Here is a 56,719-nt window from a genome sequence, read left to right on the forward strand (position 1 = left end):
ACGCCTTCCCGGACAAACGCGCGTTGCTCCTGCACGCGCGGGACGTCCTGCACGAACGCACCCGGGTCCGGTCCGACGCGCTCGAGCGCGATGCTCCGGACGCGGCCGCTGCTGTGCGAGCGGTCGTCCTCGGTGCGCTCCCGACCGATCGTGCGACCTCCGAGGAATCGCGCGTCTGGCTCGGGTTCCTGTCGGCCGCGCTGAGCGATCCCGCCCTTGCCGAGCGGCACGCGGCGCACAGCCGGGCCTTCGTCGAGCGGCTCACGCGCCTCCTGGGAGCGGCTGCTCCCGCGGCACCAGGGAACGCGTCGGAGCGGGCGCTCGCCCTGGCGGCGCTGGTCGAAGGGGTGTCCAGCCTGGCGAGCGGCGACCCCGAGCGATGGACCGCGACGCGACAGCGGGCAGCGGTCGAGCTGGTCCTCGATGCGGCCCTCGACGGGTCGTAGGCGCGAGCGGAGCAGCCGACCGGTCGACCGGCGCTACCGCGAGGGCTGCTGCATCGTCTCGGGCAGCGGTGGCAGGGGGCGTTCGCTGTCGGCGACCCGGGTGAGCCGCGCCGCCAGTGGCCGGAAGAGTGCCGACAGCAGCACCTTGTCCGCCAGGCCGCGCGCAGCGAGTCCGAGCCGGGTCTGCGGGTACGCGAAGTGCACGATGCCCTTCGGGATGCCCTGGATCTTGTCGACCAGGGGGCGCATCCAGGTGTCGAAGGTGTCGAGTGCGTGGTCGAGGTCCTCGCCCCCGGTGACCGATGCCGCCAGCACGTAGCCGCTCGTCAGGGCAAGTGAGGCGCCGCCGCCGCCCATCGGTGTCACGCACCAGGCTGCGTCGCCGATCACGCAGACGCGGCCCCGGTGCCAGCGCGGCATCCGGATCTGGGTCAGCTCGTCCAGGTAGACGTCGTCCGAGCCGTCGAACCCGTCGAGGACGCGGTCGGTCTGCCATCCGGCATCGGCGTAACGGGTCCGCAGCGTCGCCAGGGCGTCCGCACGCGAGCGGCCCACCAGTCCGTCGCCACCGGCGTACGCCAGGATCGCCCGCGTCGTGCCGTACGGGTCCGGGCGCAGGTGGACCTGACGCCCGCCGACGGCGTTGTACCAGCGCCACCGGTCGTCGTCCGAGGGCGTGCGCGGGATCGTGCCGAAGACCATGGTCACCCCGAGGTCGCGCTCGACGACCTCACCGTCGGCGGGGAAGAGGCGGTCGCGGGTCCGTGAGCGCACACCCTCGGCGATGACCACGAGGTCGGCGTCGAGCACCCGCCCGGTGTCGGTGGTCACGGTCGCACGGCGGCTGCCGGCCTGGTCGTCGACGTCCTGGATCGTCTCGCCGTAGACGATGGTGACATCGGCGGGCAGGTCGTCGAGGATCACCCGGGCGAAGTCGCCGCGCAGGACCTCGAGTTCGGCGGTGGCACCGTCCGGGCCGTCGGAGGGCAGTTCCGACCGGACATCGCCGTCGCGATCGACGATCACCGTCCCGGTCTCGGTCGTGTTGCGTGCGCGGATGGCGTCGACCAGGCCCATGCGGTCGAGCACCTCGCGAGCGACCCCGCGGACGTCGACGTTCTGCCCGCCGTCGCGGAAGGCCGGTGCGCGTTCGATCACCGTCACCCGCCACCCGACGTGGCGCAACCACCAGGCGGCGGACAGGCCTGCGATGCTGGCTCCGGAGATCACTGCGTGCTGTGAGGTCATGCTTTACAGTAAAGCAACTGCACAGTAAAGGAACCTGGATGCCCGACATCGACCCCCTCACCACGGTGTGGTCCGACGACGAGGTCGCGGTCATGCACGCGCTGCGCGACTGGGCCGTCACCTTCGACGAACTGCAGCGGCAGCTGTCCACGTGGATCGGGCTGCCGGGTTCGGACGCGAACGCCCTCGGCCAGATCGTGTGGGCGGAGCAAGCCGGCGAGCCGCTCTCCCCGGCGCAGTTGGCGCGCCGGATCGGCATGACCTCCGGTGCCACCTCGGTGCTCCTCGACCGCCTCGAGGATGCCGGACACGTCACCCGGCACCGCGAGAGCGCCGATCGACGCCGGGTCACCCTGCGCCCGACCGAGTCCGCGCGCGCCGAGAGTGGGCGGTTCCTCGCGTTCTCCGGCGCCGAGATCGCCGCGACGGTGCTGGATGCCGATCCGGAGGAGACGCGGATCGTCCTCGGGTTCCTGCAGCGCATGACCGCGGCTGCGGCGTCGGCGAACGGTCGGCTGCAGGCGCGCTGAGGGGTGCCCGTGCACGTGCCAGACTGGCCGCGTGACGACGGGGAACGACCACCTGCCGGAGCGGCGTCCCGCCGGCAGCCGACTGCCGACGATGCGCGACGTCGCCGAACGCGTCGGGATGTCCCGGCAGCTCGTCTCGCTCGTACTCCGTGGCGCTCCGGGCCCGAGCGCCGAGTCCCGCGACCGGGTCCTCGCCGCTGCTGCCGACCTCGGGTACCGTCCGCACACCTCGGCCCGGCTCCTGCGCGAAGGTCGCACACGGCTGATCGGCACCGTCTTCAGCATGCGGAACCCGTTCCAGGTCCGGTTCGTGGAGCGCCTCTTCGCCCGAGCTGCGGAGCAGGGGTTCGGCGTCGCGCTCGGAGCCGCGGGCCCCGACCGGTCGACGGACCAGGTGGTGGCGGACCTGCTCGGCGACCGTGTCGAGGCCCTCGTCGTGTTCAACCCGGACCCCGGCTCGTCCTCGCTCGAAGAGGCCAGTCGACTGGTCCCGGTCGTGCTGCTCGGCGAGTGGACCGATGCGCCGTACGCCGACAACGTGCACGTGGACGAGCTCGGTGGGCTCCGCGCCGCCGTCGAGCACCTGGTCGACCTGGGGCACCGGCGCATCGCGTACGTCGGTGGCGAAGACGGCCTGGTCGGGCGGGACCGTGCGGTCGCCTACCGCGAGGCCATGCGGGCCGTCGGACTCCGGTCCGAGATCGACGTCGTGCCGAGCGGCTTCAGTGAGGAGGACGGCGCCGCGGCGGCCCGGACCCTCGTGGCGCGCGACTCCCTGCCGACGGCGGTGGTCTGCTGCGGTGACCAGTGCGCGACCGGACTGCTGGCCGTCCTGGCGCAGCGCGGCATCGGCGTCCCTGGCCGAGTCTCGGTGGTCGGCTTCGACGACAGCTACCTGGCTTCGCTCAGTTACCACCATCTGACGTCGGTGCACCAGGACGTCGAGGCGACCGTCGATGCGGCACTCACCGCCGTCGTCGACCGGACGTCGGGCGACGGGGGCGCGCGCCGACGCGTCGCGACGCCGACCGGGCTCGTGGTGCGCGAGTCGACGGGTCCCGCCGCGGGCTGACCTCGTACGACACCGTTGTCGTCGTGCGACCTCGACCAAGTCGTTCCGCGTCGACTTGGCCGCCGCGTGTGCCGCGTTGGCTCGTGCTAACCTCGCGACCACGGTGCCTGCGCCCAGATCGCCGCGGGCTGAGCAGGAGACGACGATGTCCGACCGCACCATCATCCTCGAGCAACAGGAACGCGAGCTCGTGCTCGACGCGTTCACCCACGACGACGCCTGGGAGCTGGGCTCACTGATCCGTGGCATCGCCCACGAAGCCGGCCACTCCGTCGGCATCGACATCCGACGACCCGGCCTCGGACTGTTCCGCGCGGCGACCCCGGGCATCACCCCGGACCAACATGTCTGGATCGAGCGCAAGGCCGCGGTCGTGCTCCGGATGGAGCAGTCGAGCGCCCTCGTCGACGCCCGGCTGTCCGCCGCCGGCGCCGACCCCGCGGCGATCGGGTGGCTCGGCGCCGAGTACGCCGTCACCGGTGGTTCGTTCCCGATCCGCGTCCGCGGTGCTGGTGTGGTCGCCGCGGTGACGGCGTCGGGGCTGTCCTCGATGGAGGACCACGACCTGGTCGTCGCTGGCCTCCGTGCCTTCATCGCCTCGTGTCCTTGACGCGACCAGAGGCGGACGGGAGGCGCGGCGCCAGCTCACGCCGCGCCTCCAGTCCGTCACTGGTCGCGTTCGCAAGCCGAGTCAACCGGGCGTGAGGTTCCACGACTCGCCGCTCACGTCCCCCGAGGTTCCGCAGACGACCCCGGGGCGTCTCGAGGTTCCACGATTTCGGAACCTGGGGAAGTGCGAGGACGCGACGGTACGCGACGGGACGTGCTGGGACGCGCGGCGGGCGGCGTGATGGCGGAAGTGAGCCCGCCCGATCAGGCGGGCAGTGGGACGAAGTCGAACTCCTGGAACGATGCGACCTCGTCCGCCCACCGGGTGGCGACGAACCGCTGGTGCGCGGGGTGCTCGTCGTACGCCGTGTAGGTGTCCTGGTCGGCGAACACCATCGAGAACTGGAACCGGAAGTCGCTCTGCGTCGAGACCTGGCGCGACACGGTGAAGTCCTGCACGCCGGCGATCGCCGGCAGGGTGTCGCGGGCGGCCTCGAGGAACGCGGCCTCATGCGGGGAGCCGGCCGCGTGGACGAGCGTGAAGCAGACGGTGTGGACGATCATGCGGGGTCTCCGGTGGGGTAGTCGACGAAGCCGAAGGCGGACCCGTCGGGAGCCCACCCGTTGACGTTGAGAGTGCCCTGCCCGCCGTCGAGCTCGACGATGGTCTCGGCGGCCTGCCAGACCCCGGGTCCCCAGTCGCTCACCATCGGGGTCGAGCACGTGGTCGTTGTTGAGCGGCGGAACCCCCGTGATGCCGACCTGCTCCGGGGTGTCGGTACCGTCGGCCGGCATCGTCCAGAGGACGCCGTCCGCGTTGAGGACGAGGCGGCCGTCCAGGGTCCAGTTCGGCGCCTCGTAGAGCCGCTCAGTGGACTCGTGCACGGTGGTCACGGTGCGGTCGGAACGGTGCCAGATCCGGATGCGGCAGGTCTGGCCCGGTACGAGCACGCGACCGGGCGCTTCGTCGTCGAGGGGCAAGGCCGCGCCTTTCCGCAGTGAATCTTGGCTCGTGACAACACTACCGCGTTCCGGTCGGGATTCGACCCCCGTCCTGGGGATGATGACATGTGCTCGATTCCTGTAAGTTGTACAGGTTCGTTCCCTAGACGAAAGCTCATCTTGCCTGCTCCTCAGCGCTCATCCCGCCTGCCCCTCATCGCCGCCACCACCTCGGTCGTCGTCATCGCCGGAGCCCTGCTCGCCGCGATCCCGAACGCTGCCACCGCCGTGGAGGCACCGAACCCGAACCCGACCCCGACGGACGTGACGACCGCGACCCCGGTACCGACGCCCGCGACGCCGGTGCCGGCCGTGACGCCGACCTCGGTCCCCGTCGCGACTCCGACCCCGTCAGCTCCGACTCCGACTCCGACTCCGACTCCGACTCCGACTCCGACTCCGACGACGATCTCGGTCACCTACGCCGGCGACTCACTGACCGCGATGGACGGCTCGTGGATGCGGCAGATGAACGACCGGACGCTCACGAACGTGGGCGGAACCGCGATCGGGGGTGCGACCACTGCGCGCATCCTCGAACGCTCCTCGACGAAGGACGCCGACGCGCTGGTGGTGATGGCCGGTACGAACGACCTCCGCTACGCCTACAGCAGCAAGAGCATCCTGCGGAACATCAACAAGATCGTGCAGAAGGTCGACGCCCGTCACGTCGTCATCGCGGCGATCGCCCCGTCGAACATCACGAAGTACGGCAAGCAGCGCATCGACCGGCGCAAGCAGGGCGAGATCCTGAACCGCGACCTCCAGAACTACGCGCTCACGAACGGCTACCTCTTCGTCGACCCGTGGGCCGCCGATCGGCAGCTGAACGGTGGATGGCCGGCGAGCCGCACGTCCGACGGCGTCCACCCGACGGTCGCGATGTCGAAGAAGGTCGCCGTCCGCATGCAGCAGGCCATCCACATCGCCGTGGAGGGTGCGAAGGGCTAGCCGGGGCGGGCGGCTCCGCGTCGGTCCGCTCAGGCGGCCCGCGTCGCCCGTCGCCTCGCCCGGACCACGGCGACGGCGGCGAGTGCCGCGCCGCTCACAGCGACGACCGCCTGCCGAACGCGAGCCACGGGACCTCGATGAAGAGGGTCTCGAGCCTGGGCGTCCGGACGGGAGGCACGGTGCCAGCTGGCACCGCGCCTCCCGTCGCTCAGGGGTGTCGGATCAGAGCCCGGCGCGGCGACGGCGCACCGCGCGCGCCCCGAGCATGCCGGCGCCGACCAGGACCAGGCCGAGCGCCCACGGCAGGGCGCCGGTGGCCTCGGAGCCGGTGTAGGCGAGCTGCCCCGACGTGGGCGTCGCACCCGCGACGGACACGGTCGGGACCGTCGGGACGGTGGGGCGGACGTCCACCGCGAACGAGGTGCTCTGCAGGCCGGTGCCGCCGACGGTCAGCGTGTGCGTCGAGGCATGCGGGAAGGTGACGCCGACGGCGCTCTCGGCATCGAACTCGGTGTAGGGCGCGATCACGTCACTGGCGACGTCCGAGGTGACGATCGGCGTCCAGACCGGGTTGCCGCCCTCGTCGGCGAAGTCGACCGGGTTGCCGAAGCGGTCGACCAGGTTTCCGGACACGACGAGCGTCCCGCCCTGCGCGACCGTCGGACGGCCACCGTCCACGACGTCGAGACCGCCGAAGGAGCCGTCCTCGTCGAGGGTGAGCTTCACGGTCAGGACGGTGCCGTCCGTGCCGATGATCCACATCGTCTTCTTCGGCGCGGCGACCGACTTCGCATCGAGGGTGAAGACCTGCACGCCGAACGCGGCGGCCGGGTCGACGGTCAGTTCGACGTACTGCGTGACCGACTCGGTGCCGCTCGTGGCCGTGACCGCGAAGTCGAAGTTCGACGCCAGGGTGGCGGTGCCGCGCAGCTCGCCGGTGGTCGCGTCGAAGGTCACGCCGTCGGGCAGCTGGAGCTCCGGACCGAAGTCCTCGCCCTCGTCGTCCGGCTGGAACCCGAACCCGATCGTCCAGCCCGAGCCGCCGGAGCTGCCCGCTGCGAGTGCCGCTGCCTGCGACTTCGTCATGACGACGTTGCCGTCGTCGTCGCCGTAGTACCAGGCGAGCGCGTAGGTCGGGGCGGGGGAGCCCTGCGCCCGGAACGTGTGCGAGAACGCCTTGCCCGCGGTGGCCTGCAGGGGGAGCGGGTCGCCGGCGTCCGTGCCCCGGGTGATCGGCTGGCCGGCGGCGTCGACGAACGCCGGGTCCTGCGCGATGGCGGCCGAGGTCGCGGTCACGGTCGCGGTCGTGCCGTCGGCCAGTGCGCCGGTGACCTGCACCGACAGCTGCAGGCCGGCCTGTGCGGCATCGACCGTGTACGAGCCGGTCGTCGCGAGCACCGCGGTGGAACCTTCTTCGGTCCAGACGTACCGGAACGCACCGTCCTGGTCGAACCCGGTGGGGACGGCGGTGAGCACGGAGCCGACCTTCGTGTCGCCGGTGATGGTGACGGCGGGGTCGGCAGCCTGCGGCGCAGTCGGTGCGTCGGTCTGGGCGGGCGTCGGGGCCGTGGTGGTCGGAGCGGACGGCTCCGGGTCGTCAGCCGCGGGTGCGGTCGCGTCGGTCGCGTCGGTCTCGTCGGGTGCGTCGGCCCCGTCGGCCGGCGCGGTCTCGGCCGGGCTCGGTGCGGGGGCGCTCGCCGTCGAGTCCCCCTCGTCCGCGGTCGGCACCGGGGCCTCGGTCGCCGCGGGAGCGGACGTCGCGGTCGTGGTCGACGGGTCGGTCGCCGTGTCGGCGTGGGCGGCCGTCGCGGTGATGATGCCGAGGCCGGTCGTCAGTGCGACGAGGGCTGCGGTGGTGCCGACGGCGCAGGCGCGTCGGACGGTGGAGGCGCTGTGGCGCACGGGTCCGCCTGGATCGTGTCCGGTCGGGTGCCGGATCGTGTGGATCCGCCGAGAAAGCTCAGGCGTCCTCGGATCGTAGAGCCCGCGGTGGCCTCAGACCGCCGTGGAGTCCGAATCGTGACCATGACTGGGGGCGGTCGTCGCGCGGAACCCCCGGTCGAGGAAGGCGACGATCCACTCGAAGCTCGTGTCCACGTCGGTGCGCATCTGGAACCCGCCGGACGTCTCGATCGTGGCGAAGCCGTGCAGGACGCTGCGCACCAACCGCAGCGCGTGGACCTCGTCGGCGGGATCGAGGCCGTAGCCGCGCAGTGCTGCCGCGAAGGACGCGAGGGTGCGGTCCATCGCGACGGCCAGCGGGTCCACCGGGCCGGCCGGCCGGATCCCGACCGTGGCCTCGTACCGACCGGGGTGCTCCTGCACGTACCGCCGGACGGTCTCAGCGGCTGCGTCGAGGGCGTCGCGCCCGGCCAGCCCCTGCATCGCATCGCGCAGGGCGTCGCCGAGCTCGTTCGCGGCGAGTATCGCGACCCGACGGACCAGGTCGGTCAGGCCGTCGACGTGCTTGTACAGCGACGGCGACTTCACGCCGAGCCGCTCCGCCACGACGCTCATGCTGAGCTGCGCGAGCCCGATCTCGTCGGCCAGCGCGGCCGCCGCGGTCGTGACGGCGGCGGGGTCGAGCCCTGCCCTAGCCACGGTGGCCGCCGGCGGGGGCGAGGGTGCGGCCGAGGAACGGGAGCACGAGCGCCAGGACCTCGGCCGGGGTCTCGGTGTGCGGGTAGTGCCCGGCACCGTCGATAACGGCGAGTTCGCCGAGCCCGTCCGGCAGGTCCGCGAGGACGCGTTCGCCCTCGGCGCGGGGGACTGCCCAGTCCGGGTCCGCACTGCCCTCGACCACCAGGACGGGGCAGCGCACGTCGGCCAGTCGGGCCCCGGCGTCGGCCGGTGAGGTCTTCGTCATCGCGCGCAGGGCGGCCATCCGTTCGGGCTTCCGGAGCGTCGACTCGATGCGGTCACGCTCGGCTGCCCAGTCGGCCGGCTTCGTCGGGACGGCGATGTCCAGGTACCCGAGCCAGCCGGGCAGGCTGCCGGCCACCAGGACCTTGGCGAGCTGGAACGTGCCGGCGCGGTGGCGCTTGTTCCCGAGCAGGCCGCCGAGGTCGAACGACTGCTTGCGCGTGAACGGCGCGAGTTCGACGATGCCGACGATGATGTCCGGGGCATCGGCGGCGGCGATGGTGGCCGCTCCACCGCTGATCGACTGCCCGATGACGACCGCGGGGCCGCCGAGGTGTCGGACGACGGCGACCAGGTCGCGGGCGATGTCGGCACGCTCGTACGAGGGCCACTCGGCGCTCGAGTCGCCGCAGCCGCGGATGTCGACGTTGGCGACGCGGTACCCGGCGGCGACGAGCTCGGGGACCACGAACCGGTACGCGTGCCGGCTGTCGCCCATGCCGTGGGCCAGGACGACGAGCGGGCCGTCGCCGATGACGTCGTAGGCGATGGTGCCCTCGTCGGTGTGCAGGTGTTCGAGCATGACTGCCTCCGTGGCTAAGTGTGTTAGCTACAAGCTAAGACGCTTAGCCAACCCTGTCAAGCTCGAGTGTGTCGGACAGGTCCAGGGACCAGACGGCGACCCCGGTCAGGCCGAGCCGCTCGGCGAGTGCCACGCGCTCGCGCAGTGACCGCGCGTCGGACCACCACAGCACCTCGCCGCTGGGCAGGGTCGCGGTCCACTCACCCGCTGTCGCGTCCCAGGTCGGGGTGACGCCGGCCTTCCGGACGCGGCGGCGGGCGTCGTCGTCCGACAGCTGCCCCGCCGGGCGCGGGCCCTTCCAGTGGTAGCCGTACCCGGCGACGCCGAGGACGATCTGGTCGGCGGGCGCGAGGTGTGCGAGCGCCCTGGCCGACTTCGAGGCCCAGGCCAGCGCCCCCACCGGGCCCGGTGCGTCGGGTTCCCACGGGCCGTGCTGGTCGTACGCCATCAGGGTGAGGTGGTCCAGCGGTGCGGCCAGGGCACGGACGTCGTAGCCGAGGCGGGCGTACCCGGCCGGTGTCGTCGCGGCCGACAGGGCGATGTCGAGCCGGACGTCGTCGCCGACCGCCGCTCGGAGCTCCCGCGCGAAGGCGGTCAGCCCGGAGGCATCGGCCGCGTCCAGCGCCTCGAGGTCGATCATGATCGAGTCCCACCCGCCGGTCCGCACGTCTGCCGCGAGCGAGCGGACGACGTGCGCGCGGTTGGCGGGGGACCGGAGCATCCTCCGTGCGATCGGTTCGCTGAAGTCCCCGTCGGCGTAGTTGCTGACCAGGAGCTGCGCCGTGAGGCTGCGGGCGTGGGCGCGGTTCCGCTGCGTCTTGGCGTCCCGCGACGGCGTGGTGACGCGCGTGCCGGTCCGGCTCAGCAGCAGGCCGTCCACGCCGACGACGTCGAGGGCTGCGGCGTTCGTGTCGATCAGCGTCGGATCGGCGCCCTCCGGTTGGAAGCCGGTGACGTCGAACCCGGTCGGTGTGCTGGGCGTGGGCTGCGTCGCCTGCGGCGTGCCGTCCGTGGCCGAGCAGCCGGTCAGGACGAGCCCCGCGGTCAGCGCTGCGGAGACGGTGGCGAGGAGGACGGAACGCGGCCTGGTGATCACGTCCCGAGTGTCTCAGGCTGGAGCAGCAGCCGCGTCCACCGGTGTGCTGAACCGGTCGACCAGGGCACGCTTCAGGACCTTGCCGCTCGGGCCGAGGGGGAGCGCCTCGACGACGTGCACGACCCGCGGGAACTTGTACGCGGCGATCTCGTCCGACACGAAGTGGACGAGTTCGTCGGGGGTGGCGGTCGATCCGGCGCGGAGCACCACGGCGGCCTCGATCTCCTGCCCGTGCACCTCGTGCGGCACACCGAACACGGCCGCCATGGTCACGTCGGGGTGCGTCGCGAGCACTTCTTCCACCTGCCGCGGGTACACGTTGTAGCCGTTGCGGATGATCATGTCCTTCGTGCGGTCGACGATCGTCAGGTAGCCGTCGTCGTCCTTCGTGCCGAGGTCGCCGGTGCGGAACCAGCCGTCGACGATCGCCGACTCGGTGTCCTCCGGGCGGTCCAGGTACCCGTTCATCAGGTTGTGCCCGCGGATGACGAGCTCGCCGATCTCGCCGTGCGGCAGCAGCACGATCGTGTCGGGTGTGGCCGGGTCGGCGATCTCGACGTCGACACCCCAGACCGGTGTGCCGATCGTGCCGGGCCGTGGCGCCGTGCCGACGTGGTTGAAGGTCGCGACCGGTGAGGTCTCGGTGAGGCCGTAGCCCTCGTGGATCGGCGCGTCGAAGACGGTCTGGAACCGCTCGAGCACGGCCAACGGCAGCGAGGCGCCGCCCGAGATCGCGTAGCGCAGCTGCGGTCGGGCGTCGCTGCGGGTCGCGGCGTCGAGCAGCGCCATGTACATCGTCGGCACGCCCATGAAGATCTCGCAGCCGTGTTCCACCATCGCTGCGAGGGCGGCGTCACCGTCGAACTTCGGCAGCATCACGATCGTCGCTCCGGTGCGGAACCCGGTGTTCATGGTGCAGGTCTGGCCGAAGGTGTGGAACAGGGGGAGGGCTCCGAGCAGGACGTCGCCGCGGTGCATGTCGAACGTGCTCATCAGGTTCGTGTTGACCTGTTCGAGCAGCGCGAAGTGCGAGCCTTCAGCGCCCTTCGGCTTGCCGGTGGTGCCGCTCGTGTACAGGATCGTCGCGGTGTCGAACGGGTCGCGGGGCACGTAGGTGTCGAGCGGGGTGGCGGCAGCGGCCAGCGCTTCGAGGCGGTCGGGCTGCCCGTCGGCGTCGCTGGCTTCCGGGTCGGCCGGCGCGAGCACGGTCACGACGTCGACGCCGGCGAGGTCGGCGCCGGCCGCGCCCTCGGCCAGCAGCGGTGCGGCGCACACGAGCAACGTCGCGCCGCTGTCCTGCAGCAGGTACTCGATCTCGCGTCGCTTGAGGAGCGCGTGCACCGGTACGACGACCGCTCCGAGCGCCAGCGTGGCGTAGTAGACGCGGGCGAAGTCCTCGACGTTCGGCACCAGCATCGCGACACGGGAGCCCTCGGTGACGCCGCGGGCACGGAGCGCGCCGGCGTAGGCCAGGGTCTGCGCCCAGAGCTCGGAGTACGTGGTGCGACGGTCGCCGACGATGACGGCGACGTCGTCCGGGTACCGCGCGGCGGACTCGGCGAGGATCGCGGCGACCGAGGCCGTGGCCCGGGTCGGTCGGGCTGTGGCGGTGGGAGAGGTGCTGGTCATGCCGGGCTCCGTCTTCGATGACGAGTGGTTCCCCGGATCATACTTCCGGCTGCCGGTCAGAACGCCGTGCGGTCCTCGAAGACGGACATGATCATCGCGGCACCGAGGCGTGCGCTGCGAGCGGGCTTCGCCGATCCCTGCACCGCGGATTCGACGCGGGCACCCTCGACCAGCAGTGACAGCGTCTCGGCGATGTGCGCCGGCATGTCGGCGCGGGTGCAGAGCAGCGTGAGGTGGCTCTCGATGTCGCGGAAGTGCTCGGCTGCGAGTGCGGCGATGTCCGGGTCCTGGCGACCGAGCTCGGCGTGCCCGTTGATGAACGCGCAGCCGCGCCACCCCTCGTCGGCGAAGCACTCCTCCAGGTAGCTGAAGATGCCGAGGATCTCGTCGCGGGGGTCGGAGGACGTGGTGGCGATGTGGTCCAGGGCTCGTCGCCACGCGCCGTGCCAGCGTCGGAGCACCGCGACGACCAGGGCCTGCTTGTCCGGGTACGCGGCCGTCAGTTCGTCCACGCTCATTCCTGCGTGGGCGGCGATGTCCTCGAAGCGCACGGGGATCACGCCGTGCGCCGTGAACAGCTCGTCGGCGGCCTTGGATGCGGTTCGCTGCGCGGTCGTCTCGGCGGCCGGGGGCGTGAGTGTGAGGAGCGTCATGAGGAAGTGGGGATCACCCTGTCGATCGGTTCGGACGGCATTCGGGGCTCAGGATGCGAAGAAGTCCGCGTAGCTCGGGTCAGCATGCCCCATGTGCGCGCTGAGGCGGGCCTGCACGATCTCATCGAGGTCGGCGGGCGGGGTCAAGCCGCGTCGTCGCCACTCGGAAGGGCTCTGACGGAGTTGCTCGAGGGTGCGCTGGTCACGCATCACGGCGTTCCTGTTCTGCGAAGACGGCGGTCATGTCGATGGCCTGGGTACGGACGTCCTCGAAGGCGTCGCCGTCCCGGATCACGCGGAGAGTCCGAGCACTGCGGCTGCGGAGGCGAGGACGCTCACCGAGACGATGCCGGTGGTGACCGCTGCGATCTGCAGGGTGCGCTGGCGCTGCGCGTCGCGGAGCTCGCTGAACGTGCCACGGTGGCGGTTCCGTCGGCTCTGTGCCGAGGCCGCTTCGAAGGCGTACTTGGGGGCGCTGATCGGGTGGACCGGAGCTGCGGTCACGGTGGTCATGTCGTCCTCGTGTTCTCCCGAGCAGCCCGTTGCCGCCGGATGACTCGACCGTACGAGCAGTGGCCGTCCGCTGTGGAGCCGGGGGGACGACTCGTCGGATCGCGGATGTCGGAGCGGCGGACGGTGCCGGATTGTGGACATCGGCCCGTGGGATCCGGCATCCGGTAACCGTGTGGCGGCCGGGAGGTAGCGCTTCTCGGACAGCGGCGCGGACAACGACTCGTCCGTCGGACACACTGCTCACGGTGAACCGATGACAGCAGAACGAACGAGCGTGCAGGACGATGTCCGATCCGCCGACGTCGACGAAGCACGCGACTTCCTGGTCGGGGCGTACGACGCCTCCGAATGGCGCGCCGAGACGACGGCGCAGCCGTTCACGTTCCGGTACTCGGCGGTGGGCGACACGACCATGACGCTGCGTGCCATCCGGTTCGACGGGCACCTCGAAGGCGTGATGACGCCGTCGGACGACTTCGTCGTGCAGTGGATCACCCGGGGTTCCGGTTTCATCGGCGAAGGCGACGACCGCCTCGTGAGTGCGCCGGGCCGACCGCAGTTGTGGCCACAGGACGGCGCCGCGTTCACGTACCAGGACTACGACCAGCGACTCGTCCAGATCAACCGCGCGTCGCTCGAGGAGGTCGCCGGCGAACGCGGCGCCGCCTCCGGGGGCGTGCAGCTCGACCACACCGTGCAGCCAGACGACCGCGCGGTGACGATGTGGCGGAACACGGTGAAGCTCATCTCGCACACCGTCCTCGATCGGAAGGTCTCGCCGCTGCTGCAGGCGGAGATGGGGCGGCTGGGCGCCCTGGCCCTCCTCGAGCTGTACCCGGTCGTGTCGGCGACCCTGCCGGACGAGCTCATGCTGCCGCGCAACTCGCACATCCGTCGGGCCGTCGAGTACGTGCACGAGCACGCCCACCTGCCGATCACGACGACGGACCTGGCCGAGGTCGCCTCGCTGAGCCTGCGTGCGTTGCAGCAGGCGTTCCAGCGACAGCTCGGGGTGAGCCCCAACGGCTACCTGCGCGGGGTCCGTCTCGACCGTGTGCGCGACGAGCTGCTCCACGCCGATCCGACAGCGACGAGCATCGCCGACGTCGCACGGCAGTGGGGGTTCGCCCACGCGGGCCGGTTCTCCGCCGCGTACCTCGAGCGGCACGGCGAGTACCCGCGGGACACGGTGCGACGGGCGTGACCGGGACGGCACCGAACCGCCGGACCGTCGCGTCCACCGTCGTCTTCGTGGTGGTGGCGCTCGGCAGTGTGTTCGTCTTCGCCCCGTGGCTCGGGATCGCCCGCGCGCCGGTCCTCGCTGCGCTGCTGCCCGCCCGCGCGGTGGTGTCGGTCGGCTTCGTCGTCGTGGCCGTGGCGCTGATCGTCCTCGGCATCGTGCGGCGCCGGGTGCGGGTCGTCGCCTTCGTGGTCGGCGCCGTGCTCGTCGCCCTCGCGGGAGCGAACGCCGTGGTCCTCGGGGCGAGGGGCTTCGACGCCGAGCCGCCGCACGCGGCTGGCCTCCGCGTGTTCGAGTGGAACACGAACGGCGGTCTCGTCGGAGCCACGGCGATCGGGCGCGCTGCCTCGGCGGCCCGCGCCGACGTGGTCGTGCTGCCCGACGCCGGCTCGCTCGCCGCTGCCGAGGACGTCGCCGACGCGATGCGACAGGGCGACCGACCGGTGCACGTGTTCGCCGAGCCTGGTGCGCAGGTCGCCGTGCTCGTCCGGGACGACCTCGCCGCGCACGCCACGATGCGCCCGGGCATCGATCCGGTGAAGACCCTGGTCGTGTCGGTTCCGGGAGCCCCCACGATCGTCGCGGTGCACGCGCCGCAGCCCGTCCTGCGCGGACTCGCGGGGTGGCGTGCGGACCTCGACTGGGTGCGCCGGACGTGCGCGGACGATGCCGAGGTCATCGTCGCCGGGGACTTCAACGCATCGGTGGACGCTTTCGGGGGTGGCGGACTCGGAGCCTGTCAGGACGCCGCGTCGACCGTGCACGCCGCGGCCCTCGGGACCTGGCCCACCTCGGTCGTCCCGGCACTCGCGATGCCGCTCGACCACACCCTGGTGAGCCCGGCGGCGGGCGTGGTCAGGTCGTGGACGGTCGTCCGGACCGAGGACAGGTCCGGAGCGCGGCACCGACCGACCGTCACGGTCATCGGCGCGCGGCGCTGATCCGCCGCACCTCCGCAGCGACGATCTACTGCAGCCCGAACCCGCCGTCGCTCGTGAGCACCTGACCGACGACCCAGCTCCCCGCCGCGGTCGACAGCCACCCGATGAGCTCCGCCGGGTCCGTCGAGCGGCCGACCCGGCCGAACGGCGTGCCGGCGATGTACTCGTCGAGGTCCTCGAGCGAACGGTCCGTGGTCTCCGGGTCCATGTAGCCGGTGTTGACCGGTCCGGGGTTGATCGTGTTGAGCACGATGCCGAGTTCGAGCAGTTCCGCTGCGACGGTGGCGGTGACCCCGGCCAGCGCCGCCTTGCTGGCGGCGTACGCGACCTCGCCGCGCATCGCGCCGTGGATCTGGCCCGACGTCATCCAGAAGACGTGGCCCTGCGCCTCGGCGTACGGTCCGGCGCCGGTGATGCGGTCTCCGGGCCGCCGCGGTGCGTCGCCCTGCGGTGCACGCAGTCGGGCGAACTCCGCCGTGAGGAGCAGCGTCGCGCGGGTGTTGACCTCCCAGAACGCGCTGAGCCGCTCGGGGGTCATGTCGAGGATACTGCCGTCGTCCCCGCTCTTCGCCTGGTTGCACACGAGGACGTCGAGTCGTCCGGTGCGCTCGACCGCGGCGCCCATGACGTCCGGGATCGTCGTCGGGTCGGAGAGGTCGGCGGCGACGTCGGCGAACACCGCACCGTCCGCCAGGTGGGCACGGAGTTCGTCACGCACCGCGTCGAGGTCGTCGCCGCCCCACGGGAGCTCGAGGTCGTGCGGCCGGTGGTGGTGGATGACGATGTTCGCCCCGAGCGAGGCGAGCTTGCCGGCGACGGCGAACCCGATGCCGCGTCGACGCGAGACGCCGGTGACCAGGGCGGTCTTGCCGAGCAGGGGAAGGTGTGCGGACATGGTGAACCTCTCGATCGCGCCGTGGTCGGGCGCACAGATGGAATCGGAGACGGTTCAGGAGCACTGCACGGAACCGACCATACCTCGTGATCGCAGGAACGCCACCTGTCGTTCCCAGTGCCGGAACCCGCCGCCCTCGTGCCCGTTGTACGGGTACACCTCGATCTGGCGATCGTCCGGGCCGAGCGCACCGGTCGACCCGAGCGCGTTGAAGGCGGCGAAGGTCGTGCGCGGCGGCACGACGTCGTCCATCAGGGCGACGGAGAACAGCGCCGGCGCGGTGATGCCGGCGGCGTGGTTGACCCCGTCGAAGTACGACGCGGTCTCCCACACGTGGTCGACGGTGTCACAGTGCACGGCCAGGTAGCCGGCGAGCTCCAGGTACGGGCCGCCGACGGCGACGTCGGTGCCACCCTCCCAGTCGCACAGGAACGCGACGTCCGGCAGCACCGCGGTGATCGGTCCGACGTGCGCCTCGACCAGGGCCGCGGCGGCGATCGCGATGCCGCCGCCCTGGCTGCCCCCGGTCAGCGCGATGCGCGCCGGGTCGATGCCGGGCAGCGTCCGGACGGCGTCGACCAGCCGGACGGCGTCGGTGTACACGCGGCGGTAGTAGTGGTCGGCGGGGGAGCCGATGCCGCTCGTCATCCACCCGCTCGTGCGGGGCCCGGAGCCGTGTGGGTCGGGGGTGTCGCCACCGGCCCACCCGCTGCCCTGGCCGCGGGTGTCCATGACCACGTGCACGTACCCGGCGAGGGCCCAGTCCACGCGTTCGCCGGGGCGCCCGCGTCCGCCGCCGTAGCCGAGGAACTCGACCACGACCGGCAGCGCGGCGTCGCGACCGGCCAGCGGTCGGGAGACCCAGGCACGCACGGGATCGCCGGCGAAGCCCGGGAACGTCAGGTCCTCGACGACCAGTCCGGTCACCGGGGTGTCGGCCGGTGCGAGGACGGGCGCCGTCCCCGCACCGGCCGCCCGGGCCGCGGTGATCGTGTCCGCCCAGAACGCGTCGAAGTCGTCCGGTCGTCGGACCTCGGGCCGGTGCGCGCGGAGCGCCTCCAGGGGCAGGTCGGTGCGTGGCACGGGTCTCCTTCGTCAGCGCGCCGCGGCGCGGTACTGCTCGAGCACCTCGGGGTGCGGGTCCGCCGGCACGGTCGTCGTCGCGATCTCCCACGACGGCAGCGCGCCGGTCAGTGCCCAGGCTGCCTGACGCGCGGCCCCCGAGGCCACGTACTCGCCCGGGTCCGGGATGAGCACGTCCCGCCCGAACACCTGCGCGGCGACGGTCCGGACGGCCTCGTTGCGTGCGGCCCCGCCGATGAGCAGCAGCCGCGACACGGTGACCCCCGTGTCCTCGACCGCGGCGAGCCCGTCGGCCAGGGCGCACAGCATGCCCTCCACCGCGGCACGCGCCAGGTGCGGCCGGTCGGTCGTCCCCGGGGTCATCCCGAGCAGCGACGCGGTCGCGTCCGGCCGGTTGGGCGTGCGCTCGCCGACGAAGTACGGCACGAGCACCAGCCCGTCGGCCCCGGCCGGTGCCTGCAGCGCCAGCTCGCCGAGGGCGTCGTGGTCGACGCCGAGCAGGCCGCCGATCACCTCGAGCACGCGGGCCGCGTTGAGCGTCGTGACGATCGGGAGGCGCGACCCGGTTCCGTCGGCGAAGCCCGCCACGGTCCCGCTCGGGTCCAGGACCTCGGTCGCGGTGACGCCGAAGACCGTTCCGCTGGTCCCCAGGGAGACCGCGACGTCGCCCGGGCCGAGCCCGAGGCCGAGCGCTGCCCCGGCGTTGTCGCCGAGTCCGGCCGCCACGACCAGGCCGGCCGGCGCGACCGCGCCGTTCGGCAGTGCGACGTCGACGTCGAGCGTCCCCATCGCCTCGTCGTGGGCGACCACCCTCGGCACGACGACCCCGGACGCCTCGGTGTCGCCGGCGACGCGCATGCGGCGGCCGAGCGCGAGTTCGAACAGCTCCGGGTCGTACTGTCGGCGCACCGGGTCCCAGTAGGCCGTGCCGCTGGCGTCCGAGGCGTCGGTCGCCAGGGAGTCCAGGTCCGGCCCGAGCGGACTCTCGTCGGCCGGGCCGTACCCGCGCAGCCGCCACGACAACCAGTCGTGGGGGAGCGCGACGGCCGCGACGCGGCCGGCGTCGTCCGGCTCGGCGTCGCGGAGCCACCGCAGCTTGGTACCGGTGAACGACGCGACCGGCACCAGACCCGTCCGGGTGACCCACGCCTCCCGTCCGAGCTCCTCGACCATCTGCGCGGCCGCATCCGCACTGCGGACGTCGTTCCAGAGCAGGGCGTCGCGGACCACGCGACCGTCGGCGTCGAGCGCGACCATGCCGTGCTGCTGCCCGGCGATCGCGACGGCACCGACGTCGGCGAGCCCACCGGCGTCCGCGATCGCGGCGCCGAGGGCGTCCCACCAGTGGCGGGGGTCGACGGACGTGCCGTCCGGGTGGGACGCGCGGCCCTCGCGGACGACGGCACCGGTGTCCGCGTCGAGGATCGTGACCTTGCAGGACTGGGTCGACGAGTCGACCCCCGCCACCATCGTCATCAGTTGCGCGCGCCGAGCAGGTGCTCGATGGCGAGCTGCTGCAGCCGGACGAAGCCGAAGCCCTTGCCGCCGAAGTACGCGTCGGCGTCGAAGTCCTCGTACGCCGAGCGGTCGGCGAGGAACGTGTCGTAGGACTCGCCGTCGTTCAGGGTCGGCGTGCTGAGCTCGCCGACCTTCGACGCCTCGAGCGCGGCCTGCACCTCGGGGTCGGCGCGGAAGGCCTGCGCGCGCTCCTTGAGGAGCAGGTACATGCGCATGTTCGCTGCGGCCGAGTCCCAGACGCCCGTGATGTCCTCGGTCCGGCTCGGCTTGTAGTCGAAGTGGCGCGGGCCGTCGTACGCCTGACCGCCCTGCGGCGAACCGTGCTCGAGCAGGTCGACGAGTGAGAACGCGTTCTGCAGGTCGCCGTGGCCGAACACCAGGTCCTGGTCGTACTTGATGCCGCGCTGGCCGTTCAGGTCGATGTGGAAGAGCTTGCCCTGGTACAGCGCCTGGGCGATGCCGGCCGTGAAGTTCAGGCCCGCCATCTGCTCGTGGCCGACCTCGGGGTTGATGCCGAAGAGCTCCGGGCGCTCGAGGGTCTCGGTGAAGGCGATCGCGTGGCCGAGGGTCGGCAGCAGGATGTCGCCGCGGGGCTCGTTCGGCTTCGGCTCGATGGCGAAGCGGATGCCGTAGCCCTTGTCGGTGACGTAGTCGGCGAGCAGGTTGACGGCCTCGCGGTAGCGCTCGAGCGCGGCCTGCACGTCCTTGGCGCTGTCGTACTCGGAGCCCTCGCGGCCGCCCCACATCACGAAGGTCGACGCACCGAGCTCGGCGGCGAGGTCGATGTTGCGCAGGACCTTGCGGAGCGCGAACCGGCGGACCTGGCGGTCGTTCGAGGTGAAGCCGCCGTCCTTGAAGACCGGGGCGGAGAACAGGTTCGTCGTCACCATCGGCACGATGAGCCCGGTCGAGTCGAGGGCGCCCTTGAGGCGGTCGATCTGCGTCTGACGCTCGGCGTCTGTCGAGCCGAAGGCGAACAGGTCGTCGTCGTGGAAGGTCAGGCCGTAGGCGCCGAGCTCGTCGAGCTTCTCGACCGCCTCGACCACGTCGAGGGCCGGTCGGGTGGGGCCGCCGAAGGGGTCTGAGCCGTTGTAGCCGATGGTCCAGAGACCGAAGGAGAACTTGTCTGCACGGGTGGGCGTCGTTGCCATGGTGATCACCGTTCGTCGTCGAAACAAAATGTTGCCGCGCCCAACATAAGCGGTAGTGTTGGCTGTGGCAAGGACGTGATCGCAAAGGAGCGAGCGGATGGCAAGTGTGTCGACGGCACAGGAACGACTGCGGGTCGCCATGATCGGGCACGGCTTCATGGGAGCCGCGCACTCACAGGCGTGGCGGACCGCCCCCAGGTTCTTCGACCTCGGGGTCGAACCCGAGATGGCGGTGATCGTCGGCCGCGATCCGGAACGCACCGAAGCCGCCCGGGTGCAGTACGGCTGGCAGACCGCCTCCACCGACTGGCGTGCCGTCGTGGCCGACCCGGACATCGACGTCGTCGACATCGTGTCACCCGGCTCGTCGCACGTCGAGATCGCCATCGCCGCGCTCGAGGCCGGCAAGCACGTCCTGTGCGAGAAGCCCCTCGCCAACACCGTCGAACAGGCCGAGGCGATGACTGCGGCCGCCGACGCCGCTCGGGCGCACGGGGTCCGCGCCATGGTCGGGTTCAGCTACCGCCGGGTGCCGGCCATCGCCCTGGCCCGGCAGCTCGTGCAGGACGGCCGGATCGGGACCGTCCGCCAGGTCCGCGCGCTGTACCTGCAGGACTGGTTGGCCGACGCCGAGGGCCCGATGACCTGGCGGCTCGACAAGTCGCTCGCCGGGTCGGGTGCGCTCGGTGACATCGGTGCGCACGCGATCGACCTGGTCGAGCACGTCACCGGCGCGTCGCTCGCCACGGTGTCCGGCACGCTCGAGACCTTCGTCACCGAGCGGCCGCTCATGGCCGAGGGCGTCGGACTGTCCGGCACCGCCTCCGAGGAGCGCGGCCAGGTCACGGTGGACGACGCGGCGTTCTTCACCGCCCGACTCGGTGGCGGCGCAGCCGACGGCGCGATCGGCACGTTCGAGGCCACGCGCTACGCCACCGGTCGCAAGAACGGCCTGACGCTCGAGATCAGCGGGTCCGAGGGGGCGATCCAGTTCGACCTCGAGTCCATGAACGAACTGCGGCTGTACGAGTCGTCGGCACCCGCGGGGGAGCAGGGCTTCCGGCGCATCCTGGTCACCGAACCCGAGCACCCCTACATGGCGGCGTGGTGGCCCACCGGACACCTCATCGGGTACGAGCACACCTTCAGCCACCAGGTGAAGGACTTCGTCGAGGCGATCGTCGCCGGCACCGACCCGTCGCCGTCGTTCGCGGACGGCCTGCACGTGCAGCGGGTGCTCGACGCCGTCGAACGCAGTGCCGCCGACGGCAGCAGCTGGACGGTGACCTCGTGACCGCCGCCGACGGCACACGCCAGGCGCTCGTCGTCCGCGGGGGCTGGGACGGCCACCAGCCCGTCGAGACCACCGACCTGTTCGTCCCGTTCCTGCGCGACCACGGGTTCGCGGTCCGGGTGTCGGACTCGACGGCCGTCTACGCCGACGCCGCCGTCATGGACGAGGTCGACCTGATCGTGCAGGTGGTCACCATGTCGACCATCGCCGACGACGAGTTCGCCGGGCTGCAGCGCGCGGTGCTGAACGGCGCCGGACTGGCCGGCTGGCACGGCGGGATCGCGGACGCGTTCCGGAACACCGCCGACTACCTGCACATGGTGGGCGGTCAGTTCGCGCACCACGCCGGCAAACACCCCGACGAGCGCGTCGGGGAACAGTCCGACAACTACATCCCGTACACGGTGCACCTCACCGACCTCGGGCGGTCGCACCCGATCACGCAGGGCATCGAGGACTTCGACCTCGTCACCGAGCAGTACTGGGTGCTGTCCGACGAGTACAACGACGTGCTCGCGACCACCACGCAGGAAGCGCGGGACTTCGACGCCTGGAACCGACCGGTCACGGCGCCGGCGATCTGGACCCGGCAGTGGGGACAGGGGCGCGTGTTCGTCTCGGCCCCCGGGCACCGGCTCGAGGTCGTCGAGTCGCAGCCACTCCGCACCATCATCGAACGGGGACTCCTGTGGGCAGCACGATGAACGAACCCGTCCTCCGCGTCGGGGTGGTGGGCGTCGGCGTGATCAGCCAGCAGTACTTCGAGCACTTCCCGTCCCTGCCCGGCCTGTCGCTCATCGCGGTCGCCGACCTCGACGTCGAACGCGCGCAGGCGGTCGGTGCCGCCCAGGGCGTGCGGGGCACCAGTGTCGACGAGCTGCTGGCGGCCGACGACGTCGACGTGGTCCTCAACCTGACGATCCCGGCCGCGCACGCCGACATCGCCACCCGGGCGCTCGCCGCGGGCAAGCACGTCTACGGCGAGAAGCCCCTGGCGATGTCCACGGCCGAGGCCGAACCGGTGCTCGAGGCCGCCCGGACCGCGGGCCTGCGGGTCGGCAGCGCCCCGGACACCGTGCTCGGCACCGGGATCCAGACCGCTCGGGCCGCTCTCGACGACGGCCTGATCGGCACCCCGGTCGGCGCAGCGGTCGCCTGGAGCGCCCCCGGGCACGAGCTCTGGCACCCGGCGCCCGCGTTCTACTACCAGCCCGGTGGCGGCCCGCTGCTCGACATGGGCCCGTACTACCTGACCAGCCTTGTCAGCTTCTTCGGCCCGGTCGTCCGGGTGAGCGGCAGCGCCACGCGCTCCACCCGCGAGCGGACCATCGCGACCGGACCGAACGCCGGCACCGTGATCCCCGTCGACATCGACACCCACGTGGTCGCGATCCTCGAACACGAGAACGGCGTCGTCTCGACCGTCACCGTCTCGTTCGAGGTCTGGGCCACCCGGGCGCCGCTCTTCGAGGTGTACGGCACGGCCGGCACCCTCGGTGTGCCGGACCCGAACCGGTTCTCGGACCCGGTGTCGATCGCCACGGCGGACGACCGCGAGTGGCGCGAACTGCCGGTGTCCGCCGGGTACGCCGACGCCGGCCGTGGGTACGGTCTCGCCGACCTGGCGCACGCGATCGCCACGGGCCGTCCGCACCGGGCCTCCGGCGACCTCGCGTTCCATGTGCTCGAGGTGATGGAGGCCGTCTCGGCCGCTGCCCGCGACCACACGGTAGTCGACGTGCACTCGCGCGTCGACCGACCCGCCACCGTCCCCGCCGGGTCCGCCCCCGGGTCGTGGTGACGACGCTCGATCACAGCACGGACCCCGACCACCGCACGGAAGGACGACGACGATGACGACGACGGACGCGAGCGACCAGACGGAGCCGACCCGGGCCTCCCGTCCGATCACGCTGTTCACCGGACAGTGGGCCGACCTGCCCTTCGAGGAGGTCGCCCGGCTCGCCGGCGACTGGGGGTACGACGGACTCGAGATCGCCTGCTGGGGCGACCACCTGGACGTCCGGCGCGCCGCGACGGACCCCTCGTACGTCGCCGAGCGCAAGGCGATCCTGGAACGCAACGGCCTGCAGGTGTGGACCATCGCGAACCACCTGGTCGGCCAGGCCGTGTGCGACGACCCCATCGACCAGCGGCACGAGGACATCCTGCCGCCGCACGTCTGGGGCGACGGCGACCCCGAGGGCGTCCGGCAGCGCGCTGCCGAGGAACTCCAGTGGACCGCACGCGCGGCCGCGGCACTCGGCGTCGACACCGTCACCGGGTTCTCCGGCTCGTCGATCTGGAAGACCGTCGCGGGCTTCCCGCCGGTCCCGCAGAGCATGATCGACGCCGGGTACCAGGACTTCCACGACCGCTGGTCGCCGATCCTCGACGTGTTCGAGCAGGTGGGGGTCCGCTTCGCGCTCGAGGTGCACCCGTCCGAGATCGCCTACGACTACTGGACCGCCAAGCGCACGCTGGAGGTCTTCGCGGACCGGCCGGCGTTCGGGTTCAACTTCGATCCGTCGCACTTCGTCTGGCAGGACCTCGACCCCGCCGCGTTCCTGCTCGACTTCGCCGACCGGGTCTACCACGTGCACTGCAAGGAGTCGGTGAAGCAGCTCGACGGGCGCAACGGCCGGCTCGGCTCGCACCTGCCGTGGGGCGACCCGCGCCGCGGCTGGGACTTCGTGACCGCCGGACACGGTGACGTGCCGTGGGAGCGGGTGTTCCGTGTGCTGAACCACATCGGGTACACCGGCCCGACGAGCGTCGAGTGGGAGGACGCCGGCATGGACCGGCTCGTCGGCGGGCCCGAGGCGCTGGCGTTCGTCCGGCGGCTCGGCACGATCGCGCCGCCGTCGGCCTCGTTCGACGCCGCGTTCTCGCGGTCGCGGGGGAGCGCCGGGGCTGAGCCGGGGCCGAGCCGGGGTCGAGACTCGCGCTGAGCGACACTCCTCGGGCCCGCGAGCGCGAGGACTGTCGCCCAGCGCGAGACTCGGCGCAGCCCCACCCACCGACGCAACCGACCAACCGACCGACGAGGAGGAGGCCCATGGTCCGGCAACCGACCGCGACACCCGGCAACGCCGCACGCGTCCTCCGCATCGTGCACGAGGACGGCCCGGTCACCCGAGCCGAACTCACCCGGCGCACCGGCCTGAACCGCTCGACGATCCTGGCGCTCGTCGGCGAACTCGTCGAGGGCGGACTCGTGCTCGAGGAAGTGCCGTCCGCCGGCACCCCGGGCGTCGGGGTCGGGCGGCCCAGCGGTGTCGTGCGGGCCTCGGGCGACGTGCTCGCCGCCGCCGTCACGGTCGAGATCGACGCGGTCGGGGTGGCCCTCGTCGCCCTCGACGGCACCGTGCGCGACCGGCTCGTCGAGCCACAGGCCACCGTGCCGACGGCAGCCCAGGCGATCGACGCGGTCGAACGGATCCTCGGCGTGCTGAGCGCCCGGACCGCCACGCGCGCCAGGACGGCCCCCGGCGCCCGGATCGTCGGCACCGGCGTCGCGGTCCCCGGCATCGTGCGCGTCGAGGACGGCACCGTCCGCAACGCCCCACACCTCGGCTGGCGCGACGAACCACTCGCGGTGCCGCTCGCCGAACGTCTCGGCCTGCCGGTCCGTGCCGCGAACGACGCCAACCTCGGTGCCTGGGCCGAACGCCTGTACGGCAGCGCCCGCGGAGTCGACGCCCTCGTGTACCTGAACGGCGGCGCGAGCGGCATCGGTGGCGGGATCGTCAGCGCCGGACGGCCCTTCAGCGGCGCCGACGGGTACGCGGGGGAACTCGGCCACACCTTCGTGGCGGCGAACGGCATCCGGTGCCACTGCGGCGCCGTCGGGTGCCTCGAGACCGAGGCGTCGCGGTCGGCGCTCACCGACGTCACCGCGACACTGCCCGACGACCTCGACGCGCTCGCCGCAGCGCTCGCCGAGCACCGGCCCGAGGTCGAGCGGGTGGTCGACCGTCAGGTGACGGCGCTCGCCACGGCGCTCCGCAACGCCATCCACACCGTCGACCCCGAGGTCGTGGTGCTCGGCGGGTTCCTCAGCACCCTGCTCGGACACGTCGGGGACCGTGTCGAGAACGACGTCCGGGCGCAGACGATGGCCGCGATGACCGACCGGCTGCGCATCGTGCCGGCAGCCCTCGGGCGGGACGTCCTGGTCCGCGGCGCCGCCGAACTCGGGTTCCGCGACCTGCTGCGCGACCCGACGGCGGCCCGGCTCGACCCGACGGCGGCCCGGCGCGACCCGACGCCGGCCCGGCGCGACCCGACGCCGGCCCGGCGCGACCCGAGGTCCGCTCCAGCCGACACCACCACCACGCCCACCCGCGCACCCGACCGCACCACCACCCACACGTCCGACCGCGACGACGCGGCCGAGGAAGCGAGAACCCCATGACCTCCATCCAGCGCCAGCGCACCAGCGTGCTGCTCGGCACCCAGGACCTGACCGTCGAGGACCGCCCCGTGCCCGAGGTCGAGCCCGGCGACGTGCTCGTCCGGGTCGCCGCCGTCGGGGTGTGCGGCTCCGACGTGCACTACTACCGCCACGGCCGCATCGGGGACTTCGTCGTCGAGGAACCCCTCGTCCTCGGCCACGAGCTCTCCGGCACGATCACGGCGGTCGGCGCGGGCGTCGACCCCGCGCGCGTCGGCGAACGCGTCGCGGTGGAACCGCAGCGTCCCTGCCACCGGTGCGCGCAGTGCCTGGCCGGCCGCTACAACCTGTGCCCGCACATGCGCTTCTACGCGACGCCGCCGGTGGACGGTGCCTTCGCCGAGTTCGTCACGATCGAGGCCGAGTTCGCCCACGCCCTGCCCGATTCGGTCTCGTTCGAGGCCGGTGCGCTGCTCGAACCCCTGTCCGTCGGGATCGCCGCGGTCCGCAAGGCCGGCATCGTGCCCGGTTCCTCGGTGCTCATCGCCGGTGCCGGTCCGATCGGGATCATCTGCGCACAGGCCGCGCGGGCGTTCGGTGCCACCCGGATCGTCGTCAGCGACCTGGTGCCCGAGCGTCGCTCGCGGGCGTTGCAGTACGGGGCCACCGAGGTCGTCGACCCGACCGTGGTGTCCGTCGCCTCCGACATCGCCCCGGTCGACGCCTTCATCGACGCCAGCGGTGCGCCCCGTGCGGTGTCGGACGGCATCAAGGCCGTCGGACCGGCCGGCGCCGCGGTGCTCGTCGGGCTCGGCAACTCCGAGATGACCCTGCCGGTCGAGCACATCCAGAACCTCGAGGTCACGGTCACCGGGATCTTCCGGTACACGGGCACGTGGCCGGTCGCGATCGGGCTCGTCGCCTCCGGACAGATCGACCTCGACTCGCTCGTCACGGGGCGGTTCGGTCTCGGCGAGGTCCGCGAGGCACTCGAGAGCGACACCGACCCCGAGTCCCTCAAGTCGGTTGTCTACCCCGGCGGCGTCCCCGCCTGAGCGCGCACGGTGCGGACGGGAGGCGCGTGGCCAGGCCGCCACGGGCCTCCCGTCCGGCACGTGACCCGGAACGGGGCCACCGGCGCGTCACCGGGACGCGCTACGGTTCGCGCATGACCGCTTCTCCGGCCGCCGTGGTGCCGCAGCGCACCGACCGGCGCGCGCTCGTCTCGTGGGCGCTGTGGGACTGGGGCTCCGCGGCGTTCAACGCCGTCGTCACCACGTTCGTGTTCAGCACGTACCTGGCCAGCCGGGCGTTCGTCGACCCGGCGAAGGTGGCCGACACCTCGGCCGCGGGGAAGGCGCTCGTCGAACGCGAGCTCGCCCACAACGCCGCCGTCGTCTCCACCGCGCTGACCATCGCCGGCATCGTCGTCGCGCTCGTGGCCCCGGCGATCGGGCGCCTCGCGGACTCGTCCGGGCACCGCCGCCGGTCCGTCCTCATCGCCACGATCGGCATCGTGCTCTCGATCGGCGGGATGGTCTTCGTCGCACCGAGCCAGCCGTACCTGGTGCTCGGAGCGGCGCTGCTCGGAATCGGGACGGTCGCCTACGAGATCGCCAGCGTCGGCTACAACGCGATGATCGGGCAGGTCGCCTCGGGGGAGCGAACCGGTCGGGTCTCCGCGATCGGGTGGGCAGCCGGGTACTTCGGCGGCATCGTGCTGCTCGTGTTGCTGCTCGTGCTGTGCATCCAGGACTTCCGGGGCGACGGCGTCGTCGGCGGGCTGCTGCAGCTGCCGGCGACCGTCGCGACCGGGCAGTGGGACGTCCGCGTCGCGATCGGCATCGCCGCCGTGTGGCTCGCGGTCAGCTCGATCCCGCTCTTCATCGTCGTGCCCGAGGCCGCACCCGACCGCCGGCACACCGGTGGCGTGCTCGGGGCCTACCGGGACCTCGGGCGGGACATCGCCCGGCTCTGGCGTGAGCGGCGGAACGTGCTCGCGTTCCTGGTCGCCAGCGCGGTGTTCCGCGACGGCGTCGGCGCGGTGTTCACCTTCGGCGGGATCATCGCGGCGCAGGTGTTCGGGTTCAGCGCGTCTCAGGTCATCCTGTTCGCCATCGCCGCGAACGTCGTCGCCGGCATCGCCACGTTCGTCTCCGGCAGGCTCGACGACCGCTTCGGCTCACGCGCGCTCATCATGGTGTCGCTCGTCGGGCTCGTCGTCTGTGGACTCGGAGTGCTCGCCGCCGGTACCCGGACCGAGTGGTTCTGGGTGCTCGGACTCACGCTGGCGCTGTTCGTCGGGCCGGTGCAGTCGTCGTCGCGGGCGTACCTGGCGCGGCTCGCGACCCCCGGCCGCGAGGGCGAGCTCTTCGGCCTCTACGCCACCACCGGCCGTGCGGCGTCGTTCCTCGCACCGGCGCTGTTCGGCGTCGCCGTGACGATCGGCGGCTCGACCCGGTTCGGCATCCTGGGGATCGTGGTGGTGCTCGTCGTGGGGCTGGTGCTCATGGCGTTCGTGCGGGCGGAGCCGCGGGTCGTGCGCGCGTAGGTGTTCGGGCGGAGCTGGTCGTTTCGGGCATAGCTGGTCTGTTCGGGCGTACCTGGTCAGTTCTTCCGACCCGGTACGCCCGTTTCCGTTTTCCATCGCGGCCGTTCTGGGAAGGAACTGCACAGGTGCGGTTGTGCGCACGGTTCTGCACAGGGCCGCGGTTCCACCGGACTCCGCAGCGTGCGTGCGCCAGGATGGAGGCATGACCGACCAGCGCATCGCCGTCGTCGTCCTCGCCGCCGGGCAGGGCACGCGCATGAAGTCCTCCACGCCCAAGGTGTTGCACCGGCTCGCCGGGCTGCCACTCATCGCGCACGTCCTGCGGACGGCGTCGTCCCTCGGACCGGAGCACGTCGCGGTGGTCGTGCGGCACGAGCGTGACCTGGTCGCTGCCGAGATCACCGAGCGCGCCCCCGACGCGATCGTCGTCGACCAGGACGACGTCCCCGGCACCGGTCGTGCGGTCGAGGTCGCGATCCAGGCGCTGCCGGCCGACTTCGACGGTGCTGTCGTGGTGCTGTCCGGCGACGTCCCGCTGCTCGACGCGGTGTCGCTCCGCACCCTGGTCGACGCACACCTCGGGGCGGCGAACGCCGTGACCCTCGTCAGCGCGATCGCACCCGACCCGACCGGTCTCGGGCGCGTGGTGCGGGACGGCTCCGGGTCGTTCGTCGGGGTGGTGGAGCACAAGGACGCGACGGCGGAGCAGCTCGCCATCACCGAGACGAACGCCGGCATCTACGCCTTCGACGCCGCGCACCTGCGGGCCGTGCTGCCGTCGCTGACGACCGCCAACGCCCAGGGCGAGAAGTACATCACCGACGCGCCGACCCTGATCGCGGGGCGCGGGGGGATCATCGACGTCGTCACGCTCACCGACCCGTGGCTCGTCGCCGGCATCAACGACCGCGCGCAGCTGTCCGACGCCGCCCGCGAGCTCAACGCCCGGATCGTCCGTCGGCACCAGCTCGCCGGCGTCACCGTGCAGGACCCGGCGACGACCTGGATCGACCTCGACGTCACGATCGAGGCGGATGCCGAGGTGCTGCCCGGCACCCAGCTCCTCGGCGCCACCGCGATCGCCGCGGGTGCCGTGGTCGGGCCGGACACCACGCTGCGCGACACCGAGGTCGGTGTCGGCGCGACGGTGAACCGGGTCGACGCGACCCTCGCGGTCATCGGCGACGGCGCCTCGGTCGGGCCGTTCGCCTACCTGCGCCCGGGCACGATCCTCGGTGACCAGGGCAAGATCGGCACCTTCGTGGAGACGAAGAACGCGAAGATCGGCCGCGGCAGCAAGGTGCCGCACCTGTCGTACATCGGGGATGCCGAGGTCGGCGAGGACTCGAACATCGGCGCGAACACCATCACCGCGAACTACGACGGCGTGCACAAGCACCGCACCGAGGTCGGCTCACACGTTCGTACAGGCTCGCACAACGTGTTCGTCGCCCCCGTTAGGATTGGTGACGGTGCGTACACGGGCGCCGGAACGACGGTCCGCAAGGACGTTCCGGCCGGATCGCTCGCGATCAGCTACGCCCCACAGCGCAACACCGACGGATGGGTCGCGGAACACCGACCCGGCACACCGGCGGCCGAGGCTGCTCGGCACGCGAACGGCGAATAGATCCTGGCGACCACCGGTCGTCGACATCGACCCCACGGGGTCAGGGAGTGAGCACCGCACTTGTCCGGAATCAAGACAACCGGCCAGAAACGACTCGTCCTCGTCTCGGGGCGAGCACACCCGGCGCTCTCGGCCGAGATCGCAGAGGAACTCGGTGTCGACCTGGTCCCCACCGACGCCCGGACGTTCGCGAACGGTGAGCTGTACGTCCGGTTCGACGAGTCGGTCCGTGGGTGCGACGCCTTCGTCATCCAATCGCACACGGCGCCGATCAACGAGTGGCTCATGGAGCAGCTCATCATCGTCGACGCGCTGAAGCGTGCCTCGGCCAAGCGCATCACGGTCGTCGCGCCGTTCTACCCGTACGCCCGTCAGGACAAGAAGGGCCGTGGCCGCGAGCCGATCTCGGCCCGTCTGGTCGCCGACCTGTTCAAGGCCGCGGGCGCGCACCGCATCATGAGCGTCGACCTGCACGCCGCCCAGATCCAGGGGTTCTTCGACGGCCCGGTCGACCACCTGTTCGCCATGCCGGTCCTGCTCGAGCACTTCAAGGCGATCCTCGACCCGTCGATGCTGACGGTGGTGTCGCCGGACATGGGGCGCGTCCGCGTCGCCGACATCTGGTCCGAGAAGCTCGGTGCGCCGCTGGCAATCATCCACAAGCGTCGCGACCCGCTGGTCCCGAACCAGGTCACCGTGCACGAGATCGTCGGTGACGTGTCCGGTCGCTGGTGCCTGCTCGTCGACGACCTCATCGACACCGGCCGCACGATCGCCAAGGCCGCCGAGGCGCTCAAGGCCGCCGGCGCGATCGGCGTCGTCGTCGCCGCGACCCACGCCGTGTTCTCGGACCCGGCGACCGAGCTGCTGCAGAGCGAGTTCATCGACCGCGTCGTCGTCACCGACACCCTGCCGGTGCCGGTCGAGAAGCGCTGGGACCGCCTCGAGATCCTGCCGATCGCTCCGCTGCTGGCCCGCGCCATCCACGAGGTCTTCGACGACGGGTCCGTCACGTCCATGTTCGACGGAGCCGCTTGACCCATCCCGCGCGTGACGCCCTCGCGGTCCGGCTCCGGGCCGCGGGGAGCGTCTTCGCCGAGGACGAAGCCGACCTGCTCCTCGAAGCAGGCGCCGGTGAGCCCGTCCGCCTCCGGTCCCTCGTCCAGCGTCGCCTCGCGGGCGAACCGCTCGAGTACGTCCTCGGGTGGGCCGCCTTCGACGGGCACCGCATCCGCGTGACCCCAGGGGTGTTCGTCCCGCGGTCCCGCACGACCGTCGTCGTCGAGCAGGCCGCTCGTCGTCTGCAGCGCTACGACCGCGTGATCGACCTGTGCTGCGGTGCCGGGGCGATCTCCGTGGCGTTGTTCGGCCGTGTCGGTGCACTCGACCTCGTGGCGACCGACATCGACCCTGATGCGGTCGACGTCGCGGCCGAGAACATCGGCGACCGCGGCATCGTCGTCGACGGTGACCTGTTCGCGCCGTTGCCCGTGCGCTTCCGTGGCGCGGTCGACGTCATCGCGGTGAACGCTCCCTACGTGCCGACCGAGTCGATCGCGATGATGCCGGCCGAGGCCCGTGAACACGAACACCGCATCGCGCTCGACGGTGGCGCCGACGGGCTCGACCTGCACCGGCGGATCGCCGCGGGAGCGGGGGAGTGGCTCCGTCCCGGTGGCGCGGTCGTCATCGAGGTGTCGGCGGCTCAGGCGGACGCGTCGGCTGCGGCGTTCGCGTCGGCCGGGTTCGTGACCGCGGTCGAGCGGGACGACGACGTCGACGGCACCTGCATCGTCGCGACGCTCCCCGCCTGATCCGCTCGCGTTCGCCGAAGTCGCACAACACGCCGCTCACGTCCGCCGAGGTAGCACGGACGACCGTTCGGACGCTCGACATGCCGAGATTTCGGAACCTCGACGACCGGCAGACGGCGTGCCGCGCGGCCCGCGGACCAGGACTCGGACCCGCGCCGCGCCCCGCGCCGCACTACTTCGCGTCGACCGTCACCGACGCCCACCCGGTGGCACCGTTCGGCGCGGGCGGCCGTTCGACGCTCGTCTGCACCTCACCGTCGGCACTCGTGGCACGGACCTCGATCGTGTGCGAGCCCGCCGTCGGCGTCCACCGCAGCACCCACTGGCGCCAGGTGTCCGCGGACACCGAGTCCGCCAGGTCCGCCTGCTGCCACGCACCGCCGCCGACCCGGACCTGCACTGCCTTGACGCCGGTGTGCGGCTGCCAGGCGACCCCGGCGATGGCGACCTGCTTGCCGGCGGTCACGCTGGCGCCGTTCCGCGGGGTGTCGATGCGGGACTCGAGCTTCACGGGTCCGCGTTCCGACCAGCCGCGCGGCGTCCAGTAGCCCTGGGCGTCGGCGAACCGGGTGACCTCCATCTCGGTTACCCACTTCGTCGCCGAGACGTAGCCGAACAGCCCGGGCACGACCATCCGCACGGGGAACCCGTGCTCGGCGGGGAGCGGCTCGCCGTTCATGCCGACGGCAAGCATCGCCTGGGTACCGTCGTCCTGCAGCACGTCGAGGGGCGTCCCGGCGGTGAACCCGTCGATGCTCCGCGACAACACCATGTCGGCGTCACCGGTCGGCTTCGCACGGGCCAGGAGCTCGCGGATCGGGTAGCCGAGCCAGAGGGCGTTGCCGATCAGGTCGCCGCCGACCTCGTTCGACACGCAGCTCAGGGTGGCCATGTGCTCTTCGAGCGGCAGCGCCAGCAGTTCGTCCCAGGTCAGCGTGACCTCGTTCTCGACGGCACCGTGGATGCGCAGGCTCCAGTCGGCGGGGTCGATCGAGGGGACGCGCAGCGCGGTGTCGATCCGGTAGAAGTCGGCGTTCGATGTGACGTAGGGCGTGATGCCAGTCACGTCGAGCGACGCCCCGGACGGCACCGCCGGTGCGGCCTCCGCCGGCGCGGGCAGGTGGATCGCCCGTCGGATGGCGGCGGTGCGCTGCATCGCGGCCGACCCGAGTCGAGCGCCGGTCCCGACGACGAGCGCGAGCGCCGCGGCGGTGACCGACCACGCGATGAACCCACGGCGCTCGGGCAGGGGCTCGGTGGAGCGGGAGGGTATCGCGGCGGCGGACTCCCACCTGCGCAGCCGTGCGGTGAGCAGGCGGAGCACGATGATCGCGGCCGCCACGCCGAGCACCGACGGCGCACCGTCCCACATGCCGGACCCGGACCGGGTGGTGACCGCCACGAGCGAGAGCGCGCCCCCGGCGGCGAACACCAGTGCTCCGAACGGCGGACGGACGCGCTCGAGGATCCCCGCCCCGGCCGAGATCGCCAGCATCAGCACACCCATCAGGGTGAAGAGCGCGACCTTGTCACCCGTCCCGAACAGGCTGACCATCAGGTCCTTGGCTCCGGGCGGCGCCAGGTCGATGACCGCCGACCCGACCGCCACGAGCGGGCTGCCGGCGCCGCCGAGCACCACGGCGCCGAGTTCGGCGGCCGCCAGGAAGGCGAGGACGGCCACGACGCCGCTGGCCGCGGCCAGCAGGCGCGGCCGCATCGGAGTTCCGCTGGTGGGCACCATCCGATGCTAGATCGGCGTGCTGTGAGCGGGACCGCAGAGCGGACGGGAGGCCCGTGGCGGGCCCGCCACGGGCCTCCCGTCCGCCGGTCCCGTCGCCGCCACCGACGTGGTCGCCATGCGTTCACCGGGTGCCGGTGGGGTTCACCGGTGGGGCGTGCGAGGATCGTGGAGTGCCGAGGCGTCCTGATCGAGTCCCACGCTTCGGACGCGCCCAGCGGTCCGGTCGCACGCCGATGTCGGCGGCGCGACGCCTCATGACGTTGCGCTGGGTGATCGTGGGCATCTGGGCTGCGCTGCTGACGACCCGGATCATCGTCGTCGGGGCGGCGCCGGATGCCGACCTGTCCTGGTACGGGATCGTCGAGTTCGGTGCGATCGCGGTGGGCATCACGGTCATCGTGGTCGCGGTGTTCCGCGCCGCGGCGGTGCGACGACGGCACGCGGACGAAGCGCTCGCGCTCGCGATCCGCCGGATCGACCCCACCGTCTGGCTCGTGCCGGCGGCACCGACGACCGAACTGCGTGACGCGATCGCCGAGGTCCGGCCCGAGGTCACCCTCGGCGCGCGGGTGACCTGGGCGTTCGGGGCGACCGAGGCGTCCCTGTGGGAACTCGACGATCGCAAGGCCACACGGTTGCTCGTGATCCGGTGGAGTCGGGTCGTGCACGTCGGCATCGAGGACGTCGACGGTGACGGCGATCGTGCTGATGCCCGTCGGGCGTGTGCGGTCGCGATCCACTACGTCCGGCCGGACGACACCCCGGCCGTCGCGACCTTCTTCGTGCGGACCGCCCCCGGGTCGCGTCGACTGCTCGGCCGGGGGCCGCGGCTGGACCGGCTCGTGGCGGACCTGGCGCGCGAGCGCATCGTCGCCTGACCCGAGCGCGCCCGCGAGCCGTCACCTCGTGTCCTGGCAGGGGAAGGGCCCCGCCGGTCGGCGGAGCCCTTCGCGGGTGCGGTCGTGCCGCGGTCTAGTGGGTGGACGGTTCCTGGTCGACCTCGCGGCGGTCGTCGTCGGACCACAGCGTGTGGAAGGTGCCGTCCTTGTCGATGCGCTGGTAGGTGTGCGCTCCGAAGAAGTCGCGCTGCCCCTGGATGAGCGAGGCGGGCAGCCGCTCGGAGGCGAGCGAGTCGAAGTACGACAACGCCGACGAGAAGCCCGGGGCGGGGATCCCCGACGCGGCAGCGATCCCGACGATGCGTCGCCAGGCGGCTTCGCCCTCGTGCACGGCGTTCGCGAAGTACGGGTCGACGAGCAGGCTCTCGAGCGAGGGGTTCTTGTCGTACGCCTCGACGATGCGGTTGAGGAACTGGGCGCGGATGATGCAGCCGCCGCGCCAGATCTTCGCCACGTTGCCGAGGTCGATGTCCCAGCCGTACTCCTTCGCCCCGGCGATGATCAGGTCGAACCCCTGCGCGTAGGCGACGACCTTGGATGCGTAGAGCGCCGCACGGACGTCGTCCTCGAAGCCGTCGGGGACTTCGGCGATGTCGGGCCGGTCCGGGAACGCCTGCTGCACGGCGGCACGCTGCGACGGCTTCGACGACACCGCACGAGCGAACACGGCCTCGCCGATGCCGGACACCGGGATGCCGAGGCCGACGGCGTTCTGCACGGTCCACACGCCGGTGCCCTTGGAACCCGCTTCGTCGCGGATGACGTCGACGAGGAACTCGCCGGAATCAGCATCGCGCTGCTTCAGGACCTCGACCGTGATCTCGATCAGGTAGGACTCGAGGTCGCCGCCGTTCCACTCCTGGAACACCCCGACCAGGTCGTCCACGGAGAGCCCGCCGACGCGGCGGAGCAGGTCGTACGACTCGGCGATGAGCTGCATGTCGGCGTACTCGATGCCGTTGTGCACCATCTTGACGAAGTGGCCGGCACCGTCGGTGCCGATGTGGGTCACACAGGGCTCGCCCTCGGCGACCGCGGCGATCGACTTCAGGATCGGACCGAGGGTCTCCCAGGCCTCCTTCGAGCCGCCGGGCATGATCGACGGGCCCTTGAGCGCACCCTCTTCGCCGCCGGAGATGCCGGTGCCGACGAAGTTGAGGCCCTTCTCGCGCAGGTCGTGCTCGCGCCGGATGGTGTCGTGGAAGTTGGCGTTGCCGCCGTCGACGATGATGTCGCCTTCCTCGAACTTGTCGGCGAGCTGCGAGATCACGGCGTCGGTGCCCTTGCCGGCCTGCACCATGATGATCGCCGTGCGCGGCTTGCTCAGCGACGCCACGAAGTCGTCGATGTCCTCGGAAGCGATGAAGCCGGCGTCGCCGTGCTCCGTGATGAGTTCTTCGGTGCGGGCGTAGGTGCGGTTGTAGACCGCGACCGTGTTGCCCTCACGCGACGCGAGGTTGCGTGCGAGGTTCGACCCCATGACGGCGAGGCCGATCACCCCGATGTTCGCCTGACCAGTGCTGTCTGCCACGAAAGTCTCCTTTGTCCGAACGTGCCACCAACCTACGGTCGGCACCCTGAGACCGCACGGGTGTTACGGCAACTGGGGATCACTGTTCACCGCATCAATACTGTGGAGGGATGACCGCCACCGCTGTCCTCCCGCCCGTCCTCGTCATGGGCGTGTCCGGTTCCGGCAAGTCCACGATCGGTCAGGCGCTGGCCGACGCGCTCGCTGAGCAAGGCGAACCGACCGTGTTCGTCGACGCCGACGACCTGCACCCGGCCGCGAACAAGGAGAAGATGCGGCAGGGCATCCCGCTCACCGACGACGACCGGTGGCCGTGGCTCGACGCCTGCGCGGATCGGATCGCAGCGGTCGAAGCGTCCGGGCACCGCTGCGTGATGGCGAACTCGGCCCTGAAGCGCGTCTACCGCGACCGGCTCCGGCAGTCGGTGCCGGGGCTCGTCATCGCGTTCCTCGACGGCTCGCACGACCTGATCGCCGAGCGACAGGCGCACCGGCACCACGAGTACATGCCGTCGTCGCTGCTCGACTCCCAGTTCGCCACGCTCGAGCGGCCGCAGGCGGACGAGGCCGCCGTCGACGTGTCGATCGACGGGCCGGTCGACGGCACGGTGACGACGATCCTCGCGGCGCTGTCGGTCACTTCCGCCTGAGCTCGGACAGATGGGCGCGGTACTGCTCGGCGCTCGGCGCCCGGCGCCCGTGACCGCGCGCAACTCGTCGCCTTCGCCCACGGGACCGGCGTCGTCATCCCTGGCTGGCAGCCCTGATGCCCCGGTACGCTTCCAGGGTGGACGTCATACGCACTGATCTCGATGCCCTGCTCGATCGTGCGATCGCCGAGTACGCCGACGCGCTGACCCGCCTGGCGACCCGCCAGCGCTGAACGGACTCACCGCCGCGTCGCGCGGATGGCGGCGTGCGGCCGTCGTCCCGGATCGAGCCGGCCCCTGACGTCCACCACGTCGAACCCGTGGTCGTCGAGCACCTCCGCCAGCGCGCTCGTCGGCCACCGGTACGCCGTGATGACCGCGTGGTCGAAGGTCTCGATCGAGGGCCCCTCGAAGAACCCGACCAGCAGGCCGCCGCCCGGCCTGAGCACCCTGTGGAACTCGGCGAAGACCTCGCCGACGCATGACGGATCGTGGTGGATCACGGAGTACCAGGCGAGCACCCCGTCGACGCTGCCGTCGTCGAGGCCGGTGGACTCGATCGCGCCCAGGCGGAAGTCGACGCCGTCGTGCGCGCGTCGTGCGTGCTCGACGAAGGGTGCGACCGCGTCGATGCCGATCACCGCGTGCCCACGATCCGCCAGGTGTGCGGCCCAGTGCCCCGGCCCGCACCCTGCGTCGAGGATGCGCGCACCGGATCCCGACGCCCAGGCCTCGACCTGTGTTCGGTCCTCGTCGTGGACGGCCGTCATCGATCCGAGGAGCTCCGCGTACTCGCCCGCACGGTCGCCGTACGCAGCGATGACGTCGAGGTCCATCGTCCGACCGTACCGGCACTGGTGGCAACGGACGGCAACAGACGCCGTCGGCATCGCGGACGAGTTGCATGGACCGCATGTCGTCCAGCGGACTCGGCGTCGTTGCCGGAGCAGAACTGACCGAGGTGGTCCGCCGCGCCGGCGCTGACCACGTGGAGCCGACGATCGCCGGCAACCTCGCGGTCCGCGACGGAACGGGGTGGCGGCGGAACGAGGTCTACGCCGGTCAGCGGTTCCCGTCCTTCGCCGTCCTGGTGCCCGGCGACCTCCCGCTGCTGAACACGGAGCTCGGTACCGTCCGGTCGTACTTCGCGTCGGTCCTGCCGATCGTGCGGTCGGTCGCGGAACCGGGCGCGACGATCGTCTTCGGGTCGGGGACCGCTCGGAACGCCCCCGACGGCATGGCGGGCGACGATGCCCTGCGCCGGTTCGCCGAGGTGGTCCGGACCGCGCGCGACGTCGCCGCCGAGAACGACCTGCTGATCGCGGCGGAGCCGTTGAGCCGCTCCGAGACCAACGTCCTGCACACCGTCGAGGAGACCGTGGCGTTCCTCGACGCCCATGACCTGGCCGGTGTCGGCGTCGTGGCCGACCTGTTCCACATCCGGAACGAGGGCGAGTCGTTCGATGTCCTGCGGCGCCACGGCGACCGGATCGGGCACGTGCACCTCAGCGATCCGGACCGGCGGCCGCCCGGCACGGTCGACGACGTGTGGCGCGAGTTCCTCGCGGCCCTGCACGACGGTGGCCACCGGGGCGCCGTCTCGCTCGAGTGCCGATGGGCGCCCGACGCCGACACCGCGGAGGCCGAGATCCGTTCCGCGCTGGAACGCGTCCGCAGCGTCGCGGCCGCGGCCCGCACCGCTACAGCTTGAACGTCGCCCGCGGGATGTCGGACACGATCCGCCCCGCGGTGCGGACGGCGTCCTCCTCCGAGATCTCGTGCGTGACGACGAGGGACGCCAGGTACGCCGCGTCCGCTCGCCGCGCCATGTCGTGCCGCGCGGGGATGGAGCAGTACGCCCGGGTGTCGTCGATGAACCCGGACGTCTTCGTGAACGACGCCGAGTCGGTGATCGCGGAACGGTAGCGCCCGATCGCCGCCGGGGTGTCGATGAACCACCACGGCGCACCGGCGTACACGGCCGGGTAGAAGCCGGCGAGCGGGCCGATCTCGCGTGAGAACACGGTCTCGTCGACGGTGAAGAGCACGAGGTGGAAGCCCGGGGCGGTCCCGAACGACTCGAGCAACGGCCGCAGCGGCGTGGTGAACGACCCGACGGCGGGCAGGTCGTGCCCGGTGTCCGGTCCGAAGCGCTCGAGCGTCGGTGCGTGGTGGTTCCGGATGATGCCGGGGTGCAGTTGCATGACCAGGCCGTCCTCGACGCTCATCTCGGCCCAGCGGTAGAGCATGTCGTGCCGGTACGCGGTGGCGTCCGCGGTCGAGACGTCCCCGCGGAGCGCTGCAGCGTGGATGCGTTCGCGTTCGGTGGCGGACAGGGGCGCGGACCCGGCGTCGAGCACCCCGGTGTCCGTGGCGGTCGCGCCGTGCTCGATGAAGTACTGGCGACGTGCGCGCAGTGCTGCCAGCAGCCCTGCGTGGGTCCCCGTGTCGATGCCGGCAGCCTGTCCGATGGACGCGACCACGGGCCTCCAGTCCGAGCGTGACGGGTCGAACACGGCGTCCGCGCGGAAGGTGGGGACCACCCGGCCGGTGAACGCGGGGTCGGCGGCGAGCTGCGCGTGCGCGGTGAGGTCGTCGGCGGGGCCGTCGGTGGTGGCGAGTACCTCGATGCCGAAGGTGTCGAACAGGGCGCGTGGGCGGAAGGCGGGTGAGGCCAACAGACCGGCGATGTGGTCGTACTGGGCGTCGGCGTTCGCGCCCGACGGCTGCTCCGTCAACCCGAAGACGTCGTGCAGCTCCGTCTCGAACCAGTAGCGCACGGGGGTACCGAGGAAGTCGTCCCAGTGGTCTGCCAGGTTCCGCCAGATGGCGCGACCGGGAGGCACGGGGCTGGTCCCCGACAGATCGGCGCGCCCCAGCGCGGCCAGGTCCACCCCGTTCGCGTGCAGCAGGCGGAGCACGTAGTGGTCGGGCGTGATGAGGAGCGACGCCGGGTCGCTGAAGGGCTGGTCCGCGGCGATGACCGCCGCGTCGACGTGCCCGTGCGGGGAGAGGATCGGCGCGTCCTTGACCGAGTCGTAGACGGTGCGCGCCACCTGTCGCGCACCGGGGTCGGCGGGGAACAGCCGGTCCGGGTGCGGGGCGAGGCGGGTGGCGGTGCTGGTCTGGGTCATCATCGACTCCTTCGGGGACGGCGGGGACGGCGGGGACGGCGGGGACGGCGGGGACGGCGGGGACGGAGGGGACGGCGGGGACGGCGGGTGAGCGCCGGCGTCAGGCGGGTGCGGGCCCGGTCGACTCCCGGACGGTCAGGTGGGTGGGCAGTGCGACGGCGCCGGTCACGTGCTCGCCGGGAAGCTCGTCGGCGGGGTCGCCCTCGAGCCGTCCGAGCAGCATCCGGATGGCGACCCGGCCGGCCCGTTCGATCGGCGAGGTCATCGTGGTGAGCGGCGGGTTGCAGAAGTCGGCGCCGAAGATGTCGTCGCAGCCGACGATGCTCATGTCCTCGGGGACCCGCACGCCGCGTTCCCGGAGCCGAGCGAGCATGCCGATGGCGATCAGGTCGTTGAAGGCGATGCAGGCGGTGGCCCCGGCGTGCACGGCGGCGTCGGCCGCTGCGGCTCCGGAGTCGACGAACGGCGCGTGCGGCCCGATGCGGGCGACGCGCACACCGAGGCGCTTCGCGACCCGCACGAGCGCCTTCCACCGGCGTTCGTTCGACCACGAGCTGTCCGGGCCGGCGACGTAGAGCACGTCGCGGTGGCCCAGGGAGACGAGGTGCTGCACGGCCTGCTCGACGCCGCCGGGGGTGTCGATGAGCACCGAGGGCACCCCGGCGGGGCGACGGTTGACGACGACGAGGGGGATCCGTTCGGCGAACCGGGCGATCTGCGCGTCGGACAGGCGCGATGCGGTGAGGACGACACCGTCGGCCTTCGTGCCGATGGAGCTCAGGGTGGCGAGCTCGGCGTCGGCGGACTCCTCGGTGTCGACGAGCAGTTGCGTCCACCCGGCGCCGGCGAGCTGGTGCTGCGTGCCACGGATGACGTCGAAGTAGAACGGGTTGGTGATGTCCGAGACGAGCACGGCGACGGCACGGGTGCGGCCGGACGTCAGGGCACGTGCCTGCGAGTTGGCGACGTAGCCGAGTTCGCGGGCCGCGTGTTGGATGCGCTCCTGCGTGGTGTGGTTGACACGGTCGGGCATGGAGAGCGCACGCGAGACGGTCGACGGGGCGACGCCGGTGGCGTCGGCGATGTCCCGGATGGTCACGCGCCGGGCGGCGGAGCGACCCGCGCCGGCGTCGGTGCCGAGGCCGCTGCCGGCGCCGGAGACGTCCGTGTCTGTGCTGCTCACGAGCCCGAACGTATTCGCGTCTGGCAACAAGTGGCAACCGGTTGCCGGATGTTGCCAACGGCGGAACAGTGGTGCCACCGGGCAGCGCCGCCCGGAGGAGGTCTCGAGGAGGAAACCCCCGGATGAACAGAACACGGCTGAAGCCCCGCACCCTCGTCGGTGCCGTCGCGGTGATCGCCCTCGCCGCTCTCTCCCTGCAGGGCTGCTCCGTGGTGAACGGCAGCGGCGACGACCCGAACACCCTCCGCGTGATGATGGGCGCGGACACCACGTACCCCAAGGAGCGCAAGCAGTGGCAGCAGGACACCGCTGCCGAGTTCAAGCGCACCACCGGCGCGGACATCCAGTGGGAGACCTACTCGTCCGCGCAGGAGGAGTTGACCGCGATCCAGACCAGCGTCATCTCCGGCCAGGGCCCCGACGTCTACGCCATCGGCACCACGTTCACCCCCACCGCCTACGCCACCGGCGCCTTCGTCGAGATGGGGTCGAAGGAGTGGAAGGCCATCGGCGGCAAGGACCAGTTCGACCCGGCCTCGTTCGGCATCTCGGGGCCGAGCGACTCGAAGCAGATCGGCATCCCGTTCGCCAGCCGTCCGTTCGTGATGGCCGTCAACAAGGACCTGCTCGCGAAGGCCGGCATCACCGAGATGCCGACCACGTGGGACGAACTCACCGCGGACGCGAAGGCCACCACGGGTGACGGACACCACGGCATGGCGATCGCCTACGCCGACGGCTTCGACCCGTGGAAGTTCGTGTGGGGCATGGCGCAGAACGCCGGCAACACCATCGTCTCGAAGGACGGCACGGCCGAGATCGACAGCGATGCCGTCGCGAACGCCTACCGGACCTACTTCGACTGGATCACGAAGGACGGCGTCGTCGACAAGGCTGCGATCGGCTGGAACAACGCGCAGGCCCTGGCCCAGTTCACCGAGGGCAAGGCCGCGTTCTTCCCGATGACGACCACCACCGCGATCAACTCGTTCACGGACACCGAGGTCGACGGCAAGTACGAGTTCGCGCTGCTCCCCACCGTCCCACCGGGTGCGAGCGAGCGGCCCGCCGACGGCATCGAGGCCGCGAGCATCCTGTCCGGCGACAACTGGGTGGTGGCCGACTACGGCACCAAGCAGCAGCTGTCGTTCGACTTCATCAAGCAGCTCAGCGCGCCGAAGGCCCAGCTCGAGTACTACGACCTGTTCGGCAACCTGCCGACCAACGCGTCCGCTGCCGCCGACCTCGCCGCCGACAACCCGCAACTGAAGCCGATCATCGACGCCGGCCGCCTGTCCAAGCCGACCGCCTTCACCGGCGCCTGGTCCGACATCCAGCTCGCCCTGGTCGACGTGGTCGTGCAGTCGATCCCGTCGCTCAAGAGCGGTGAGGTCACCGACGACCAGCTCCGTGCGCGACTCGAAGCAGCACAGCGCGACGCCCAGTCCACGCTCGACCGTCAGAAGAACGGAGGTCTGTGATGACCGCCATGCAGACCAAGCCGCAGCAGCGCGCACCGCAGACGGTCCGCCCGCACGGCACGACGCCGCTGTACAAGAAGGAGCGTCCGCTCTGGATGCTCATCCCCGGCGGCGTCCTCATGCTCGCCGTCATCGTGGTGCCGCTCCTGGTGGGCTTCTTCATCGCGATGCTCGACCTGGACCAGTACACGCTGCGCCAGTGGTTCAGCGCCCCGTTCATCGGCTTCGCGAACTTCGCCGAGGCCTTCACGAACTCGCCGCTGCTCCACTCGATCTGGATCTCGGTGTCGCTCTCGGTGCTGGTCACCGCGGTCACCGTGCCGATCGGCGTCGCGGCGGCGATCTCCACGCAGAACCGGTTCCCGGGGCGCGGTCTCGTCCGGTCGATCTACCTGATCCCGTACGTGCTGCCCGCGTTCGTCGTCGGCACGTTCTTCCGCACGATGCTGCAGCCGCAGGGCGTCGTGAACTCGATCCTGCACACCGACGTGCTCTGGCTGAACGGCTCCGCGTCGTACTGGGCGCTCGCCGGCGTGATGATCTGGACGAGCTGGCCGTTCGTCTACCTGCTGTCGCTCGCCGGACTGCAGGCCGTGGACAACGAGGTGCACGAGGCCGCCGCACTCGACGGGGTGACCTGGTGGGCGAAGCTGCGCTACATCATCTTCCCGTACCTGCGCGGGCCGCTCAGCCTGGCGGTGATCATCGCGATCCTGCACAACATCAACAACTTCACCCTGCCGTTCGTGCTCTTCGGCATCCCGCTGCCGTCGAGCGTCGAGGTGATGCCCGTCCTGACGTACATCGCGAGCTTCCAGTCGTTCCGGTTCGGTCTGTCGGCCGCGATGGCGATCTGCTCGCTCGTCATCGTCGCCATCCCGCTGTTCGTCTACCTGCGGGCGGTCAAGCTCGACACCGGTGACGACGCGGGCCCCGACCGGAAGCAGCGTCGTGCGGACCGCGCGACCCTGGCCGGCGCCCCCGCCCCGACCGCCGCCGACATCGACGGAGCACGCGCATGAGCACACCGAGCTCGACCTTCAGCACCCGCACCCGCCCCACCGCGACGCTCACCGAGAGCATCACGACCGGCGATCGCGGGCGGCCCCACAAGCGTCCCTACGACACCGACGTCACCCGGCTCCTGCCCCGCTGGCTGCTCGTCGTGGTGATCGCCGTCATCGTCGCGTTCATCGCCGTCCCGGTCCTGTACATCCTGTTCGGCTCGGTGAACTCGGACGTCGCCGTCGCCCGCGGCGAGTACTTCCCGTCCGAGTTCACGCTGTCGAACTACGTCGAGATCTGGTCGACGGTCGCCCTCGGCGAGGGGCTGGTGAACTCGATGCTCACCGCCGGTGCGGTCGCCATCGCGAGTGCGGCGCTCGCCGTGTCCACCGCCTACGTGCTGGTCCGGTTCCGGTTCCTCGGCCGCCTGACCATCCTGCGCGGGCTCCTCGCGCTGCAGTCGATCCCCGGCACGCTCCTGCTGCTGCCCGTGTTCGTGGTCTTCTCGAACATCGCCAGTGCCACGGGCGTGCAGATCATCGGCACCCGCTGGGGCCTGTTCGTCACCTACCTGACGTTCGCCCTGCCGTTCTCGACCTGGGTGATGGTCACGTACCTGCGTGGCCTGCCGAAGGAGCTCGAGGAAGCCGCGCGCATCGACGGCGCGTCGAGCACCAAGATCCTGACGAAGATCGTCCTGCCGTTGTCGTGGCCCGGCATCGTCGTCTCGGCGATCTTCGCCTTCCTGCTCGGCTGGAACGACGTCCTGTTCTCCACGATCATGACGACCCCGAACACCCGGACGGTGGCCGTGGTCCTGCAGGTGCTCGGGACCGCGCAAGAAGGCGGTGCGGTGCCGATCTACGGCCAGATGATGGCCGCCTCGATCGTCTGCGCCGTGCCGGTCGTCGCCCTGTACCTCATCTTCCAGCGCTACCTGGTGGGCGGCCTGACGGCCGGCTCCGTCAAGTAGCGCGAGTTGTCCACAGATCTGACTGGAGGCCCGGTGCGCGTCCGCCCCGCCGGTCACCCTGGCCTCATGAAGGGAATGCAATGACCCAGCCCAGTTGGGAACTCTCCGGTTTCGGCGACGAGATCGACTCAGACCCCGTCGTCCAGGTCGCGGTCCTGCAGGCGCTCGGCGCGAGCGCCATCGAGGTCCGCAGCGCCTGGGGCGTGAACGTCGTCGACCTCGACGAAGACCAGCTCGCTGGCCTCCACCGCCTGCTCGAGGAGCGCGGGCAGACCGTGTCCGCCATCGCCTCGCCGATCGGCAAGGTCTCCGTCGACGAACCCGTCGAGCACGAGGTCGGGCGGCTCGGCCGCGCGATCGCCGCCGCCCACGCCCTCGGCACCACGAACATCCGGATCTTCTCGTTCTACTTCGCGGGCCGAGCGCCGGAGGACGTCCGCGATGACGTCCTCGTCCGGATGCGCGCCCTGGCCGACCTCGCCGAGCGCGAGGGCGTGACCCTGCTGCACGAGAACGAGAAGGACATCTACGGCGACGTCCCCTCGCGCGTGCTCGACATCGTCGAGAGCGTCGGGTCGCCGGCGCTCCGACTGGCCTGGGACAACGCGAACTACGTGCAGTGCGGCGTCAAGCCGTTCACCGACGGGTGGGCGCAGCTCGCGCCCCACGTCGACTACCTGCAGGTCAAGGACGCCCTGGCCGCCGACTCGTCGGTGGTCCCCGCGGGCGAGGGCGACGGCGAACTGCTGCAGACCCTCACCGCGCTGCGCGACGCCGGGTACTCCGGCTACGCCTCACTCGAGCCGCACCTCAGCGACGTCACCTCCCTCGGCGGGTTCTCCGGCCCCGCGGCCTTCGGTCGCGCCGGTCGTGCCCTCCGCACCCTCACCGACCAGATCGGAGTCACCCTGCGATGACCACCCCACTGAAATTGGCAGTCGTCGGCGCCGGCGTCATCGGACGACACCACGCCACGGTCGCCGTGCACCACCCGGACCTGCAGGTCGTCGCCCTCGTCGACGCGATCCCCGCCGCCGCCACGAGCGCCGCCGACGAGATCGAGGCGATGGGCGTCACCCGCCCCGTCACGACGTCCACCATCGAGGAGGCGATCGCGCAGACCGACATCGACGTCGTCGCGATCTGCTCGCCCTCCGGCATGCACGTGCAGCTCGCCGAGGCCGCCCTGGCCGCCGGCAAGCACGTCGTCATCGAGAAGCCGCTCGACACCACGATGCCCCGGGCCCGGCAGATCGCCGCGCTCGCCGCAGCGGCCCGCGACCGTGGACTCGTCACGAGCGTCATCAGCCAGCACCGCTTCGACCCGGCCTCGGCCGCCGTCGCCGCAGCCGCCCACGACGGCGGGTTCGGCACCGTGACCTCCGGCCTGGCGAGCGTCGCCTGGTACCGCTCGCAGGGCTACTACGACTCCGGCGACTGGCGCGGCACCTGGGCGCTCGACGGTGGTGGCGCGGTGATGAACCAGGGCGTGCACACCGTCGACCTGCTCGTCTGGGCACTCGGCCGTCCGGTCGAGATCTCGGCCCAGACCGGGCTGCTCGCGCACGACCGCATCGAGGTCGAGGACACCGCCGTCGCCACCGTCCGGTTCGCCGGCGGCGCGCTCGGCGTCATCCACTGCACGACCGCCGCGTACCCGGGCCTCTCCGCCCGCTACGCCGTGTACGGCACGCACGGGTCCGCGATCGTCGACGACGACCGCCTGGCCTACTTCCACATCGCACCCGACGCCGCCACGCTCGAGTCCGCGTCGACCACCTCGAACGCATCGGCGGTCGCGGGCGCGGTCGACCAGAAGGACGACGTCGTCCCGCCGGAGCACGTCGTCGGCGGCCCGGCCGAGCCCGACCACTTCGCCGCGGGGCACGGCCGGCAGTACACCGACATCGTGGCCGCGATCCGCGAGGGCCGTGAGCCCGGCGTGACCGTCGACGCGGCCCTCGTGTCACTCGCCACCGTCCGCGGGCTCTACGTCAGCGCGACGCTCGGGCAGCCCGTCCGGATCGACGACGTGATCGAGGGCAAGTACGACGACGTGGTGCCGGTCGTCGGCGCCCACGAGCTGTCCGACAACGAAGGAGCCACCCGATGAAGTTCTCCGTGTTCACCGCTTCCACCCCCGACTGGACCCCGTCGCAGGCCGCCACGACGCTGGCCGAGCAGGGCTGGGACGGCGTCGAGTGGCGCATCGTCGACGACCGCCCCGCGGACGGCGCCGTCGTGCCCGCCGGACGCTCGTTCTGGGCCGGCAACGACTCCACGTGGCAGTTCACCGGCATCCAGGACCAGGTCGGCGAGATCGCCCGGATCACCGACGCCGCCGGGCTCGAGTACTCCGGCATCGGTGGGTACCAGCAGGCGTCGGACCACGAGGGCGTCGAGACGATGCTCCGCGTCACGAGCGAGCTCGGCGCCCGCCAGGTCCGCGTCTCGATGCCGATGTACCGGCACGAGAAGGAACGCACCGGCGAGACGTACGCGCAGATCTTCGACCGCACCCGCGCCGACCTCGAGTGGGCGGTGGCCCGGGCGACCGAGCTCGGCGTCAAGGCCCTGGTCGAGCTGCACCACATGACGATCACCCCGTCGGCCTCGGCGGCGCTGCGGCTCGTCGACGGCCTCGACCCGGAGCACGTCGGGGTCATCCACGACCTCGGCAACCTGGTCATCGAGGGGCACGAGGACCACCTCGCCGCGTTCGAGCTCCTCGGCCCGTACCTCGCGCACGCCCACGTGAAGAACGCCCGCTGGGTCGACACCGGCGACACCCGTGCCGACGGCAGCACGATCTGGCAGCACGAGTGGGCACCGCTCCGCACCGGCCAGGCCTCGGTCTCCGAGTACCTCGACGCCCTCCGCCAGGTCGGCTACGACGGCTGGGTCACCATCGAGGACTTCTCCACCGACCTGCCCCTCGAGGCCCGCACCGCCGACAACCTCGCGTACCTGCGGTCCCTCGTCACGGTGGCGGCATGACTGGTCGCCGACCGCGCATCGTGCACCTCGGGGTGGGGGCGTTCGCGCGCGCCCATCTCGCCTGGTACACGCAGCACGCGTCGGGGGAACCCTGGGGCATCACTGCCTTCACGGGTCGCTCGCCCGACATGGCCGACGCCCTCGCCGCGCAGGACTGCCGGTACACGCTCGTCACCCGCGCCGCGACCGGCGACAGCGCCGAGGTGGTCGACACGATCGTGGCCGCCCACCCGGGCAGCGACGACACGGCCTGGAGGCACGTGGTCGCGTCCCCGGACACCACCATCGTCACGCTGACGGTCACCGAGCAGGGCTACCGGTCCGGTTCCGACGTCCCGGCCCGGTTGGTCGCGGGGCTCGACGCCCGGCGGACGGCCGGCGGCGGGCGCATCGCGCTGGTCAGCCTCGACAACCTGACGCACAACGGTGCGGTGCTGCGCGAGGCCGTGCTGGGCGCCACCAGCGACCCGGACCTGCGCGCGTGGATCGAGGCGAACGTCTCGTTCCCGTCGTCGATGGTGGACCGGATCACCCCAGCGACCACCGACGCCGACGTCGAGGGCCTCGCCGCCCTGCCGGGAGCGCTCGCCGACGACCGGGTCCCCGTCGTCACCGAGCCCTTCGCGGAGTGGGTGCTCGAGGAGGCCTTCGACGGGATCGACCGCCCCGCGTGGGAGACCGCCGGCGTGCGCATCGTCGACGACGTCACCCCGTACGAACAGCGGAAGCTCTGGCTGCTGAACGGCTCGCACTCGCTGCTCGCGTACCTCGGGCTCCAGCTCGGGCACGAGACCGTCGCCGCGGCCATGGAGGACCCGGTGTGCCGTGCCGCCGTCGAGCAGTTGTGGGACGAGGCCGCTCGCGAACTGCCGCTGCCGTCGGACGAGGTCGCCGCCGCCCGCGCCGCCCTGGTGGACCGGTTCCAGAACCCGCGCATCCGGCACACCCTGCGGCAGATCGCCTCCGGTGGATCGCAGAAGCTGCCCGTCCGGGTCGTCGACGTGCTCCGTCACCGAATCGCCCGCGACCCCGCCGCCGGCATCGGTCCCGGAGCCGCGACGGCGATCGCCGCGTGGTGGCTCCACGTCACGACGCAGCCGGACCTCGTGGACGACGACGGAGCCCCCGGGGCAGACTCGGACGTGCACGCCGTGCTGCACGTCATCGCCCCCGACCTCGACACCACCGACGTGGTCGACGCGATCACCGCGGCGGCCGACGACATCCGCACCGCCCGAACGAGCACCGACGAAGGAGTCCACGCATGACCGACACCACCACGAACCCCGCGGCCCCGGTGCCGGGCGCCGTCGACACGGGCGCGGCGACCGGGTCGACCTCCGGGCGTCCGGACACGTGGGCGTCAGCCGACCGCGGCCAGCTCATCGAGCGCGCCGAGGTGATCGTCACCAGCCCGAACCGGAACTTCGTCACGCTGAAGATCACGACCGCCGACGGCGTCACGGGCCTCGGTGACGCGACGTTGAACGGCCGCGAGCTCGGTGTCGCCGCGTACCTGTCCGAGCACGTCGTGCCGCTGCTGATCGGCCGTGACGCCAGCCGCATCGAGGACGCCTGGCAGTTCCTGTACCGCTCGTCGTACTGGCGCCGCGGCCCCGTCACGATGGCGGCGATCGCGTCCGTCGACATGGCGCTCTGGGACATCAAGGCCAAGGTCGCCGGCATGCCGCTCTACCAGCTGCTCGGCGGCGCCTCGCGCACCGGGCTGATGGCGTACGGGCACGCCTCGGGCAAGGAGCTGCCCGAGCTGTTCGACTCGATCCGTGAGCACCAGGAGGAGGGCTACCGCTCGATCCGCGTGCAGACCGGCGTCCCCGGCCTCGAGAGCATCTACGGCATCGCCTCGAACAAGACCACCGAGGGCAACGAGGGCGTCCGGTACGACTTCGAGCCGGCGCAGCGTGGGGCCTTCCCCGCCATGGAGGACTGGGACACCCGCGCCTACCTGCGCCACGTGCCCACCGTGTTCGAGGCCGTCCGGAACGAGTTCGGACCCGAACTGCCGCTCCTGCACGACGGCCACCACCGGATGACCCCGCTGCAGGCTGCGAAGCTCGGCAAGTCCCTCGAGCCGTACGACCTGTTCTGGCTCGAGGACTGCACCCCGGCCGAGAACCAAGAGGCACTGAAGCTCGTCCGGCAGCACACCACGACGCCGCTCGCGATCGGTGAGGTCTTCAACACGATCTGGGACTTCAAGGACATCATCCGCGACCAGCTCATCGACTACGTCCGCGGAGCGGTCACGCACATGGGTGGCATCTCCCCGCTCAAGAAGACGATGGACTACGCCGCGATGTACCAGGTCAAGTCCGGGTTCCACGGGCCGACCGACATCTCGCCGGTGGGTCTGGCCGCGCAGATGCACCTCGGGATGGCGATCCACAACTTCGGCATCCAGGAGTACATGCAGCACGGCCCGCAGACGAACCAGGTGTTCCGGCAGACGTTCACCTTCACCGACGGCTACCTGCACCCCGGTGACGAGCCCGGCCTCGGGGTCAGCCTCGACGTCGACGAGGCCGGCAAGTACCCCTACGAGCAGGCGTACCTGCCCTTCAACCGCCTGGCCGACGGCACCGTCCACGACTGGTGACCCCCTGAGTATGCCCAATGTGATATATTGAGTGGATGCCGAACCCGTTGCAACGTTTCGATGTCCTGCACGTGTCGAGCGCGCACCCGTGGACCGACGTCCGGATCCACCAGCGGCAGGCCGCCAGCGCGGCGGCGGCGGGGCTCCGCACCGGACTCATCGCGGTCGCCAACGCTGATCGCGGCGCGCACGGTGGCTGGAGTGCGGACCCAGCGACCGGCGTGTCCGTCCACTGCATCCCCAGGCGCCCGCGTCTCCGGCGGATGACGGTCTCGTCCGCGCAGGTGGTCCGTCTGGCGTTGCGCACTCCCGCCGACGTCGTGCAGATCCACGACCCTGAGCTGCTCTGGGCGGTGCCGGTGTTCCGCGCGCGGGGTCGGAAGGTCGTGTACGACGCGCACGAAGACCTACCGGACCAGGTGCGCGGCAAGGAGTACCTCCGTGGTGCACGCCGTGTGCTCGCGATCGCTGCCGCGCACCTCCTGGTCCGTGTCGCGGGGTGGAGCGACGCCGTCGTGGCGGCGACTCCCGCCGTCGCGAGCCGTTTCCCCGAGGACAAGACGACCGTGGTCCGCAATCTGCCGCGTGTCCGCGATGCCGATCTCGCCGCGTCGCTCGATCGACCGCCACGGGCTGTCTACCTCGGATCCCATTCGCGGGATCGCGGGCTCGAGGTGCTCTGCGACGTCGCTCGGACAGCGGAGCGGTCGTGGCAACTCGTCACGGCAGGGCCCGTCGAGCCTGGCGGCCATCGGCAGGCCTTCGACGACCTCGTGCGGGCAGAGCGGATCGATCACCGCGGAGTGTTGCCGCCGAGCGATGCCCGGGCGCTCCTCCTCGACTGCCGCATCGGGCTGCTCCCACTCCGTCCGACGCCTGCGTACAAGACGTCGATCCCCACGAAGCTCTTCGAGTACATGGCCGCGGGGCTCGCGGTCATCGCCACTGACATCCCGTTCTGGAGAGAGCTCCTCGACGGGATCGACTGCGTGACATGGGTCCCGGCTGACGATCCCGCCGCGATCACCTCGGCGATCGAGCGGTACGTGCGAGAACCGGAACGAGCGCGGGCACACGCGCAGGCCGGCCGAGCGGCGGTCATCGAACGACTCCGCTGGGAAGTCGATGAGTCCGCGCTCCTCGGGGTCTACCGTGCGTTGTTCGGCGCAATGCCCTTCGACGGATTCGGCCCCACTGAGCAGCCCTGATCGCGCCTCGGGCAAGCTGGAGGGCATGGAGTTCGCAGACGTCGCCAGGGAGCTGCTGCTCGTCGTGCCCGGAGACTTCGTCGCGGAGCGCACCACCCGGCAGCGAGCCGTGCGGAAGGACGACCGTGACCTCGCGTCGGCGATCGGAGGGCTCCGCAAGCCGGCGCCGGCGGCGTGGGTCGTCGACCTGCTCGCCCACGACGGTGCCCTGGACGACGCGGTCGACCTCGGTCCGGCGCTCCGAAAGGCCCAGGCCGAAGCCGACCCGGGCGAGATCCGGAAGCTGCGGCAGCAACGCGCCGAGGTGGTCGACGCGCTGGCGCAGGCGGGTGCCGACCTCGCCTCGGACGCGGGACACCCGGTGACGGCGGCGGTGCTGGCACAGGTGCGGGCGACGATCGAAGCTGCGATGGCCGATCCGCACGCGGGTGCCGCCGTGCGGTCTGGGCTGCTCGTGGCACCGCTGGAGAGCGTGGGGTTCGACGCGGTGGACCTGGACGGGGCGCTCGCCGATCCGGACGCGGTGCCCGACGCGTGGTCCGGCAGCGGTGCCCCACCCATCCCGATCTCCCAGGCGAGGGGCGCGCGGAAGGCGGGGCGTGCCTCCCGGTCGACCGAGACGGCACCACCGGACGGACCGGAGCCGGAGCACGCCCGCGAGCCGGAGCGCGACCTGGCGGCCGAGCGGAAGGCCGCGCGCCAGGCGGAGACCGCGGCGCGGAGCGAGTCGCGCGCCGCCGATGCGTCGCTCGACGCGGCCGAGGCGGACCTCGAGGCTGCCGGAGCACGCCGGGCCGACCTCCGGCGCGAACTCGAGCAGGCGTCCGCGACGATCGAGGAGCTCGAACGTGTTCGCGACGCCGCCGAGGCCGCGAGCGACGACGCGCGCGAGCTGCTCGCCGCCGCACAGGAGCACCGGCGCACCCTCGGTCGATGACCGGACGAGCACGCCCTCATCACCTCGGATGAAAACGAGCCGTTCGGCTCGCTCACCGCTCCGCACGGCTCGTACGCTCGGCCCCATGACCTCCTTCCTCCGCCGGTTCCGGCACCTGCTGGCCCCCGCCGTCGGCGCCGTGTACCTCGTGCTCTGGATCGTCGCCGAAGCCGGCCGGTCGGGGCTCGGCGCCCACATCGTCGTCGTCGCGGCGTTCGCCGTCGCCATCGGGCTCGCCGGCTGGATGCCCGCGACGGCGCTCGGCCTGGTCGTCGGCGTCCCGCTCCTGCAGGCGTTCCGACTGCTCGTCCGGCCGACCGACACGACCTGGCCCGAGTACCTGGCCATCGCGATCGTCGTCGGCGTCGTCGGTGCCGGGCGCTCCGACCTGCTGCGGTACCTCGCGCTGCCGGTGCTCGCCGTCGCGAGCGCGGCGGCCGCGTGGGCGATGGTGGTGCCGACCGTGGCCGACCAGGACGTGTGGAGCAGCTGGGTCGGGACCCACGGGGGGACGCGCGCCGACCTCGTCACGATCACCCTGGCGTTCGTCGGGGTGAGCGGCGTCGGCTGGGCGGTGGGCGTCGCGATCGGTGCCGCCTGGCGGATCGGCCTGGCCCGCGTCCGCGTCGTCGAGGCGCAGCGCCAGACCGAGACCACGACGGCCGAGCTCCGTGCCGAGCAGGACCGTGCCCGGATCGCCCGCGACGTGCACGACTCGTTGGCGCACTCGTTGGCCGTCGTGGTCTCGCAGGCCCAGGGAGCCGCGGCGATCGCCGTCCGGGACGAGCACGCCGCGCAGGCGCTGCAGGCCATCGCCGAGGTGAGCCGCTCGGCCCTCGGGGACGTCCGCACGCTGGTGGAACGGATCCAGGGGAGCGGGGACGGTGCACGGTACGGGCTGGCGGACGTCCCGACCCTGGTCGACGACATGCGGGAGCTCGGCATGGACGCGGCCCTCGAGGAGCACGGGACCATAGGCGAGGTCGCTCCGGGGAGCGGGGCCGCGGTGCACCGGATCGTGCAGGAGAGCCTGACGAACGTGCTCAAGCACCAGGGGCGTACGGCGACCGCCCGTGTCGCACTCGATTGGCGCGGACCCGGCCTCGGGATCGTGGTGACCTCGCGCGGCGCCGAGCCACTCGTCGCGCTCGACGGCTCCGGCTCGGGCGTGGACGGCATGCGGGAGCGGGCGCGGATCGCCGGTGGCTGGTTGCGCGCCGGTGCCGGTGACGCTGCGGACGAGTGGGTCGTGACGGCCTGGATCCCGACGGTCGAGCGGGCCTCGACGATCGAGGCGGACGGGACGCTCCAGGGCCTCGAGGTCGCACGGTGACCGCCGTCCGTGTCGCCGTCGTCGACGACCAGCGCCTGTTCGCGTCCGGCATGCAGATGCTCGTCGACGCGCAGGACGACATGACCTGCGTCGGGACCGCCGCCGACGGTGCCGGAGCACTCGAGCTCTGCGCCGCGGAACAGCCCGACGTCCTGCTGCTCGACCTCCGCATGCCCGTGATGAACGGCATCGAGACGCTCACCCGGCTCGCGGCGTCGACCGAGGACCGGCCGCGCGTGATCGCCCTGACGACGATCCGACGGGACGACGCCGTGCTCGCCGCCCTCCGTGCGGGAGCCGCCGCGTTCCTGACGAAGGACGCGCTGCCCGAGGTGGTCACGGCGACGATCCGGGACGTGCACGCCGGCCGTCCGGCACCGACCGAGGCCGAGGCACTCGACCTGCTCCGCGAGCAGGGCACCCCGGCCGTGACCGACCGACGCGACGAGGTCCTCGACGCGTTGACGGCGCGGGAACGCGAGGTGTTCCTGCTCGTCGCGAAGGGACTGAGCAACGCCGAGATCGCCGCGTCGGTGTTCGTCAGCGACGCGACCGTGAAGACCCACGTCCGCGCGGTCCTCACCAAGCTCGGACTCCGCAACCGGATCCAAGTCGTCATCACCGCACACGAACGCGGCCTCGTCCGCGCCTAGGGGGAACCTTGCACATCACGACCCGTGCCGCGAAGAGCGGCACCCTCGTCATCGTCGTCGCCGGGCTCGTCACGGCCGTCCTGCACGGGCTGCCCGAGCCGGCCGACATCGCCGTGGCACCGACCGTCGAGCAGAACAGCACCGCGTGGGCGATGCCCCTCGACGCGTACGTCGCCCCCGGATCGTCGAAGACCGCCTACGCCGAGGACCTCGTCACGCAGCCCTGCCTGCGGAAGGCCGGCATCGACGGCCCGCCGCCGTGGGCCACGGCCGCCGGCCTGCAGGCCGAGAGTGACGCGGACGACTCCGCGGCGCGCGCCAACCCGTCACCGGCCCTGGCGACCACGCGACCCCTGACGGCGGCGCTCGCCGAGACCCGCGGGTACCACGGTCCGTCCACCGCCGGCGCGAACGCCGAGGGCATGAAGGCATGGGCCTTCGACCCGGACCGCCAGGCCGGGTTCGCTGCGCTGCCGCAGGACGTGCTCAGCCGATGCTGGGCGGCCGCGCGGCAGCGACTCGGCACCGGGACGGGCGGGTCTGCGGACGCGGCGTCCGAGCTCGCCCAGCGCCTGACGTACCTGGCGGCCGTCGATGCGCGGCAGGACGAGTCGGTCGTCACCGCCGCCGCCGGGTGGCGCTCCTGCATGGCGCCGTCCGGGGTCACCGACCTGCCGACGGGTCCGGAGGGGATGCCGACGCCGTCGATGCGGGTCTCCGGGCGCGACGGTGACGAGGTCGTACCGTTCCTGCCCACCGTCGGGAAGGCCGAGGTCGCCGTCGCGGAGCGCGACGCCGCCTGCCAGGACTCCTCGGGCTACCGGAAGGCCCTGTACGGCGCGGAGTGGGACCGGCTCCTGCACGTCACCGTGACCGACGCGGCGGTCCTCCGGAAGGGGTCGACCCGGTGGGCGCAGGTGGACGCGCGCGTGGACCGCGCAATCACCCGGCTCGCGCCGGAGGCGCCCGCCGACGCCGACTGAGGCGCGGCGCGCGGGGAGCGGTCATGGGGGGAGCGCCCCGCGCCCGGCGGGTGGATGAGGCGGACGGGAGGCGCGGTGCCAGCGGGTGCCGCGCCTCCCGTCCGCCTCGACGTGCGTCGCGAGCGTCACCTGCTGTGTGCGACACGCCCGGCGGGTGCTGGTAGAGTCGGTGATTGACTTCGGCGAGGGCCGCGACAGCGGCCGTGATCGACGCGGTGGGAGACCCGGCCCAGCAGGGAACGTTCCTCACGCGTGCACGCGTTCGAGTTGCAACACCACAGACCCCCACGATGCCGGACCGCCGGTGTCGACCCCCGAGACCAGGAGGCACCATGGCCGACTACACGAAGCTCGCAGCGGACGTCCGCACCAAGTTCGGCAAGGGTGCAGCGCGCAAGCTCCGCGCCGCCGACAAAATCCCCGCAGTGGTCTACGGCCACGGCACCGAGCCGAAGCACATCTCGCTGCCCGGTCACGAGACCATGCTGCTCGTCCGTACCGCCAACGCGGTCGTCGACCTCGACATCGAGGGTTCGGCACAGCTCGCCCTCGTCAAGGACGTCCAGCGTGACCCGGTGCGCCAGATCATCGAGCACATCGACCTCGTCGTCCTCCGCCGTGGCGAGAAGGTCACCGTCGACGTCCCCGTCGTCATCGAGGGCGAGTCCTTCTCCGGCACGATCCACGTGCAGGACCTGAACACCGTCTCGCTGCTCGTCCTCGCGACGGACATCCCCGAGCACGTCTCGGTCAACGTCGAGGGCCTCGAGGACGGCGTGCAGATCCACGCCGCCCAGCTCGAGCTCCCCGAGGGCGCCGAGCTCGAGACCGACGCCGAGGCGCTGGTCGTCGCGATCGTCACCCCGCGTGGCACCGCTGACGACGACGCTGCGGACGAGGCCTCGGCCGAGGCCGGCGCCGAAGCCGGTGCCGAGGGCGGCTCCGAGCCCGTCTCCGAGTAACACCCCTTTCGAAGGCATCTGGTCGACGCTGTGGCGGATCGAACACTGGTCGTGGTCGGACTCGGGAACCCCGGGCCCGACTACGCCGGCAACCGCCACAACGTCGGCCAGATGGTCCTCGACGAACTCGCCGCCCGCATGGGTGCACGGTTCAAGAAGCACAAGACGCCGAACCAGGTCGCCGAGGGGCGCCTGGTGCCCGGCGGCCCACGACTCGTCCTGGCGAAGCCGGGGTCGTTCATGAACACCTCGGGCGGCCCCGTCTCGTCGGTCCTCGGGTTCTACAGCGTCACCGCTGCCGACCTCGTCGTCGTGCACGACGAGCTCGACCTGCCGTTCGACACCGTCCGCCTCAAGGGCAGCGGGGGTCACGGCGGGCACAACGGGCTGCGCGACATCATCAAGGCCACCGGCACGAACGAGTTCACGCGCGTACGGGTCGGCATCGGCCGTCCCCCCGGGCGTCAGGACCCCGCCGACTACGTGCTGCGTGACTTCTCCGCAGCCGAGAAGAAGTCGCTGCCGATCCTGCTGGCCGACGCCGCGGACGCGGTCGAGGCGATCGCCGAGCTCGGTCTCGTCGCCGCGCAGCAGCGCGTGCACGCGCCGTCCTGACCGTCCTGGCGGACCCCGGCCGTGTTCGCCCGTCGCGCACCACGCGGGCGGTGTCGGTCGTGGCCGGTACCATCTCCTGAGTGACGATCTCGGGCATCATCCCTGCGCTC

General features: G+C 71.8%; 56 protein-coding genes (2 of these 56 running past the window's edge). 36 read left to right on the forward strand and 20 right to left on the reverse strand.

Going from position 1 to position 56,719, the window contains the following annotated elements:
* Positions 1–446, forward strand: the 3' portion of a protein-coding gene (locus ITJ59_RS15755; protein ID WP_323749530.1) for a TetR/AcrR family transcriptional regulator. The gene continues 142 nt to the left of window position 1, outside the view; the window shows 446 of its 588 coding nt (coding positions 143–588); the start codon falls outside the window, past its left edge; the stop codon is at positions 444–446.
* Between the two features lie 33 nt (positions 447–479).
* Here ITJ59_RS15755 and ITJ59_RS15760 read toward each other — a convergent pair whose 3' ends face one another.
* Positions 480–1,694, reverse strand: coding sequence for an FAD-dependent monooxygenase (locus tag ITJ59_RS15760; RefSeq protein ID WP_194652247.1), 1,215 nt, complete (start codon positions 1,692–1,694; stop codon positions 480–482).
* A 38-nt stretch (positions 1,695–1,732) separates the two neighbouring features.
* Here ITJ59_RS15760 and ITJ59_RS15765 point away from each other — a divergent pair, with 38 nt between their 5' ends.
* From ITJ59_RS15765 to ITJ59_RS15775, 3 genes are all read left to right on the forward strand, one after another.
* Complete coding sequence (locus ITJ59_RS15765) at positions 1,733–2,224, forward strand: MarR family winged helix-turn-helix transcriptional regulator (protein WP_194652248.1); 492 nt, start codon at positions 1,733–1,735, stop codon at positions 2,222–2,224.
* A gap of 31 nt (positions 2,225–2,255) precedes the next feature.
* The gene (locus tag ITJ59_RS15770; RefSeq protein ID WP_323749531.1) at positions 2,256–3,296 is read left to right on the forward strand and encodes a LacI family DNA-binding transcriptional regulator; all 1,041 of its coding nucleotides are present in this window, start codon (positions 2,256–2,258) and stop codon (positions 3,294–3,296) included.
* A gap of 145 nt (positions 3,297–3,441) precedes the next feature.
* Positions 3,442–3,906 (forward strand): heme-degrading domain-containing protein, encoded by a 465-nt coding sequence (locus tag ITJ59_RS15775; protein WP_194652249.1) that lies wholly within the window; start codon positions 3,442–3,444, stop codon positions 3,904–3,906.
* Positions 3,907–4,169: 263 nt separating this feature from the next.
* On the opposite strand, the gene ITJ59_RS15780 is transcribed toward ITJ59_RS15775, so the two are convergent.
* Positions 4,170–4,469, reverse strand: a complete 300-nt coding sequence (locus tag ITJ59_RS15780; protein ID WP_194652250.1) for a Dabb family protein — start codon at positions 4,467–4,469, stop codon at positions 4,170–4,172.
* On the reverse strand, positions 4,466–4,612 hold the full coding sequence (locus ITJ59_RS15785) for a hypothetical protein (protein WP_194652251.1): 147 nt from the start codon (positions 4,610–4,612) through the stop codon (positions 4,466–4,468). The genes ITJ59_RS15780 and ITJ59_RS15785 overlap by 4 nt, the downstream gene beginning before the upstream one ends.
* Before the next feature lie 415 nt (positions 4,613–5,027).
* Here ITJ59_RS15785 and ITJ59_RS15790 point away from each other — a divergent pair, with 415 nt between their 5' ends.
* Complete coding sequence (locus ITJ59_RS15790; RefSeq protein WP_194652252.1) at positions 5,028–5,858, forward strand: SGNH/GDSL hydrolase family protein; 831 nt, start codon at positions 5,028–5,030, stop codon at positions 5,856–5,858.
* A gap of 222 nt (positions 5,859–6,080) precedes the next feature.
* Here ITJ59_RS15790 and ITJ59_RS15795 read toward each other — a convergent pair whose 3' ends face one another.
* The 8 genes from ITJ59_RS15795 to ITJ59_RS15830 all read right to left on the reverse strand — a co-directional run bounded on the left by ITJ59_RS15795 (position 6,081) and on the right by ITJ59_RS15830 (position 13,194).
* On the reverse strand, positions 6,081–7,760 hold the full coding sequence (locus ITJ59_RS15795) for a putative Ig domain-containing protein (RefSeq protein WP_194652253.1): 1,680 nt from the start codon (positions 7,758–7,760) through the stop codon (positions 6,081–6,083).
* A gap of 93 nt (positions 7,761–7,853) precedes the next feature.
* On the reverse strand, positions 7,854–8,459 hold the full coding sequence (locus ITJ59_RS19700) for a TetR-like C-terminal domain-containing protein (RefSeq protein ID WP_194652254.1): 606 nt from the start codon (positions 8,457–8,459) through the stop codon (positions 7,854–7,856).
* Positions 8,452–9,303, reverse strand: a complete 852-nt coding sequence (locus tag ITJ59_RS15805; RefSeq protein WP_194652255.1) for an alpha/beta fold hydrolase — start codon at positions 9,301–9,303, stop codon at positions 8,452–8,454. Before ITJ59_RS15805 ends, ITJ59_RS19700 begins: the two co-directional genes overlap by 8 nt.
* A gap of 43 nt (positions 9,304–9,346) precedes the next feature.
* A complete protein-coding gene (locus tag ITJ59_RS19705; RefSeq protein ID WP_194652256.1) occupies positions 9,347–10,399 on the reverse strand; it encodes a glycosyl hydrolase family 18 protein in 1,053 nt (350 codons plus the stop codon).
* 12 nt (positions 10,400–10,411) lie between these two features.
* Complete coding sequence (locus ITJ59_RS15815; protein WP_194652257.1) at positions 10,412–12,028, reverse strand: long-chain-fatty-acid--CoA ligase; 1,617 nt, start codon at positions 12,026–12,028, stop codon at positions 10,412–10,414.
* Positions 12,029–12,084: 56 nt separating this feature from the next.
* Positions 12,085–12,681 (reverse strand): TetR/AcrR family transcriptional regulator, encoded by a 597-nt coding sequence (locus tag ITJ59_RS15820; protein ID WP_194652258.1) that lies wholly within the window; start codon positions 12,679–12,681, stop codon positions 12,085–12,087.
* A gap of 48 nt (positions 12,682–12,729) precedes the next feature.
* The gene (locus ITJ59_RS15825) at positions 12,730–12,891 is read right to left on the reverse strand and encodes a hypothetical protein (RefSeq protein ID WP_194652259.1); all 162 of its coding nucleotides are present in this window, start codon (positions 12,889–12,891) and stop codon (positions 12,730–12,732) included.
* Positions 12,892–12,972: 81 nt separating this feature from the next.
* Positions 12,973–13,194 (reverse strand): hypothetical protein, encoded by a 222-nt coding sequence (locus ITJ59_RS15830; RefSeq protein ID WP_194652260.1) that lies wholly within the window; start codon positions 13,192–13,194, stop codon positions 12,973–12,975.
* A 253-nt stretch (positions 13,195–13,447) separates the two neighbouring features.
* Here ITJ59_RS15830 and ITJ59_RS15835 point away from each other — a divergent pair, with 253 nt between their 5' ends.
* Entirely contained in the window at positions 13,448–14,398 is a 951-nt protein-coding gene (locus ITJ59_RS15835) for an AraC family transcriptional regulator (protein WP_194652261.1), read from the forward strand.
* Positions 14,395–15,375 carry an endonuclease/exonuclease/phosphatase family protein gene (locus ITJ59_RS19710; protein ID WP_194652262.1) on the forward strand — a complete coding sequence of 327 codons (981 nt, stop codon included), beginning with the start codon at positions 14,395–14,397 and terminating at the stop codon, positions 15,373–15,375. The genes ITJ59_RS15835 and ITJ59_RS19710 overlap by 4 nt, the downstream gene beginning before the upstream one ends.
* Before the next feature lie 25 nt (positions 15,376–15,400).
* On the opposite strand, the gene ITJ59_RS15845 is transcribed toward ITJ59_RS19710, so the two are convergent.
* From ITJ59_RS15845 to xylA, 4 genes are read right to left on the reverse strand one after another with little or no spacing between them, the layout of a single operon-like run.
* Complete coding sequence (locus ITJ59_RS15845; protein ID WP_194652263.1) at positions 15,401–16,270, reverse strand: SDR family oxidoreductase; 870 nt, start codon at positions 16,268–16,270, stop codon at positions 15,401–15,403.
* A 54-nt stretch (positions 16,271–16,324) separates the two neighbouring features.
* A complete protein-coding gene (locus ITJ59_RS15850) occupies positions 16,325–17,353 on the reverse strand; it encodes an acetylxylan esterase (RefSeq protein ID WP_194652264.1) in 1,029 nt (342 codons plus the stop codon).
* A 12-nt stretch (positions 17,354–17,365) separates the two neighbouring features.
* Positions 17,366–18,829, reverse strand: a complete 1,464-nt coding sequence (locus tag ITJ59_RS15855; protein WP_194652265.1) for a xylulokinase — start codon at positions 18,827–18,829, stop codon at positions 17,366–17,368.
* Positions 18,829–20,022, reverse strand: coding sequence for a xylose isomerase (xylA, locus tag ITJ59_RS15860; RefSeq protein WP_194652266.1), 1,194 nt, complete (start codon positions 20,020–20,022; stop codon positions 18,829–18,831). The genes ITJ59_RS15855 and xylA overlap by 1 nt, the downstream gene beginning before the upstream one ends.
* Positions 20,023–20,119: 97 nt before the next feature.
* Between xylA and ITJ59_RS15865 the strand changes: the two genes are divergently transcribed.
* The 10 genes from ITJ59_RS15865 to ITJ59_RS15910 all read left to right on the forward strand — a co-directional run bounded on the left by ITJ59_RS15865 (position 20,120) and on the right by ITJ59_RS15910 (position 31,707).
* Positions 20,120–21,316, forward strand: a complete 1,197-nt coding sequence (locus ITJ59_RS15865) for a Gfo/Idh/MocA family protein (protein ID WP_228511657.1) — start codon at positions 20,120–20,122, stop codon at positions 21,314–21,316.
* The gene (locus ITJ59_RS15870; RefSeq protein WP_194652267.1) at positions 21,313–22,020 is read left to right on the forward strand and encodes a ThuA domain-containing protein; all 708 of its coding nucleotides are present in this window, start codon (positions 21,313–21,315) and stop codon (positions 22,018–22,020) included. Before ITJ59_RS15865 ends, ITJ59_RS15870 begins: the two co-directional genes overlap by 4 nt.
* A complete protein-coding gene (locus ITJ59_RS15875; protein WP_194652268.1) occupies positions 22,017–23,117 on the forward strand; it encodes a Gfo/Idh/MocA family protein in 1,101 nt (366 codons plus the stop codon). The genes ITJ59_RS15870 and ITJ59_RS15875 overlap by 4 nt, the downstream gene beginning before the upstream one ends.
* A 52-nt stretch (positions 23,118–23,169) precedes the next feature.
* Entirely contained in the window at positions 23,170–24,267 is a 1,098-nt protein-coding gene (locus tag ITJ59_RS15880; RefSeq protein ID WP_194652269.1) for a sugar phosphate isomerase/epimerase family protein, read from the forward strand.
* Between the two features lie 107 nt (positions 24,268–24,374).
* On the forward strand, positions 24,375–25,733 hold the full coding sequence (locus ITJ59_RS15885) for an ROK family transcriptional regulator (RefSeq protein WP_194652270.1): 1,359 nt from the start codon (positions 24,375–24,377) through the stop codon (positions 25,731–25,733).
* On the forward strand, positions 25,730–26,767 hold the full coding sequence (locus ITJ59_RS15890) for an NAD(P)-dependent alcohol dehydrogenase (protein WP_194652271.1): 1,038 nt from the start codon (positions 25,730–25,732) through the stop codon (positions 26,765–26,767). The genes ITJ59_RS15885 and ITJ59_RS15890 overlap by 4 nt, the downstream gene beginning before the upstream one ends.
* 113 nt (positions 26,768–26,880) lie before the next feature.
* Positions 26,881–28,263 (forward strand): MFS transporter, encoded by a 1,383-nt coding sequence (locus ITJ59_RS15895; RefSeq protein ID WP_194652272.1) that lies wholly within the window; start codon positions 26,881–26,883, stop codon positions 28,261–28,263.
* A gap of 202 nt (positions 28,264–28,465) precedes the next feature.
* Complete coding sequence (gene glmU, locus ITJ59_RS15900) at positions 28,466–29,893, forward strand: bifunctional UDP-N-acetylglucosamine diphosphorylase/glucosamine-1-phosphate N-acetyltransferase GlmU (RefSeq protein WP_194652273.1); 1,428 nt, start codon at positions 28,466–28,468, stop codon at positions 29,891–29,893.
* Between the two features lie 60 nt (positions 29,894–29,953).
* Positions 29,954–30,931: a ribose-phosphate diphosphokinase gene (locus ITJ59_RS15905; protein WP_194652274.1), complete on the forward strand. Its 978-nt coding sequence runs from the start codon at positions 29,954–29,956 to the stop codon at positions 30,929–30,931.
* A complete protein-coding gene (locus ITJ59_RS15910; protein ID WP_194652275.1) occupies positions 30,928–31,707 on the forward strand; it encodes a putative protein N(5)-glutamine methyltransferase in 780 nt (259 codons plus the stop codon). Before ITJ59_RS15905 ends, ITJ59_RS15910 begins: the two co-directional genes overlap by 4 nt.
* Before the next feature lie 172 nt (positions 31,708–31,879).
* Here the strand turns inward: ITJ59_RS15910 and ITJ59_RS15915 are convergent, their stop codons facing one another.
* Positions 31,880–33,448, reverse strand: a complete 1,569-nt coding sequence (locus ITJ59_RS15915; RefSeq protein WP_416354876.1) for a molybdopterin-dependent oxidoreductase — start codon at positions 33,446–33,448, stop codon at positions 31,880–31,882.
* A 254-nt stretch (positions 33,449–33,702) separates the two neighbouring features.
* Between ITJ59_RS15915 and ITJ59_RS15920 the strand changes: the two genes are divergently transcribed.
* Positions 33,703–34,326 (forward strand): hypothetical protein, encoded by a 624-nt coding sequence (locus tag ITJ59_RS15920; protein WP_194652276.1) that lies wholly within the window; start codon positions 33,703–33,705, stop codon positions 34,324–34,326.
* A 94-nt stretch (positions 34,327–34,420) separates the two neighbouring features.
* Here the strand turns inward: ITJ59_RS15920 and gndA are convergent, their stop codons facing one another.
* The gene (gene gndA, locus ITJ59_RS15925; RefSeq protein ID WP_194652277.1) at positions 34,421–35,878 is read right to left on the reverse strand and encodes an NADP-dependent phosphogluconate dehydrogenase; all 1,458 of its coding nucleotides are present in this window, start codon (positions 35,876–35,878) and stop codon (positions 34,421–34,423) included.
* Between the two features lie 110 nt (positions 35,879–35,988).
* On the opposite strand from gndA, the gene ITJ59_RS15930 reads away from it, so the two are divergent.
* Positions 35,989–36,528: a gluconokinase gene (locus tag ITJ59_RS15930; RefSeq protein WP_194652278.1), complete on the forward strand. Its 540-nt coding sequence runs from the start codon at positions 35,989–35,991 to the stop codon at positions 36,526–36,528.
* A 239-nt stretch (positions 36,529–36,767) separates the two neighbouring features.
* Here the strand turns inward: ITJ59_RS15930 and ITJ59_RS15935 are convergent, their stop codons facing one another.
* Entirely contained in the window at positions 36,768–37,364 is a 597-nt protein-coding gene (locus ITJ59_RS15935) for a class I SAM-dependent methyltransferase (protein WP_194652279.1), read from the reverse strand.
* A gap of 77 nt (positions 37,365–37,441) precedes the next feature.
* Between ITJ59_RS15935 and ITJ59_RS15940 the strand changes: the two genes are divergently transcribed.
* The gene (locus ITJ59_RS15940; RefSeq protein ID WP_194652280.1) at positions 37,442–38,239 is read left to right on the forward strand and encodes a sugar phosphate isomerase/epimerase family protein; all 798 of its coding nucleotides are present in this window, start codon (positions 37,442–37,444) and stop codon (positions 38,237–38,239) included.
* Here the strand turns inward: ITJ59_RS15940 and uxaC are convergent.
* Positions 38,229–39,662, reverse strand: a complete 1,434-nt coding sequence (gene uxaC, locus ITJ59_RS15945) for a glucuronate isomerase (protein WP_194652281.1) — start codon at positions 39,660–39,662, stop codon at positions 38,229–38,231. The genes ITJ59_RS15940 and uxaC overlap by 11 nt on opposite strands.
* 100 nt (positions 39,663–39,762) lie before the next feature.
* On the reverse strand, positions 39,763–40,845 hold the full coding sequence (locus tag ITJ59_RS15950; protein WP_416354877.1) for a LacI family DNA-binding transcriptional regulator: 1,083 nt from the start codon (positions 40,843–40,845) through the stop codon (positions 39,763–39,765).
* Positions 40,846–40,967: 122 nt separating this feature from the next.
* Between ITJ59_RS15950 and ITJ59_RS15955 the strand changes: the two genes are divergently transcribed.
* The 16 genes from ITJ59_RS15955 to mfd all read left to right on the forward strand — a co-directional run.
* A complete protein-coding gene (locus ITJ59_RS15955) occupies positions 40,968–42,326 on the forward strand; it encodes an ABC transporter substrate-binding protein (protein ID WP_194652282.1) in 1,359 nt (452 codons plus the stop codon).
* Complete coding sequence (locus ITJ59_RS15960) at positions 42,326–43,348, forward strand: carbohydrate ABC transporter permease (protein ID WP_194652283.1); 1,023 nt, start codon at positions 42,326–42,328, stop codon at positions 43,346–43,348. Before ITJ59_RS15955 ends, ITJ59_RS15960 begins: the two co-directional genes overlap by 1 nt.
* Positions 43,345–44,304 carry a carbohydrate ABC transporter permease gene (locus ITJ59_RS15965; protein WP_194652284.1) on the forward strand — a complete coding sequence of 320 codons (960 nt, stop codon included), beginning with the start codon at positions 43,345–43,347 and terminating at the stop codon, positions 44,302–44,304. Before ITJ59_RS15960 ends, ITJ59_RS15965 begins: the two co-directional genes overlap by 4 nt.
* An 80-nt stretch (positions 44,305–44,384) precedes the next feature.
* Entirely contained in the window at positions 44,385–45,221 is an 837-nt protein-coding gene (locus ITJ59_RS15970; protein ID WP_194652285.1) for a sugar phosphate isomerase/epimerase family protein, read from the forward strand.
* Positions 45,218–46,417: a Gfo/Idh/MocA family oxidoreductase gene (locus ITJ59_RS15975; RefSeq protein WP_194652286.1), complete on the forward strand. Its 1,200-nt coding sequence runs from the start codon at positions 45,218–45,220 to the stop codon at positions 46,415–46,417. The genes ITJ59_RS15970 and ITJ59_RS15975 overlap by 4 nt, the downstream gene beginning before the upstream one ends.
* Positions 46,414–47,301, forward strand: coding sequence for a sugar phosphate isomerase/epimerase family protein (locus ITJ59_RS15980; RefSeq protein WP_194652287.1), 888 nt, complete (start codon positions 46,414–46,416; stop codon positions 47,299–47,301). The genes ITJ59_RS15975 and ITJ59_RS15980 overlap by 4 nt, the downstream gene beginning before the upstream one ends.
* On the forward strand, positions 47,298–48,569 hold the full coding sequence (locus tag ITJ59_RS15985) for a mannitol dehydrogenase family protein (protein ID WP_194652288.1): 1,272 nt from the start codon (positions 47,298–47,300) through the stop codon (positions 48,567–48,569). Before ITJ59_RS15980 ends, ITJ59_RS15985 begins: the two co-directional genes overlap by 4 nt.
* On the forward strand, positions 48,566–49,918 hold the full coding sequence (gene manD / locus ITJ59_RS15990; RefSeq protein ID WP_228511658.1) for a D-mannonate dehydratase ManD: 1,353 nt from the start codon (positions 48,566–48,568) through the stop codon (positions 49,916–49,918). Before ITJ59_RS15985 ends, manD begins: the two co-directional genes overlap by 4 nt.
* Positions 49,919–49,953: 35 nt before the next feature.
* Positions 49,954–51,126, forward strand: coding sequence for a glycosyltransferase (locus tag ITJ59_RS15995; protein WP_194652289.1), 1,173 nt, complete (start codon positions 49,954–49,956; stop codon positions 51,124–51,126).
* 25 nt (positions 51,127–51,151) lie between these two features.
* On the forward strand, positions 51,152–52,063 hold the full coding sequence (locus tag ITJ59_RS16000; RefSeq protein ID WP_194652290.1) for a hypothetical protein: 912 nt from the start codon (positions 51,152–51,154) through the stop codon (positions 52,061–52,063).
* Positions 52,064–52,148: 85 nt separating this feature from the next.
* Positions 52,149–53,396 (forward strand): sensor histidine kinase, encoded by a 1,248-nt coding sequence (locus tag ITJ59_RS16005; protein WP_194652291.1) that lies wholly within the window; start codon positions 52,149–52,151, stop codon positions 53,394–53,396.
* The gene (locus tag ITJ59_RS16010) at positions 53,393–54,049 is read left to right on the forward strand and encodes a response regulator (protein WP_194652292.1); all 657 of its coding nucleotides are present in this window, start codon (positions 53,393–53,395) and stop codon (positions 54,047–54,049) included. The genes ITJ59_RS16005 and ITJ59_RS16010 overlap by 4 nt, the downstream gene beginning before the upstream one ends.
* An 8-nt stretch (positions 54,050–54,057) precedes the next feature.
* Entirely contained in the window at positions 54,058–55,032 is a 975-nt protein-coding gene (locus ITJ59_RS16015) for a hypothetical protein (protein WP_194652293.1), read from the forward strand.
* 332 nt (positions 55,033–55,364) lie between these two features.
* Positions 55,365–55,994 (forward strand): 50S ribosomal protein L25/general stress protein Ctc, encoded by a 630-nt coding sequence (locus ITJ59_RS16020; protein WP_194652294.1) that lies wholly within the window; start codon positions 55,365–55,367, stop codon positions 55,992–55,994.
* 30 nt (positions 55,995–56,024) lie between these two features.
* A complete protein-coding gene (gene pth, locus ITJ59_RS16025; protein WP_194652295.1) occupies positions 56,025–56,609 on the forward strand; it encodes an aminoacyl-tRNA hydrolase in 585 nt (194 codons plus the stop codon).
* Between the two features lie 80 nt (positions 56,610–56,689).
* Positions 56,690–56,719 carry the start of a transcription-repair coupling factor gene (gene mfd, locus ITJ59_RS16030; protein ID WP_194652296.1) on the forward strand. 3,579 nt of this gene lie beyond the right edge of the window, so 30 of the gene's 3,609 nt are visible here — the first part of the coding sequence; it begins with the start codon at positions 56,690–56,692; its stop codon lies off the right edge, out of view.

This window comes from Curtobacterium sp. VKM Ac-1393, assembly GCF_015350995.1.
Taxonomy (GTDB): Bacteria; Actinomycetota; Actinomycetes; order Actinomycetales; family Microbacteriaceae; genus Curtobacterium.

Bases quoted from the DNA above. Each gene is read 5' to 3' on its own strand.
- ITJ59_RS15760 (WP_194652247.1), bottom strand. From the start codon at position 1,694: ATGACCTCACAGCACGCAGTGATCTCCGGAGCCAGCATCGCAGGCCTG.
- ITJ59_RS15765 (WP_194652248.1), top strand. From the start codon at position 1,733: ATGCCCGACATCGACCCCCTCACCACGGTGTGGTCCGACGACGAGGTC.
- ITJ59_RS15775 (WP_194652249.1), top strand. From the start codon at position 3,442: ATGTCCGACCGCACCATCATCCTCGAGCAACAGGAACGCGAGCTCGTG.
- ITJ59_RS15780 (WP_194652250.1), bottom strand. From the start codon at position 4,469: ATGATCGTCCACACCGTCTGCTTCACGCTCGTCCACGCGGCCGGCTCC.
- ITJ59_RS15805 (WP_194652255.1), bottom strand. From the start codon at position 9,303: ATGCTCGAACACCTGCACACCGACGAGGGCACCATCGCCTACGACGTC.
- ITJ59_RS15815 (WP_194652257.1), bottom strand. From the start codon at position 12,028: ATGACCAGCACCTCTCCCACCGCCACAGCCCGACCGACCCGGGCCACG.
- ITJ59_RS15820 (WP_194652258.1), bottom strand. From the start codon at position 12,681: ATGACGCTCCTCACACTCACGCCCCCGGCCGCCGAGACGACCGCGCAG.
- ITJ59_RS15825 (WP_194652259.1), bottom strand. From the start codon at position 12,891: ATGCGTGACCAGCGCACCCTCGAGCAACTCCGTCAGAGCCCTTCCGAG.
- ITJ59_RS15830 (WP_194652260.1), bottom strand. From the start codon at position 13,194: ATGACCACCGTGACCGCAGCTCCGGTCCACCCGATCAGCGCCCCCAAG.
- ITJ59_RS15835 (WP_194652261.1), top strand. From the start codon at position 13,448: ATGACAGCAGAACGAACGAGCGTGCAGGACGATGTCCGATCCGCCGAC.
- ITJ59_RS15845 (WP_194652263.1), bottom strand. From the start codon at position 16,270: ATGTCCGCACACCTTCCCCTGCTCGGCAAGACCGCCCTGGTCACCGGC.
- ITJ59_RS15855 (WP_194652265.1), bottom strand. From the start codon at position 18,829: ATGACGATGGTGGCGGGGGTCGACTCGTCGACCCAGTCCTGCAAGGTC.
- xylA (WP_194652266.1), bottom strand. From the start codon at position 20,022: ATGGCAACGACGCCCACCCGTGCAGACAAGTTCTCCTTCGGTCTCTGG.
- ITJ59_RS15865 (WP_228511657.1), top strand. From the start codon at position 20,120: ATGGCAAGTGTGTCGACGGCACAGGAACGACTGCGGGTCGCCATGATC.
- ITJ59_RS15875 (WP_194652268.1), top strand. From the start codon at position 22,017: ATGAACGAACCCGTCCTCCGCGTCGGGGTGGTGGGCGTCGGCGTGATC.
- ITJ59_RS15880 (WP_194652269.1), top strand. From the start codon at position 23,170: ATGACGACGACGGACGCGAGCGACCAGACGGAGCCGACCCGGGCCTCC.
- ITJ59_RS15885 (WP_194652270.1), top strand. From the start codon at position 24,375: ATGGTCCGGCAACCGACCGCGACACCCGGCAACGCCGCACGCGTCCTC.
- ITJ59_RS15890 (WP_194652271.1), top strand. From the start codon at position 25,730: ATGACCTCCATCCAGCGCCAGCGCACCAGCGTGCTGCTCGGCACCCAG.
- ITJ59_RS15895 (WP_194652272.1), top strand. From the start codon at position 26,881: ATGACCGCTTCTCCGGCCGCCGTGGTGCCGCAGCGCACCGACCGGCGC.
- glmU (WP_194652273.1), top strand. From the start codon at position 28,466: ATGACCGACCAGCGCATCGCCGTCGTCGTCCTCGCCGCCGGGCAGGGC.
- ITJ59_RS15915 (WP_416354876.1), bottom strand. From the start codon at position 33,448: ATGGTGCCCACCAGCGGAACTCCGATGCGGCCGCGCCTGCTGGCCGCG.
- ITJ59_RS15920 (WP_194652276.1), top strand. From the start codon at position 33,703: ATGACGTTGCGCTGGGTGATCGTGGGCATCTGGGCTGCGCTGCTGACG.
- ITJ59_RS15930 (WP_194652278.1), top strand. From the start codon at position 35,989: ATGACCGCCACCGCTGTCCTCCCGCCCGTCCTCGTCATGGGCGTGTCC.
- ITJ59_RS15935 (WP_194652279.1), bottom strand. From the start codon at position 37,364: ATGGACCTCGACGTCATCGCTGCGTACGGCGACCGTGCGGGCGAGTAC.
- ITJ59_RS15940 (WP_194652280.1), top strand. From the start codon at position 37,442: ATGTCGTCCAGCGGACTCGGCGTCGTTGCCGGAGCAGAACTGACCGAG.
- uxaC (WP_194652281.1), bottom strand. From the start codon at position 39,662: ATGACCCAGACCAGCACCGCCACCCGCCTCGCCCCGCACCCGGACCGG.
- ITJ59_RS15955 (WP_194652282.1), top strand. From the start codon at position 40,968: ATGAACAGAACACGGCTGAAGCCCCGCACCCTCGTCGGTGCCGTCGCG.
- ITJ59_RS15960 (WP_194652283.1), top strand. From the start codon at position 42,326: ATGACCGCCATGCAGACCAAGCCGCAGCAGCGCGCACCGCAGACGGTC.
- ITJ59_RS15965 (WP_194652284.1), top strand. From the start codon at position 43,345: ATGAGCACACCGAGCTCGACCTTCAGCACCCGCACCCGCCCCACCGCG.
- ITJ59_RS15970 (WP_194652285.1), top strand. From the start codon at position 44,385: ATGACCCAGCCCAGTTGGGAACTCTCCGGTTTCGGCGACGAGATCGAC.
- ITJ59_RS15975 (WP_194652286.1), top strand. From the start codon at position 45,218: ATGACCACCCCACTGAAATTGGCAGTCGTCGGCGCCGGCGTCATCGGA.
- ITJ59_RS15980 (WP_194652287.1), top strand. From the start codon at position 46,414: ATGAAGTTCTCCGTGTTCACCGCTTCCACCCCCGACTGGACCCCGTCG.
- ITJ59_RS15985 (WP_194652288.1), top strand. From the start codon at position 47,298: ATGACTGGTCGCCGACCGCGCATCGTGCACCTCGGGGTGGGGGCGTTC.
- manD (WP_228511658.1), top strand. From the start codon at position 48,566: ATGACCGACACCACCACGAACCCCGCGGCCCCGGTGCCGGGCGCCGTC.
- ITJ59_RS15995 (WP_194652289.1), top strand. From the start codon at position 49,954: ATGCCGAACCCGTTGCAACGTTTCGATGTCCTGCACGTGTCGAGCGCG.
- ITJ59_RS16000 (WP_194652290.1), top strand. From the start codon at position 51,152: ATGGAGTTCGCAGACGTCGCCAGGGAGCTGCTGCTCGTCGTGCCCGGA.
- ITJ59_RS16005 (WP_194652291.1), top strand. From the start codon at position 52,149: ATGACCTCCTTCCTCCGCCGGTTCCGGCACCTGCTGGCCCCCGCCGTC.
- ITJ59_RS16020 (WP_194652294.1), top strand. From the start codon at position 55,365: ATGGCCGACTACACGAAGCTCGCAGCGGACGTCCGCACCAAGTTCGGC.